The 56,908-nt window shown below is 65.1% G+C and carries 50 protein-coding genes, 3 tRNA genes and 1 pseudogene (1 of these 54 cut by a window edge); 18 read left to right on the top strand and 36 right to left on the bottom strand.

The features are described from left to right. Together B3349_RS06180 and B3349_RS06175 are read right to left on the bottom strand one after the other, a co-directional pair. Positions 1-1,042 carry the 5' portion of a site-specific integrase gene (locus B3349_RS06180; RefSeq protein WP_291587362.1) on the bottom strand. The gene continues 431 nt to the left of window position 1, outside the view, so only the first 1,042 of its 1,473 coding nucleotides appear in the window; it begins with the start codon at positions 1,040-1,042; its stop codon lies beyond the left edge, outside the window. A gap of 376 nt (positions 1,043-1,418) precedes the next feature. After that, positions 1,419-2,315, bottom strand: coding sequence for a LysR family transcriptional regulator (locus B3349_RS06175; protein WP_291587361.1), 897 nt, complete (start codon positions 2,313-2,315; stop codon positions 1,419-1,421). Between the two features lie 124 nt (positions 2,316-2,439). Between B3349_RS06175 and B3349_RS06170 the strand changes: the two genes are divergently transcribed. The 8 genes from B3349_RS06170 to ligK all read left to right on the top strand — a co-directional run bounded on the left by B3349_RS06170 (position 2,440) and on the right by ligK (position 10,617). Next, complete coding sequence (locus tag B3349_RS06170; protein WP_291587360.1) at positions 2,440-2,988, top strand: TRAP transporter small permease; 549 nt, start codon at positions 2,440-2,442, stop codon at positions 2,986-2,988. Next, positions 2,985-4,307 (top strand): TRAP transporter large permease, encoded by a 1,323-nt coding sequence (locus B3349_RS06165; protein WP_291587359.1) that lies wholly within the window; start codon positions 2,985-2,987, stop codon positions 4,305-4,307. Before B3349_RS06170 ends, B3349_RS06165 begins: the two co-directional genes overlap by 4 nt. Before the next feature lie 92 nt (positions 4,308-4,399). Continuing rightward, complete coding sequence (locus tag B3349_RS06160; RefSeq protein WP_291587358.1) at positions 4,400-5,428, top strand: TRAP transporter substrate-binding protein; 1,029 nt, start codon at positions 4,400-4,402, stop codon at positions 5,426-5,428. A gap of 260 nt (positions 5,429-5,688) precedes the next feature. Then, complete coding sequence (locus B3349_RS06155; protein WP_291587912.1) at positions 5,689-7,017, top strand: gallate dioxygenase; 1,329 nt, start codon at positions 5,689-5,691, stop codon at positions 7,015-7,017. Between the two features lie 33 nt (positions 7,018-7,050). Beyond that, positions 7,051-8,151, top strand: coding sequence for a porin (locus tag B3349_RS06150; protein WP_291587357.1), 1,101 nt, complete (start codon positions 7,051-7,053; stop codon positions 8,149-8,151). Positions 8,152-8,208: 57 nt separating this feature from the next. Then, positions 8,209-8,871 (top strand): substrate-binding domain-containing protein, encoded by a 663-nt coding sequence (locus tag B3349_RS06145; RefSeq protein WP_291587356.1) that lies wholly within the window; start codon positions 8,209-8,211, stop codon positions 8,869-8,871. Positions 8,872-8,892: 21 nt separating this feature from the next. Continuing rightward, positions 8,893-9,918: an amidohydrolase family protein gene (locus B3349_RS06140; RefSeq protein WP_291587354.1), complete on the top strand. Its 1,026-nt coding sequence runs from the start codon at positions 8,893-8,895 to the stop codon at positions 9,916-9,918. Between the two features lie 15 nt (positions 9,919-9,933). Next, on the top strand, positions 9,934-10,617 hold the full coding sequence (gene ligK / locus B3349_RS06135) for a 4-carboxy-4-hydroxy-2-oxoadipate aldolase/oxaloacetate decarboxylase (RefSeq protein WP_291587352.1): 684 nt from the start codon (positions 9,934-9,936) through the stop codon (positions 10,615-10,617). 66 nt (positions 10,618-10,683) lie between these two features. Here ligK and B3349_RS06130 read toward each other — a convergent pair whose 3' ends face one another. The 4 genes from B3349_RS06130 to B3349_RS06115 form a co-directional block, all read right to left on the bottom strand. Beyond that, entirely contained in the window at positions 10,684-10,893 is a 210-nt protein-coding gene (locus tag B3349_RS06130) for a DUF3079 domain-containing protein (protein WP_291587350.1), read from the bottom strand. Between the two features lie 233 nt (positions 10,894-11,126). Next, a complete protein-coding gene (locus B3349_RS06125) occupies positions 11,127-12,527 on the bottom strand; it encodes an aspartate ammonia-lyase (RefSeq protein WP_291587348.1) in 1,401 nt (466 codons plus the stop codon). Positions 12,528-13,053: 526 nt separating this feature from the next. After that, positions 13,054-13,130 (bottom strand) — tRNA-Met (locus tag B3349_RS06120). 23 nt (positions 13,131-13,153) lie between these two features. Next, a tRNA-Leu gene (locus tag B3349_RS06115) sits at positions 13,154-13,238 on the bottom strand. A 39-nt stretch (positions 13,239-13,277) separates the two neighbouring features. Here B3349_RS06115 and cysM point away from each other — a divergent pair. The 3 genes from cysM (at position 13,278) to B3349_RS06100 (ending at position 15,403) form a co-directional block, all read left to right on the top strand. Further along, positions 13,278-14,183 carry a cysteine synthase CysM gene (gene cysM, locus B3349_RS06110; RefSeq protein WP_291587346.1) on the top strand — a complete coding sequence of 302 codons (906 nt, stop codon included), beginning with the start codon at positions 13,278-13,280 and terminating at the stop codon, positions 14,181-14,183. Between the two features lie 116 nt (positions 14,184-14,299). Then, a complete protein-coding gene (locus tag B3349_RS06105; RefSeq protein WP_291587344.1) occupies positions 14,300-14,923 on the top strand; it encodes an NUDIX hydrolase in 624 nt (207 codons plus the stop codon). Between the two features lie 252 nt (positions 14,924-15,175). Further along, positions 15,176-15,403: a sulfurtransferase TusA family protein gene (locus B3349_RS06100; protein WP_066540678.1), complete on the top strand. Its 228-nt coding sequence runs from the start codon at positions 15,176-15,178 to the stop codon at positions 15,401-15,403. A gap of 79 nt (positions 15,404-15,482) precedes the next feature. Here B3349_RS06100 and galU read toward each other — a convergent pair whose 3' ends face one another. The 6 genes from galU to B3349_RS06070 form a co-directional block, all read right to left on the bottom strand. Beyond that, positions 15,483-16,370, bottom strand: a complete 888-nt coding sequence (gene galU, locus B3349_RS06095; protein WP_218332908.1) for a UTP--glucose-1-phosphate uridylyltransferase GalU — start codon at positions 16,368-16,370, stop codon at positions 15,483-15,485. An 86-nt stretch (positions 16,371-16,456) separates the two neighbouring features. Continuing rightward, entirely contained in the window at positions 16,457-19,345 is a 2,889-nt protein-coding gene (locus B3349_RS06090) for a valine--tRNA ligase (RefSeq protein WP_291587339.1), read from the bottom strand. 238 nt (positions 19,346-19,583) lie between these two features. Further along, positions 19,584-20,252: a VOC family protein gene (locus B3349_RS06085; protein ID WP_291587337.1), complete on the bottom strand. Its 669-nt coding sequence runs from the start codon at positions 20,250-20,252 to the stop codon at positions 19,584-19,586. A 155-nt stretch (positions 20,253-20,407) separates the two neighbouring features. Beyond that, on the bottom strand, positions 20,408-20,980 hold the full coding sequence (locus B3349_RS06080; protein WP_066540688.1) for a YceI family protein: 573 nt from the start codon (positions 20,978-20,980) through the stop codon (positions 20,408-20,410). Positions 20,981-21,141: 161 nt separating this feature from the next. Continuing rightward, complete coding sequence (locus B3349_RS06075) at positions 21,142-21,714, bottom strand: YceI family protein (protein WP_291587334.1); 573 nt, start codon at positions 21,712-21,714, stop codon at positions 21,142-21,144. Between the two features lie 38 nt (positions 21,715-21,752). Next, positions 21,753-22,316 (bottom strand): cytochrome b, encoded by a 564-nt coding sequence (locus B3349_RS06070; RefSeq protein ID WP_291587332.1) that lies wholly within the window; start codon positions 22,314-22,316, stop codon positions 21,753-21,755. Positions 22,317-22,491: 175 nt separating this feature from the next. Here B3349_RS06070 and B3349_RS06065 point away from each other — a divergent pair, with 175 nt between their 5' ends. Continuing rightward, on the top strand, positions 22,492-23,088 hold the full coding sequence (locus B3349_RS06065) for an IMPACT family protein (protein ID WP_066540695.1): 597 nt from the start codon (positions 22,492-22,494) through the stop codon (positions 23,086-23,088). Between the two features lie 85 nt (positions 23,089-23,173). Here the strand turns inward: B3349_RS06065 and B3349_RS06060 are convergent, their stop codons facing one another. The 4 genes from B3349_RS06060 to hemC are packed head-to-tail and all read right to left on the bottom strand — an operon-like array spanning position 23,174 to position 27,335. Further along, positions 23,174-24,454, bottom strand: coding sequence for a heme biosynthesis HemY N-terminal domain-containing protein (locus tag B3349_RS06060; RefSeq protein WP_291587330.1), 1,281 nt, complete (start codon positions 24,452-24,454; stop codon positions 23,174-23,176). Positions 24,455-24,469: 15 nt separating this feature from the next. Beyond that, positions 24,470-25,582: a uroporphyrinogen-III C-methyltransferase gene (locus B3349_RS06055; RefSeq protein ID WP_291587328.1), complete on the bottom strand. Its 1,113-nt coding sequence runs from the start codon at positions 25,580-25,582 to the stop codon at positions 24,470-24,472. Beyond that, positions 25,579-26,394 (bottom strand): uroporphyrinogen-III synthase, encoded by an 816-nt coding sequence (locus B3349_RS06050; protein WP_291587326.1) that lies wholly within the window; start codon positions 26,392-26,394, stop codon positions 25,579-25,581. Before B3349_RS06050 ends, B3349_RS06055 begins: the two co-directional genes overlap by 4 nt. Beyond that, the gene (gene hemC / locus B3349_RS06045; protein ID WP_291587324.1) at positions 26,394-27,335 is read right to left on the bottom strand and encodes a hydroxymethylbilane synthase; all 942 of its coding nucleotides are present in this window, start codon (positions 27,333-27,335) and stop codon (positions 26,394-26,396) included. Before hemC ends, B3349_RS06050 begins: the two co-directional genes overlap by 1 nt. 74 nt (positions 27,336-27,409) lie before the next feature. Here hemC and ppc point away from each other — a divergent pair, with 74 nt between their 5' ends. Both ppc and B3349_RS06035 read left to right on the top strand, forming a co-directional pair. Continuing rightward, entirely contained in the window at positions 27,410-30,250 is a 2,841-nt protein-coding gene (gene ppc, locus B3349_RS06040; protein WP_291587322.1) for a phosphoenolpyruvate carboxylase, read from the top strand. 303 nt (positions 30,251-30,553) lie between these two features. Then, on the top strand, positions 30,554-31,045 hold the full coding sequence (locus B3349_RS06035) for a C40 family peptidase (RefSeq protein WP_349682184.1): 492 nt from the start codon (positions 30,554-30,556) through the stop codon (positions 31,043-31,045). 64 nt (positions 31,046-31,109) lie between these two features. Here B3349_RS06035 and B3349_RS06030 read toward each other — a convergent pair whose 3' ends face one another. The 12 genes and pseudogenes from B3349_RS06030 to modA form a co-directional block, all read right to left on the bottom strand. Continuing rightward, entirely contained in the window at positions 31,110-32,387 is a 1,278-nt protein-coding gene (locus B3349_RS06030) for an amidohydrolase family protein (RefSeq protein WP_291587319.1), read from the bottom strand. 81 nt (positions 32,388-32,468) lie between these two features. Then, positions 32,469-33,392, bottom strand: a complete 924-nt coding sequence (locus B3349_RS06025; protein WP_066540719.1) for an ABC transporter permease — start codon at positions 33,390-33,392, stop codon at positions 32,469-32,471. Between the two features lie 109 nt (positions 33,393-33,501). Next, entirely contained in the window at positions 33,502-34,563 is a 1,062-nt protein-coding gene (locus B3349_RS06020) for an ABC transporter permease (RefSeq protein WP_291587316.1), read from the bottom strand. A 22-nt stretch (positions 34,564-34,585) separates the two neighbouring features. Next, on the bottom strand, positions 34,586-36,163 hold the full coding sequence (locus tag B3349_RS06015; protein WP_291587314.1) for an ABC transporter ATP-binding protein: 1,578 nt from the start codon (positions 36,161-36,163) through the stop codon (positions 34,586-34,588). Positions 36,164-36,368: 205 nt separating this feature from the next. Next, entirely contained in the window at positions 36,369-37,373 is a 1,005-nt protein-coding gene (locus tag B3349_RS06010) for a BMP family protein (protein WP_066540723.1), read from the bottom strand. A gap of 351 nt (positions 37,374-37,724) precedes the next feature. Next, the gene (gene miaB, locus B3349_RS06005; protein WP_291587312.1) at positions 37,725-39,056 is read right to left on the bottom strand and encodes a tRNA (N6-isopentenyl adenosine(37)-C2)-methylthiotransferase MiaB; all 1,332 of its coding nucleotides are present in this window, start codon (positions 39,054-39,056) and stop codon (positions 37,725-37,727) included. Between the two features lie 110 nt (positions 39,057-39,166). Continuing rightward, entirely contained in the window at positions 39,167-39,529 is a 363-nt protein-coding gene (locus B3349_RS06000; RefSeq protein WP_291587310.1) for a hypothetical protein, read from the bottom strand. A gap of 65 nt (positions 39,530-39,594) precedes the next feature. Then, the gene (fdhD, locus tag B3349_RS05995; RefSeq protein ID WP_291587308.1) at positions 39,595-40,515 is read right to left on the bottom strand and encodes a formate dehydrogenase accessory sulfurtransferase FdhD; all 921 of its coding nucleotides are present in this window, start codon (positions 40,513-40,515) and stop codon (positions 39,595-39,597) included. A 164-nt stretch (positions 40,516-40,679) separates the two neighbouring features. Then, a pseudogene (locus B3349_RS05990) lies at positions 40,680-40,898 on the bottom strand (hypothetical protein); the annotation flags it as partial. Between the two features lie 383 nt (positions 40,899-41,281). After that, positions 41,282-42,379: a molybdenum ABC transporter ATP-binding protein gene (gene modC, locus B3349_RS05985; RefSeq protein WP_291587306.1), complete on the bottom strand. Its 1,098-nt coding sequence runs from the start codon at positions 42,377-42,379 to the stop codon at positions 41,282-41,284. Then, on the bottom strand, positions 42,376-43,074 hold the full coding sequence (modB, locus tag B3349_RS05980) for a molybdate ABC transporter permease subunit (protein WP_066540738.1): 699 nt from the start codon (positions 43,072-43,074) through the stop codon (positions 42,376-42,378). Before modB ends, modC begins: the two co-directional genes overlap by 4 nt. A gap of 120 nt (positions 43,075-43,194) precedes the next feature. Continuing rightward, positions 43,195-43,953 (bottom strand): molybdate ABC transporter substrate-binding protein, encoded by a 759-nt coding sequence (gene modA, locus B3349_RS05975; RefSeq protein WP_280013383.1) that lies wholly within the window; start codon positions 43,951-43,953, stop codon positions 43,195-43,197. Between the two features lie 83 nt (positions 43,954-44,036). Between modA and modE the strand changes: the two genes are divergently transcribed. Both modE and B3349_RS05965 read left to right on the top strand, forming a co-directional pair. Continuing rightward, entirely contained in the window at positions 44,037-44,846 is an 810-nt protein-coding gene (gene modE, locus B3349_RS05970; RefSeq protein ID WP_291587301.1) for a molybdenum-dependent transcriptional regulator ModE, read from the top strand. A 178-nt stretch (positions 44,847-45,024) separates the two neighbouring features. Continuing rightward, on the top strand, positions 45,025-45,573 hold the full coding sequence (locus B3349_RS05965; protein WP_291587298.1) for a hypothetical protein: 549 nt from the start codon (positions 45,025-45,027) through the stop codon (positions 45,571-45,573). A 64-nt stretch (positions 45,574-45,637) separates the two neighbouring features. Here the strand turns inward: B3349_RS05965 and B3349_RS05960 are convergent, their stop codons facing one another. Next, positions 45,638-46,720, bottom strand: coding sequence for a DNA/RNA non-specific endonuclease (locus B3349_RS05960; protein WP_291587296.1), 1,083 nt, complete (start codon positions 46,718-46,720; stop codon positions 45,638-45,640). A gap of 283 nt (positions 46,721-47,003) precedes the next feature. Between B3349_RS05960 and B3349_RS05955 the strand changes: the two genes are divergently transcribed. Further along, positions 47,004-47,080 (top strand) — tRNA-Arg (locus B3349_RS05955). Positions 47,081-47,202: 122 nt separating this feature from the next. Here B3349_RS05955 and B3349_RS05950 read toward each other — a convergent pair. From B3349_RS05950 to B3349_RS05920, 7 genes are all read right to left on the bottom strand, one after another. Next, the gene (locus tag B3349_RS05950) at positions 47,203-49,536 is read right to left on the bottom strand and encodes a CHASE2 domain-containing protein (RefSeq protein ID WP_291587294.1); all 2,334 of its coding nucleotides are present in this window, start codon (positions 49,534-49,536) and stop codon (positions 47,203-47,205) included. 118 nt (positions 49,537-49,654) lie between these two features. Next, positions 49,655-51,367: a FecR family protein gene (locus B3349_RS05945; protein WP_291587292.1), complete on the bottom strand. Its 1,713-nt coding sequence runs from the start codon at positions 51,365-51,367 to the stop codon at positions 49,655-49,657. Between the two features lie 55 nt (positions 51,368-51,422). Continuing rightward, positions 51,423-52,139, bottom strand: a complete 717-nt coding sequence (locus B3349_RS05940) for a response regulator transcription factor (RefSeq protein ID WP_291587289.1) — start codon at positions 52,137-52,139, stop codon at positions 51,423-51,425. Positions 52,140-52,207: 68 nt separating this feature from the next. Then, on the bottom strand, positions 52,208-53,524 hold the full coding sequence (locus B3349_RS05935) for a tryptophan--tRNA ligase (RefSeq protein WP_291587287.1): 1,317 nt from the start codon (positions 53,522-53,524) through the stop codon (positions 52,208-52,210). A 59-nt stretch (positions 53,525-53,583) separates the two neighbouring features. Continuing rightward, entirely contained in the window at positions 53,584-54,252 is a 669-nt protein-coding gene (locus B3349_RS05930) for a site-2 protease family protein (protein ID WP_066540769.1), read from the bottom strand. Positions 54,253-54,294: 42 nt separating this feature from the next. Further along, positions 54,295-54,930, bottom strand: a complete 636-nt coding sequence (locus tag B3349_RS05925) for an L-threonylcarbamoyladenylate synthase (RefSeq protein ID WP_291587282.1) — start codon at positions 54,928-54,930, stop codon at positions 54,295-54,297. Between the two features lie 31 nt (positions 54,931-54,961). After that, on the bottom strand, positions 54,962-55,840 hold the full coding sequence (locus tag B3349_RS05920; RefSeq protein ID WP_291587280.1) for a PHP domain-containing protein: 879 nt from the start codon (positions 55,838-55,840) through the stop codon (positions 54,962-54,964). Positions 55,841-56,070: 230 nt separating this feature from the next. Here B3349_RS05920 and B3349_RS05915 point away from each other — a divergent pair. Beyond that, the coding region (locus tag B3349_RS05915) for a HAMP domain-containing protein (RefSeq protein WP_291587278.1) at positions 56,071-56,908 on the top strand (838 nt) is incomplete at its 3' end.

The following is a 56,908-nucleotide window of genomic DNA, read 5'->3' as shown; positions in this document are numbered from 1 at the left end:
CTGAGCCGCGACGTACTTTATCCCCTGAGCCCTCTGCGAAGAAGACGTAGTCATTACCTGCGGGACGGAATGCGCTGCGTCGGCGCAGAATGTCTCGGACCACGCTCGAAACTGGAATTTCATATTCGCCGTCTTGCTCGTTCTGGGGGATGCTTGCTTTCCGGGACTTGGTCCCCTCTTCAAGCACACTGAAGAAGAGAGAGCATTCTCCCTCGCTGTTGACCCTGACTTTGTCCCACGTGAGGTTTACAAGCAGCGAGTCGCGCAGCCCCGTCAGCAGATAGATGCGGAACATGTCCCGCCATCCCGGAGCGCAGAGGACGTCGGAAGCCCTCCAGGCCTTGCCTAGCAGCTCCAGCGGAATGAAGGTCTTCCGCTTGTTCGCCGGCTCCATCGAGTTTTTGGCGGCGAGGACAGGGTTCCAGCCCGCGGGCTCTTCGAGAATCCCGCGGTGCTCATGAGCAATTGTGTACAACCTGCTCACGCAGCTGAAGATGCCTTCTACTGTCGCGGTCGCTAGTGGTTGGTTTTTCACCGTTCCTTCGCCGGTGCGCAGCTGGTCGCGCACCTTTTTCCAGAATGGTTCTTTCAGCGAGTCGAGGGCGTGCTCGTCGTACTTCTGTATGTAGTTTCTGTAGGCGGTGCGTAGCTTTAGCTTGTACTGTTCAGACTCGAGTGCCGCAGGCGAGTCAAGCGCAGCAAGCATGTGCTCAGCTGCAATCTTGACTGTCATCGAGTGCCTGCCCTGTTCTGTGTTCTTGCGAGATGAGGACAGCAGGTCGCGGACGCGCTCGACTGCGTCCCGGTAGTGCATGTCAGCTGTCGTGCCAATCGTCTCTTTGCGGTCCTTCATGGAGCCGTCAGGCTGCAGCTCTTTGTACCGTGCAACCCAGTAGCGAGTCACGACGCCGCTCTTGTTCGGCTTCGTGATGCGCAGCAGGAAGCCGGGCTGGCTCACGTGCTTCAGCTCGACGAAGGGCTTGTCCGTGGGGGCAGGGGCGCCGACGGCGTCAAAGTGGGCGCTGAAAATGTGCTGGGTCATCCGGAAAAGCCGTGGAAAAGTGATTTGCCAATTTTCCACTACTTTTCCATAAATTTTCCGGCGTATAAAAATTCATCCGTGGAAAATATGCCGACTGGATGGTTCCGGGTTGGTCGTGAAATTTATAACGTGCCAGGTGAGAGTCATTAAAAATGTTTTAAATCAATGACTTGTGTGTGTTTTGTGTTGAGGTGGTGGTGTTGTGGATTTTTGAAGTAAGCTATGTTCGATAGAACGGAGTACTCATAATCCTTTGGTCGCGGGTTCAAGTCCCTCACGCCCTACCAATGAATACAACGGGTTACGAGAAATCGTAGCCCGTTTTTCTTTGGGACGTTGCCCTGCAATTCGCGGTCAGTTGACCGTGGGGAAAGCTTTAGCCTTGCAACTGGTGGGCTGCACGGTGCAAATGGGCCATGAAATGGCGCACGCTGGGTTTGAGGTGTGAGTCGATTCGGGTGAGCGCGCTCAAGGTGAGTTGGAGTGGGCCTTCCTTGACATGGACGGTTTCCAGAAACTGTGTGGCCATAGGGTGGTTGGCAATCTGCTGGGGCAGCAGCCCCACCAAAGGGCCGCTGGCCACAATGGAAAGCAGCCCCAGCGTGGAATTCACCAGGGCGCCGGTCGGTGGTGCAGCCAGACCGTTGAGCTCAAACAGCGTCTTTGCATAACCGGAATCGGGAGTGCCTCCGGTGTACACCCAGGGGGCATGTGCCAACTCGCGCAAGCTCTGCGCCCTGGCCAGCGGATTGCCTTTGCGGACCACCGCCACCATGGAGATCGGCATCAGCTCTTCCACCACAAACTCGCCTGCCGATAGCTCGGGGGGCAAAGGCCCCAACGCAATATCCACCTCACCTTTGCGCAAGCGTGTCAGCTGCGCGATGTAGAGCTCTTCGGCAATTTGCAGCTGGATATGGGGGAAGTCCCGGCTGAAGGTGCGCAGGGTTTCCGGAATCAGCAGCATCACTGCCAAAGGGACGGCGCCAATGGTCAGCGCTCCCGTCATGTGCCCATCCAGTTGGCGTATCTGCTCGACAGCCTGTGCAATTTCGCGGTCTGCTGCACGCGCACGTTCGTACATGACCATGCCCTGCGCGGTGGCCACCACACCGGTTGTGGAGCGCACCAGCAGTGTGGTGGAAAGCTCCAGCTCCAGCTCCCGGATCATCTTGGTCAGCGCAGGCTGCGAAATGCCTAGGCGTTTACCCGCAGCACGCAAGCTGCCTTCTTCAATGGCAGCCACCAATGCCTGGAGCGTCAGGAGTTTCATGCAGATCGTGATAACAAGAAGTTATCGCGCCATCGTACACGGCATCTTCCGGCAAGTGATCGTAGTTCCTAAACTTTTCAGCGGTATTGCAATACATCAATGCCCGCTGCAAGAGCGCCGATAGGTGGCGGCGGCACAGAAAAAGAGTTGGGAGACAAAACAGATGGAAAAACATATTCCGCCCGCATCGGCAGTGATGCGGCGGTTGGAGCAGCTGTGCGATTTCAGCGCGGCGATAGGGGTTCTGGTGCTGGTGGCGGTGGCCTTGATGACCACCGTCAGCGTACTGGGGCGGGCCTTTTTCTCACACCCCATCCTGGGGGATGTGGAACTGGTGCAGCTGGGTGTGGCGGTGGTGGTCGCCTGCTTCCTGCCATACACCCAGTTTCGGCGCGCCAACATCATCGTGGACTTCTTCACCACCCATGCCAGCACCAAGGCGCAGCGGCGGATGGATGCGCTGGGGACCTGGCTTTACACCGTCACCATGGTCATGGTTGCATGGCGCGTGGCGGTGGGAGGCATGGATATCTATACCGCGCAGGAGCGTTCCATGCTGATGGACCTGCCATTGTGGATCCCTTATGTGCTGATGCTGCCCGGACTGGTGTTGTGTGTGCTTATTGGTGTGATGCAGCTGTTTGAAGGCGCGACGCCAGAGGAGGCTGTATGAGCACGATGTCCATAGGTCTGGCCATGTTCGCCGCCATGCTGGTGTTCATGGCGATACGGGTGCCGATCGCGATCGCGATGTTCATCTCCGGTGCAGCCGGGTACATCGTGCTGTCGGGCTGGGGGCCGCTGCTGGCGCATCTGAAGGGCGCCGTGTATGGCCGCGTTTCGGTGTATGACCTGTCGGTGATTCCGCTTTTCATGCTGATGGGCGCAATGGCCGTGCAAGGGGGCTTGTCCAAGGCGCTGTTTGACTTTGCCAATGCCTTGCTGGGGCGCTTTCGTGGCGGCATGGCCATGGCAGGGGTGCTGGCGTGCGCGGCCTTTGGCTCCATTTCGGGCTCGACCGTGGCCACGACTGCCACCATTGCCCAGGTGGCTTATCCCCAAATGCGCCGTATCGGCTATTCGGGGCGTCTGGCTACCGCGGCGCTGGCGACCGGCGGAACCATGGGGGTGTTGCTGCCGCCATCCGTCACGCTGATGGTGTATGCCATCCTGACAGAGCAGAACATCACCAAAATGTTCCTGGCGGCCTACGTCCCGGCGTTGATCGCGGCGATCGGATACATCATCGCCATTGCCGTCATCGTGCGGATTCACCCTGACCAGGCACCTGCGGCGCAGCGTGTGTCGCGTGCGGAAATCTTCGCATCGGCACTCAAGGTCTGGCCCATTCTGGCCATCTTCGGGGTGGTGTTTGGCGGTATCTATGGTGGTGTGTTCACTGCCACGGAAGGGGCGGCCATTGGCAATGTCCTGACCGGTGTGATCACCCTGCTGCGCGGCGAAATGGACAAGTCCAAGTTTGCAGCCGCCATGCGCACCACGGCACAGACCAGCGGCATGATCTTCCTGATCTTCATTGGCGCGGACATGATCAACGCGGCGCTGGCCTTGTCTCAACTGCCCACGCAACTGGCCGATCTGGTGGGGCATTTGCAGATTTCGCCCATGCTGATCATGGTGGGCGTGATGCTGTTCTATGTCGCGCTGGGCTGTGTGATGGACGAAATGAGCATGATTTTGCTCACCGTGCCGACCTTGTTCCCTGTGATCATGGGCATGGATTTCTTTGGCCTGTCGCCCGCAGACAAGGCGCTGTGGTTCGGCATTCTGATTCTCACCGTGTGCGAGATCGGCATGATCTTCCCGCCCGTGGGCCTGAATGTCTACATCATGAATGGCCTGGCCCGTGATGTTCCCATGGTGGAAACCTACAAGGGCGTGGTGCCCTTCCTGATTACAGACGGCCTGCGCCTGAGTCTGCTGATCGCCTTTCCCGCCACTGCGCTGTGGCTGGTACACCAACTGACCTGATTTTTGACTGTCCGAGAGGCGGCGGGCGCAGCCGTGCCCGCTGCATAAAAACCAAGCGGAAACATTGCCGCAGACAACAGAGGAGACACGACATGAAAGCCCGAAAACTGCTGATGCTGTGCGGATGGGTTGCCGCCGCATTACCTGCTGCAGCCCAGGAAGTCACTCTCAAGGTGCACTACCACCTGCCACCTACATCCTATGCGGGGACGCTGTTTATCCAGCCCTGGTGCGACAAGATCGCCAAGGATTCCGGCAATCGCATGAAGTGCCAGATCTATCCGTCCATGCAGCTGGGAGGGACGCCTCCCCAGTTGTTTGACCAGGTGCGTGATGGTGTGGCCGATGTGGTGTGGACGCTGCCTGGCTACACCGCAGGGCGCTTCCCATCCATGGAAGCCTTCGAGTTGCCGTTCACGATGCGCAACCCAGAAGCTACCAGCAAGGCGCTGTGGGACTACGCGCAGATTCACAGCCAGAACGAATTCAAAGATGTGAAACCACTGGCGTTTCACGTGCATGGACCAGGGGTGTTTCACATGTCCAGCAAGCCTGTGCGCACCATGGCCGATCTGCGGGGCTTGAAGCTGCGAGCCCCCACGCGCCTGACCAACAAGTTCATCGCCATGCTGGGGGCAACGCCCGTCAGCATGCCCGTACCCCAAGTGGGTGATGCGCTGTCCAAGGGCGTGATCGATGGCGCGGTGGTGCCTTATGAAGTGGTGCCCTCCGTCAAGATCCAGGAGCTGGCCAAGTACCACTCCGAGACGGATCCGCAGGAAGCTGCCTTCTACACCTCGACATTCATCTTTGCGATGAACAAGGCGAAATACGAGTCGCTGCCAGCAGATCTGAAGAAGGTGATCGACAGCAATTCAGGGCAGGCCTTGTCGGGCCAGATTGGCAAGGCATTCATCCAGGCAGATGCCGATGGCAAGAAGCTCACGGTCAGGAATGCGACCAATGTGATTGCTGCATCGGAACTGGCGACCTGGAAAAAGCTGGGGGACAAGCTGTCTGCCGACTGGATCAAGGAAATGGACGGCAAGGGGCTGAACGGCAACAAGCTGCGCGAAGACGCCAAAGCGTTGATTGAGCAACACGCCAAAGCCGCAAAGTAAGTAGACGCGTGCCACCTGGTGTGGCACCTGCTCAGCACTGACCTTGTGCGCTAGCGATGCGCTGGCGTTCGCAAGGTAGACCTATGTACCAAGCCTGGAAGTCGCACTTCTGCCGGCTTGGCACTGTTCCACATACATCAGAAAAAAGTATCCCGGTATGTACCGGGAGGGCCGCGTGTTGCTCGCGTACTACTGACGCAGCACCCGTCCATCTAGAGCTTGCCTGCGTGGCAAGCGAGACAGCAGGAGGTAGAAGTCAAATGGCCAAGATCATTGGTGGTATTGCCGCATCACACACGCCGACCATTGGGTTTGCGTTCGACCGGGACAAGCAGACGGATCCGGTATGGGAGCCCATATTTCGGGCGTTCCAGCCGGTGCAGGACTGGATTGCATCCAAAAAGCCGGATGTGCTGCTGTTCATCTACAACGACCACGTCACCTCGTTCTTCTTTGACCACTATTCGGCTTTCGCACTGGGGGTCGGTGAACAGTGGCGTGTGGCGGACGAAGGCGGTGGTGCCCGGGATTTGCCGGCGGTGACCGGGCATCCTGGGCTGGCTGCACACATTGGCCAGTCGCTGATGGAAGAGGAGTTCGACATGTCCTTCTTCCAAGACAAGGCGCTGGACCATGGCTGCTTTTCGCCCTTGTCGGTCATGTGTCCGCATGAGCCCCAATGGCCCGTGAAGATGGTTCCGCTGCAAATGGGGGTGTTGCAGTTCCCCATTCCCAGCGCGCGCCGATGCTTCAAGTTGGGTCAGGCGCTGCGCCGCGCCATCGAAAGCTATCCCGAAGATCTGACGGTGGCCGTGGTGGCCACTGGCGGCCTGTCGCATCAGGTGCATGGCGAGCGTGCCGGCTTCAACAACACCGAGTGGGATCAGCGCTTTCTGGATCTGCTGGAGAAAGACCCCGAGCAGCTGGCCGACATGACGCATGCCGAGTATGCCGCCCTGGGAGGGTTGGAAGGCGCGGAGGTCATCATGTGGCTGGTGATGCGTGGCGCGCTGGCAGCGCAGGTGCAGTGCCTGCATCGCAGCTACTACCTGCCCTCCATGACAGGTATCGCGACGGCTATTTATGAGCCTGCAGAAAGCGGCCTGTCCGCGGCTGCGCTCGAACGCCACCGGCAGCGCATGCAGACGCAGTTGCATGGTGCAGAAGCGCTGCAAGGCACCTATCCGTTCAGTCTGCTGCGCAGCGTCAAGGCCTACCGCTTGAACCGCTTTCTGCACGCGTTGATTCATCCCGAAGTCAGGGCTGCATTCCTGGCCGATGAGGAAACGGCATACCGCCAGGCCGGCCTGACGGAGACGGAGCAGCAACTGGTGCGCCAACGCGACTGGCGTGGCCTCATTCATTACGGCGTGATCTTCTTCATGCTGGAAAAGCTGGGTGCGGTGATTGGCGTCTCCAACTTGCACATCTATGCCGCGATGCGCGGGGAATCCCTCGAAGACTTTCAGAAAACACGCAACACCAAAGCGCTGTATTCGGTCGCGGGCAACAGCGCGGCACCACTCGCCTGGGACAACGCCAGCAGCACATCCGACGGCAACACAGTTTCTCAACCCGGTAGCGCTTGAAGCGCCTTGAACCATAAAAAAGGAGACAAACCCATGAACAAGATCGCTCTGATTTCGCTGGGCGTGTGGGCGGCAGCTTGCACCACCGCGCAGGCTCAAAGCAATGTGACGGTGTATGGCCTGCTGGATGCTTCCGTGGAGCATCTGACGAATGTGGGGGCCGCTGGCGATGGACTGACACGCATGCCCGGCCTGACGGGCAGCGTTCCTTCCCGCCTGGGCTTTCGTGGGACGGAAGACCTGGGCAATGGTCTGAAGGCTGTATTCACTCTGGAGTCAGGCTTCGGCGTGGATGGCGGGACCTTCAACCAAGGCGGTCGTGCATTTGGCCGCCAGGCCTTTGTCGGTTTGTCTGGCAACTGGGGCACGTTGACGCTGGGTCGCCAGTACTCCATGCTGTTCTGGTCGCAGCTGGATGCAGACATCCTGGGGCCCAATGCCTTTGGCTCGGCTTCGCTGGACAACTACCTGCCCAATGCCCGTGTAGACAATGCCATCGCCTACCGGGGGACCTTCAGCGGGGTGACGCTGGGGGCCACGTACAGCTTGGGGCGTGACACGGTGAATGCCGGCCCCAGCCCGGCGGGAACAAACTGTGCGGGCGAAAGTGCCACAGACAAGCAGGCCTGCCGCCAATGGTCGGTGATGGCCAAATACGATGCGCCCAACTGGGGTGTGGCGGTGGCTGTGGATGAAATGCGCGGTGGTCCTGGTGCGTTTGCGGGCTTGACGAGCAGCAGCATGAAGGACCGCCGTTCGACCCTGGCCGGCTGGGCGAAGGTGGGTGGTGTGAAGGTGGGCGCTGGTCTGATTGCGCGCGACAACGATGCCTCTGTTGCAGCACCGCGCAGCAACCTCTGGTATGTGGGGGCCGCATACCACGCGACGCCGGCGCTGGTGCTGGATGGTGAAGTCTTTAAGCTTGACTACAAGAACAGTCGCAATAGCGCGATGCTGTATGCCTTGCGTGCAACCTACAACCTGTCCAAGCGGACGGCGGTGTATGCCACGGCAGGTCATATCTCCAACAAGGGCACATTGGCACTGTCGGTGAGCAACGCCGCCGCAGGAGGCACTCCCGCTGCCGGAGAAGGTCAGACGGGTGTGGCGGTGGGCATTCGCCATTCCTTCTGAGTGCGCATGATGAACACCTGCAGCCTCCATGTCCCCATCCTGCGGGGCATATCTTCCATGGCCACAAGCCACATGCTGGCAGAGGTGCAAGCGTTGGCGTCGGCTGCAGGGTGTTCTCTGGCGTTCGAAGCCACGGGCGGCGTGGATGCCGCCCGCCGTGTGGCGGCAGGAGAGCCCTGGGATCTGGTGAGCCTGGCCGCCGATGCCATGGCCGAGCTGGCCGCTGCCGGGCACGTACTGAAGGACAGCGTGGTGCCGCTGGTGCGCTCCTCCATGGCGATCGCAGTACCAGAGGGAGCCGCGCTGCCGTCGGTGGACACCGAAGCGGTGTTGCATCGCATGGTGCGCTCCGCGCGCCGCATTGGCTATTCGACCGGTCCCAGTGGAAAGGCATTGCTGGCGCTGTTTGCGCGCTGGCAACTGCTGGATGCACTGCAGGACTGTCTGGTGCAAGCGCCTGCCGGTGTACCGGTGGCCACGCTGCTGGCGCGCCAGGAGGTGGACCTGGGTTTTCAGCAGCGCAGCGAATTGCAGGGGGTGCCGGGTGTACAGGTACTGGGCGACATGCCGCCGGGCCTCGAGATCACCACCACCTTTTGCGGTGCCGTGGCGACTGTCAGCCGGTATCCGCAGGCAGCACGCCGCGCACTGGCATGGCTGGCCTCTGATGCGACCGATGCCTGCAAGCTGCGCCATGGCTTGCTGCCGGCGCATGTCTGAATCACAAAGAGAGACGATGTCATGATTATTGATGTGCATGGGCACTACACCACCGCACCCGCCGCACTGGGTGTGTGGCGCGATCTGCAGATCGCGTCACTGCAAGACCCTGGCCGTGCCCCCAAGGCAGCAGACCTGAAAATCAGCGACGACGAACTGCGGGAGTCGATTGAAACGAATCAGCTGCAGAAGATGCGCGAGCGCGGCAGTGACCTCACCATCTTCAGCCCGCGGGCCAGCTTCATGGCCCACCATATCGGTGACTTTGCGGTGTCCAGTGCCTGGGCTGCCATCTGCAATGAGTTGTGCTATCGCGTCGCCAGTCTCTATCCCGAGCACTTTGTCGGTGCAGCCATGCTGCCGCAATCCCCTGGCGTGGACCTTGCCAGCTGCATTCCCGAACTGGAGAAATGTGTGCGCGAGTATGGGTTTGTCGGTCTGAACCTGAACCCGGATCCCTCTGGAGGCCACTGGACCAGTCCACCGCTGACCGACCGTCACTGGTACCCTCTGTACGAAAAAATGGTGGAACTGGATGTGCCTGCCATGGTGCATGTCAGCACCAGCTGCAATGCCTGCTTTCACACCACGGGGGCCCACTACCTGAATGCAGACACCACGGCTTTCATGCAATGCCTCAACGGTGATCTGTTCAAGGACTTCCCGACGTTGAAATTCCTGATCCCCCATGGGGGCGGTGCCGTGCCCTATCACTGGGGACGTTTTCGTGGCTTGGCGCAGGAGATGAAGAAGCCGCTGCTGGAAGAGCATCTGCTCCACAACATTTTCTTTGACACCTGCGTCTACCACCAGCCTGGCATCAATCTGCTGACCGAGGTGATTCCGGTGGACAACATCCTGTTCGCCAGCGAAATGATCGGTGCGGTGCGTGGCATTGACCCGCAGACCGGGCATTTCTTTGACGATACCAAACGCTATATCGAAGCAGCCAGCCTGACTGCACAACAGCGCTGGCAGATCTATGAGGGCAATGCACGCCGTGTATTTCCCCGTCTGGATGCGTCGTTGAAGGTGCGAGGCCTTTGAACCAAGGAGTGTGTGATGTATGAATTGGGAGTGGTGCACCGCACCATTACTCGGGTGGAATCGGCCGTAGCCGATGGTCTGGCGCAGTTCGGTTCGGCCACCGTGCACGAGGCCATGGGGCGTGTGGGTCTGCTGCAGCCCTATATGCGCCCTATTTACGTCGGGGCGCAGATCTCCGGTACGGCAGTGACGGTGCTGCTGCATCCGGGCGACAACTGGATGATGCATGTGGTGGCAGAACAGATTCAACCCGGCGATATCGTGGTCGCTGCCATGACGGCACCTTGCACCGATGGTTATTTTGGGGACCTGCTGGCGACCAGCTTCCAGGCGCGTGGTGCACGTGGGCTCATCATCGATGCCGGTGTGCGTGACGTGAAGACGCTCACCGCGATGCATTTTCCCGTGTGGAGCAAGGCCATCTCGTCCAAGGGCACGATCAAGGCGACCCTGGGATCGGTCAATATCCCTGTGGTGTGCGCCGGCATGCTGGTGACTCCTGGTGATGTGATCGTGGCCGACGACGATGGCATCGTGTGCGTGCCCGCAGCACGTGCGGCCGCCACATGGGCTGCTGCGGCCCAGCGTGAGGCGAATGAAACGGCCAAGCGTGAACTGCTGGCAACTGGCGTGCTGGGCCTGGATATGTACAAGATGCGCGAGGGTCTGGCACATGCCGGACTGCGCTATATCGATTAGCGCAGTCCGGACGTTTTTTCCAAGGTGGTAGTTTTGGGGCTTTGCGTGGTGGTGCAAAGCCTTTTTTCATGGAGTCACTGCCGGATCAGTGGACGCCGATGCGGCTGGAACTGGGGCTGGAGGGCTGGCATCCCAGTCTTCGCCCCACAGCTCGCTGGGGTGGGGCGTGCGGTCGGAGCCATTGCCGCAGCGCAGATCGGTGGCGGGGCAGTAGAGGTCACAGCCCCAGCACAGGCGTTCAGGGTGGGGCGGGTTGCTGGGGAATTTCTTGGCCATGGTGTCGCTCGCGGCATGGGGAGAATGCCCAGCCAGTATGCGCTGCAGTGGCTGTTGGGTGCTACGGCAAGCGGCAGAAGATTGACTGCTGCTTGCCTTGTATCAAACAGTTCCTGCCTGCAGGCAACGCGCGCACGGCGCCGCACGAGCCTGCCACCGTACCGTGCGAGCGCAATTGGTGACCGTTGGCATGGCCTGGTGCCGCCCCGAGTGGCCGGCGGCACCGCGGGTGCTCAGGCGGCGGTCAGCGCGCCGGGCATGGTCAGCTTGTCGGCGACCAGCAATTGCTGCATCTGGGCCTGGCTCATTACGCCCAGTTCCTCGGCCACGACCCCGATGGGTTTGCCGCTGGCAATAGCGGTTTTGGCAATCTGGGCGGCCCTTTCGTAACCGATCAGCGGGTTCAAGGCGGTCACCAGCGTCACCGAAGAGGCAATGCGTTCGTCCAGCACGCGGCGGTTGGCGACGATGCCTTCCACGCAGTTGACCTGTAGTGTGTGGCAGGCATGGGCCAGGTGTTGAAGGCTTTTGTGCAGGGCCCAGGCCATCAGCGGCTCGAAGGCGTTGAGTTGCAGTTGGCCGGCTTCGGCGGCCATCGTGATGGCGACGTCGTTGCCAATCACTTCGAAGCACACCTGGTTCATCACTTCCGGAATCACGGGGTTGACCTTGCCCGGCATGATCGACGACCCGGCCTGGCGCGCGGGCAGCTGAATGTCGCCCACGCCGGCCTGGGGGCCGGAGGACAGCAGGCGCAGGTCGTTGCTGATCTTGGACAGCTTGACGGCAATGCGCTTCAGGATGCCGGAGATGTCGGCAAAGGCACCGGTGTCGCAGGTGGCGGCGATCATGTCGGCGGCCTTGACCACGGGCACACCCGAGAATTCGGCCAGCTTCGGGATGACCACGTCGACATAGCCCACGGGGGCGTTCAGGCCGGTACCGATGGCGGTGCCGCCCATGTTGATCTCGCACACCAGGGTGGCGGATTCGCGCAGGCGCTTTTCATCGTCGGCAATCATAGAGACGAAGGCGTTGAATTCCTGGCCCAGTGTCATGGGCACGGCGTCCTGCAGCTGGGTGCGGCCGATCTTCAGCACATCCTTGAATTCCACGGCCTTGTCCTGAAAGGCGCCGCGCAGTGCGGCCAGAGCCGCCAGCAGCTCCTGGATGCCGAACCAGGTGGCCAGCTTGACGGCGGTGGGGTAGGAGTCATTGGTGGACTGCGAGGCATTGACGTGGTCGTTGGGATGGATCACGTCATAACGGCCCTTGGTCAGACCCAAGTGTTCCAGCGCCCGGTTGGCGATGACCTCGTTGGCGTTCATATTGGTGGAGGTGCCGGCGCCGCCCTGGATCACATCCACCACGAACTGGTCGTGCAGCTGGCCGGCCGCCAGGTCGTCACAGGCCTTGGAGATGGCATCGGCCTGCGGGGCCGTGATGGTGCCCAGAGCCAGGTTGGCGTGGGCGGCAGCTTTCTTTACCAGGGCGTAGGCGCGAATCAGCTGGGGCATATGGGCCACGCTGTGGCCGGTGATGGGAAAGTTCTCCACCGCACGGGCGGTGTGGACGCCCCAGTAGGCGTTGTCGGGGATGTCCTTGGGACCCAAAAAGTCGCGTTCTTGGCGCATGGTGAGCAGATTGGCTGAAAAGAATAAAAAATCGGCTCCGGCACAGTGGGCCGGGGCCACGCGGACGCAAGGTCCGGACATGGCAAAGCCCGGCTGATTGGCACCAAAACGGTGCAGTATCAAGCCGGGCTGTTGGGTGAAATTATGCTCAAAACGGATGAGAAGCCAAATTTCGCTGCATATCATGTCCATCGTCGCACTATTTTGGTGCGAGATGGGGAGTCCGTTTGACACGCTGTGAAAGCGTGCTCCACCGCACAGGGCATGGCTTTGCCGGGCTTCAGGGGGCGGACCCAATGGGATAGGCCGTGCTGGGCGGTGATGTGCTTGGCGCGGGGCTGCAAACCCGTGCGCTGGTGAAAAACGGCACGGAACAGGAAAACGACTTGGGGGAAAGGGGCGTGCGCAACCCCGTTAGCGGGGATGCCTGACCTTGCCAGGGCGCGTGCCAACGGGCGCGATGGCACGCGACGGAAACAAAAAAGCCCACTTGCAGTGGGCTTTTTTGTGGTGCGGATGCACCAATTGGTTGCGAGGGCTGGATTTGAACCAACGACCTTTGGGTTATGAGCCCAACGAGCTACCAGACTGCTCCACCTCGCGATAACTGGTTTTCTCTGATTCTGTGGTGCCCGGGGCCGGAATCGAACCGGCACGCCTTGCGGCGGCGGATTTTGAGTCCGCTGCGTCTACCAATTCCACCACCCGGGCAGCAATCAGGGAAGCGTGGATTATGGCACATTTATGCACATGCAAACGTATCCTTCGATTGAAAGCGTCATCGGCAACACGCCTCTGGTGGCACTGCAGCGCATCAACGCTGCCGCAAACGCGGAAAAAGGCAATGTGGTTCTGGGCAAGCTGGAGGGCAACAACCCTGCGGGGTCGGTGAAAGACCGTCCCGCACTGTCCATGATCCAGCGCGCCCAGGAGCGCGGCGAGATCAAGCCCGGCGACACGCTGATTGAGGCCACATCGGGCAACACTGGCATCGCGCTGGCGATGGCGGCCGCCATCAAGGGCTACCGCATGGTACTGATCATGCCGGAGGACCTGTCCATCGAGCGTGCCCAGACCATGAAGGCCTATGGTGCCGAGCTGATCCTCACGCCCAAGAGCGGCGGCATGGAATACGCCCGCGACCTGGCCGACCAGATGGTGGCCCAGGGCAAGGGCGTAGTGCTGGACCAGTTTGCCAATGCCGACAATCCCCGCGCCCACTACGAAACCACGGGCCCGGAACTGTGGGCGCAGACCGGCGGCAAGATCACCCATTTCGTCAGCGCCATGGGCACCACCGGCACCATCACCGGCGTGGCCAAGTACCTGAAGGAGCAGAGCCCGGATGTGAAGATCATCGGTGCCCAGCCGTCCGAAGGTTCGCGCATTCCCGGCATTCGCAAGTGGCCCGAGGAATACCTGCCCAAGATCTACGACGCCAGTCTGGTCGACGAGCTGGTCTATGTGAGCCAGGATGATGCCGAGGACATGGCCCGCCGCATGGCGCGCGAGGAAGGCATCTTCGCCGGCATTTCTGCCGCCGGTGCGCTGTGGGTGGCGCAGGAAATCGCCAAGCGCGAAACCAATGCCACCATCGTCTTCATCGTCTGCGACCGGGGCGACCGCTACCTGTCCACTGGCGTGTTCCCTGCGTAACAGCAGGCCTCCTGCCTGGCGGCTACACTGGCCGGATTGATGCTCAAGATCGCAGTCTGCGCATGCTGCAAGCGTGCAGACTGCTATCAAAAACTCAAACTCGCACCGGAACTTCCATGGCATTCGAAACCCGTTTTTGCTCGAACTGCGCCACGTCGCTGGAATGGATCACCCAGGCAGAGGACAGCGGTGATGTCAGCCGTCTGCGCTGCCCGGCCTGTGGCTTCACGCACTGGGGCAACCCCACGCCCGTGCTGGCGGCGGTGGTGGAAAACGACCGTGGCCAGGCCTTGCTGGCGCGCAATGCGCTGTGGCAAGAGGGCGTGTTCGGCCTGATCACCGGTTTCATGGAGGCCGGCGAATCGCCGGAAACCGGCATCTGCCGCGAGGTGCTGGAAGAAACCGGTCTGCAGGTCAAAGCCCTGCGCCTGCTGGGGAGCTGGGAATTTCTGCGCATGAACCAGGTGCTGATCGCCTACCACGTGCGCGTGGCGGGCAATCCCGACGATGTGCGCCTGTCCCCTGAGCTGCTGGAATACCGCTGGGTGACCCCCGAAGCCGCGCGCTGCTGGCCGGCGGGCACGGGCTATGCCCTGGCCCACTGGATCCGCGACAAGGGCGTGGAGCCACAATTCGGGGCCTTCCGTCCCGGCCAAAGCCCGGAACCGGATCCCGCCAAGTGGCCGCTGCGGCCATGGGGCGAAGATGCGCGGTTTCAGCTGCCGCCCACACTGGCGTAACGTACCCTGAGCCGCGATGCGGCTTCCCCTTCCCGTCTTACCCCGTGCTCCAGAGGGGCCGTGCGCTACGGGACGGCCCGTGTGTGTCGTCGTCGCCCCCAGGTGTCGTGGTGGGCTCATGCTTCGGAAGACGGTGCTGCGGCGTGTCACCCGTGGGGGCCGGCGGTACCGCTGTCCGTCACAAGGCTGCTGCAGGCTTTCTACAATGGCCCTCCAGAGCAGCCCCCAAGGCTGCACTTTTGCGAGAACCCCATGCAGATTGACCAAGAAATCGACACCCGCGGCATGAACTGCCCTTTGCCCATCCTCAAGGCCAAAAAAGCCCTGTCGGGCATGGAGAGCGGCCAGTTGCTGAAAGTGGTGGCCACCGACACCGGATCGCTGCGCGACTTCCAGGCATTTGCCAAGCAGACGGGCAACGAACTGGTGCACCAGGAAACCGTGGGCGACGAGTTCATTCACGTGCTGCGCCGCCGCTGATGCGTTAAAGGCGGCTTCTGATCACAAAAGGCCTGCAATTGCAGGCCTTTTGCATGTTGTGCCCAGGCAGGGCGTGCGATCAGATGTCCAGGGTCTGGAGGTAGGCGCGGAACGAAGCGCCCACTTCCGGGTGCTGCAGTGCCAGTTCCACTGTGGCTTGCAGAAAGCCTTCCTTGCTGCCGCAGTCATAGCGCTTGCCGCTGTACTGGTAGGCATAGACGGTTTCATGCTGCATCAGGCGCTCGATGGCATCGGTGAGCTGGATTTCTCCGCCCACGCCCTTGGGCTGGCTGCGAATCTCGTCAAAGATGCGCGGTGTCAGCACATAGCGGCCGGCCACACCCATGCGGGAAGGCGCCACTTCCGGTGCGGGCTTCTCCACGATCTCATCCACGCGCAGCAGCGGGCCGCCAGCGGGCTCGCCTTTGACAATGCCGTAGCGTTTGGTGTGTTCCAGCGGTACTTCCTGCACGGCCAGCAGCGAGCGGCCTTGCTTCAGGAAAGCGGCGGTCATCTGTGCCATCACGCCGGGGCCACCGGGCAATCCGGTCATCAGGTCATCGGCCAGGATGACGGCGAAGGGTTCGTTACCCACCAGGGGCTCGGCGCACAGCACCGCGTGGCCCAGGCCCAGCGACCGCGGCTGGCGCACGAACAGACAGTTCATGTCGGCCGGGCTGACGGCGCGCACCAGGTCCAGCATGGCCTGTTTGCCTGCGCGTTCCAGCTCGTTTTCCAGCTCGTAGGCGGTGTCGAAGTGGTCTTCGATGGCGCGCTTGCTGCGGCCGGTGACAAAGATCATGTCGCGGATACCGGCTTCATAGGCTTCCTCGACGGCGTACTGGATCAGCGGCTTGTCCACCACGGGCAGCATTTCCTTGGGAGATGCCTTGGTGGCAGGCAAGAAACGGGTGCCCAGGCCGGCGACAGGGAACACGGCTTTGCGCACGCGGTTCGGGTTGGTCATGACAAAACCTCAACAAATCCTCTACAAAAGGGAAAAAGGCGCTGTGACCGAAGCCGCAGCGCCTTCTGAGCTCAGCTTACCAGCGATCAGCCCAGGCGGGCCAGTTGTTCCTGGATGCGGGTCAGCGTGGCGCCAAAGTCGGCAACGCGCTTTTTCTCCTGCTCCAGCACCGCAGCGGGTGCCTTGGCGCAGAAGGCTTCATTGCCCAGCTTGCCGTTGGCCTTGGCGATCTCGCCTTCCAGGCGCTTGGCTTCCTTGGACAGGCGGGCCTTTTCGGCTTCCACGTCCACTTCCACGAACAGCGCCAGGCGGGCATCCCCCACCACGGACACGGGGGCGTTCTGCGCCTCGGTGGCCCAGGCGGCTTCGTCGTCGAACACCTTGACTTCGCTGAGCTTGGCCAGGTTCTTCAACACGTCGGCATTGGCGCGCAGGAAGGCGGCGCCGTCGGCCGAGCCGGCCACCGTCAGCAGCGGCAGGCGCTGGGCGGGCGACACGCCCATCTCGCCGCGCAGGGCACGGCAGGCGTCCACCATCTGCTTGATGCGCGCCACGTAGGCGATGGCGGCTTCGTCGATCTTCTCGGGCTGTGCTTCGGGGTAGGCGGCGATGGCGATCGAGGCACCGGCACGGCCGGCCACGGGGGCCACCTTCTGCCACAGGGCTTCGGTGACGAATGGGATGATGGGGTGGGCCAGACGCAGAATGGTTTCCAGCGTGCGGATCAGCGTGCGGCGTGTGGCGCGCTGCTGGGCTTCGTTGCCGGTCTGGATCTGCACCTTGGCGATTTCCAGGTACCAGTCGCAGAACTCGTTCCAGACGAAGTCGTAGAGGGTGTTGGCAACGTTGTCCAGACGGAACTCTGCAAAGCCCTTGGCCACTTCGGCCTCGACCTTTTGCAGCTGCGAGACGATCCAGCGGTCGGGCTGGCTGAACTGCAGATAGCCGCCGGCACAGTCTGCGGCCGTGTGGTCCTGCAGACCGCAGTCATAGCCTTCGCAGTTCATCAGCACAAAGCGGGAGGCGTTCCACAGCTTGTTGCAGAAGTTGCGGTAGCCCTCGCAGCGCTTGCTGTCGAAGTTGATTGAGCGGCCCAGCGAGGCCAGTGCGGCAAAGGTGAAGCGCAGCGCATCGGCACCGTAGGCGGGAATGCCTTCGGGGAATTCCTTCTGCGTGTTCTTGCGCACCTGGGGGGCGGTTTCGGGCTTGCGCAGGCCGGTGGTGCGCTTGTCCAGCAGTGGTTCCAGCGAGATGCCGTCGATCAGGTCGACCGGGTCCAGCACATTGCCTTCGGACTTGGACATTTTCTTGCCCTGTGCATCGCGCACCAGGCCGTGGATGTAGACATGCTTGAACGGCACGCGACCGGTGAAGTGCGTGGTCATCATGATCATCCGGGCCACCCAGAAGAAGATGATGTCGTAGCCCGTCACCAGCACCGACGAGGGCAGGTAGAGGTTGTAGTCATCGTCGGCGGCATCGGTCTGGCCGGGCCAGCCCATGGTGGAGAACGGCACCATGGCGGACGAGTACCAGGTGTCCAGCACGTCCGGGTCGCGCGTGAGGGTCTTGCCGGGGGCCTGGGCCTGGGCTTCGGCTTCGTTCTTGGCGACGTAGAGGTTGCCTTCCTCGTCATACCATGCCGGAATCTGGTGGCCCCACCACAGCTGGCGCGAGATGCACCAGTCCTGGATGTTGTTCATCCACTGGTTGTAGGTGTTGACCCAGTTCTCGGGCACAAACTGCACTTCGCCAGAGGCCACGGCATCGATGGCCTTCTGGGCGATGGACTTGCCTGTCGGATCCTGGTCGCTGACCTTGCTCATGGCGATGAACCACTGGTCGGTCAGCATGGGTTCGATCACCTGGCCGGTACGGTCGCAGATCGGCACCATCAGCTTGTGCTTCTTGATCTCGACCATCAGACCCAGTTCTTCCAGGTCGGCGACGATGGCCTTGCGGGCCACGAAACGGTCCATGCCGCGGTATTTCTCGGGCGCTTCGTCGTTGATCTTGGCGGTCAGCGTCAGCACGCAGATCATCGGCAGCTTGTGGCGCAGGCCCACCTGGTAGTCGTTCTGGTCGTGCGCAGGCGTCACCTTCACCACGCCGGTGCCGAACTCGCGGTCCACGTATTCGTCGGCAATGATGGGGATCTGGCGGCCCACCAGCGGCAGGGTCACGGTCTGGCCGATCAGGTGCTTGTAGCGCTCGTCTTCGGGATGGACCATCACGGCCACGTCGCCCAGCATGGTTTCGGGGCGGGTGGTGGCGACCACCAGATTGCCTTCACCGCTGGTCAGCGGGTAGGCAATGTGCCAGAGCGAACCGTCCTTTTCCTGGTTTTCCACTTCCAGATCGGACACGGCCGATTGCAACACCGGATCCCAGTTCACCAGGCGCTTGCCGCGGTAGATCAGGCCTTGCTGGTACAGCTTCACAAAGGTCTCGGTCACCACCTTGGACAGCTTGTCGTCCATGGTGAAGTACTCACGGCTCCAGTCCACGGTGTCGCCCATGCGGCGCATCTGCGTGGTGATGGTGTTGCCGGACTTTTCCTTCCACTCCCAGACCTTCTTGGTGAACTCGTCACGGCCCAGGTCATAGCGGCTCACGCCCTGGGTCTGCAGCTGGCGTTCCACCACGATCTGGGTGGCAATGCCGGCGTGGTCGGTGCCGGGAATCCAGGCCGTGTTGTAGCCCTTCATGCGGTGGTAGCGGGTCAGCGAGTCCATGATGGTCTGGTTGAACGCGTGGCCCATGTGCAGCGTGCCGGTCACATTGGGGGGCGGCAGCTGGATGGCGAAATTGTTGCCCGCAGCGGTGGCTTCGGCGCCGGGCTGGCCCGTGCCGCGGTAGCCGGCGTTGCCGTAGCCGCGCTTCTCCCACTCGGGGCCCCACTGGGCTTCGATGGCGGATGGCTCAAAAGACTTGGAGAGGCTGTCGAGGCCTGGCTGGGCAATGGTGTCGCTCATGGCTGCGTGAAGGAAATCTGGAAATGCAAACGGCATCCACAGGGGATGCCGTCTGCAGGGATAAAGACGGATTGCAATGATTTTAGCCAGCCCCCCCGGCTGCGCGCAGGTCGGGGTCTATGGTGGAGTGCCAGACCGGTGCCGCAGGCCAGCGGCGTGCGCATGGTGTGCTGTGAAATCAGGAGCACACCATGCTGTTGTCCGCGTGCCCCTGGCCGTGCGCCTACGGCCGGCCCACTCAGCGCTTGCCGCCGTATTCCGGTCGGTCGTTGTGCTGGGGCTTGAGGGGCGTGCTGCTGGCGCCGGCGGCGCGTTCCGCACGCCACTGCTGCTTGCGCGTGGTCCATTCGGCCAGGCGGGCATGGGCGGTGGTGCTTTCGCGCGCCATCTGCACAGCATCGGCCAGCTGGGCCGACAGCTCCAGCCGGATGCCGTTGGGGTCGAAGAAATAAATGCTTTTGAAGATGTGGTGGTCGGTCACGCCCAGCACCTCCACACCATGCGCCTGCAGGCGGGCCTTGGTGTTTTCCAGCTCCTGCACGCTGTCCACGCGGAAGGCGATGTGGTTGATCCACAGCGGGGTGTTGGGGGATGGCAGGGCTTTTTCGTCGTCGCCGATGTCAAAGAAGGCGATGAAGCTGCCATCGCGCAGGCGGAAAAAGAAGTGGGTGTAGGGGCAGTACTCACCCGTGGAGGGCACATGGTCGCTCTGGATGATGTGGTAGAGCGGCAGGCCCAGGATGTCTTCGTAGAAGTGGCGCGTTTCCTCTGCATCGCGCGCCTTGTAGGCGTAGTGGTGCAGCTGCTGGATGGCGGCAGGCGGTGGCAGCGTGGCCAGGTCCGGGCGGGCGCCGGTCGAGAGGCTGACCTGGGAGATGGCCTGGGGACTGGCAGAGGCGGTGGGCATGTGCAGCTCCTTTTACGTATATGCAATGCATTGCACTAAACGGAATTCTAGGAACTGACGGCGCTGTTGGGCAAAGAAAAACCCGCATGCCGGGAGGGCAGGCGGGTGGCAGGCACGGCCGCGTGGGCGGCCATACAAGGCGGTCGGTGCAGGGCTTACTGCTTGACGGCTTCCAGCTGCAGCACCAGGCGCACGTTCTTGGCAAAGCCCCAGTCCACGCCGTAGTTCACACCCCACTGGGTGCGGTCGATGGTGGCTTCAAAGTCGCCGCCGCAGACTTCACGCTTGAGCATGGGGCTTTCGTAGCAGGTGAACTTGTTGGCCTTGATGGTGATGGGGTGGGTCTGGCCGTTCAGCGTCAGCTGGCCGGTCACTTCCTTGAGCTTGTCGCCATCGAACACGAACTTGTCGGACACGAACTTGGACACCGGGTACTGGTCGGTGTTGAAGATGTCCTTGCTCTTCAGGTGCTTGTCGAAGGCTGCTGTGCCGGAGTTCACGCTGGTCATGTCCAGCGTCACTTCCACCTTGCCGGTCTTGGCGGCCTTGTCGAATTCCACGGCGCCTTGCTTCTTGTCGAAACGGGCACGGTTGGTGGAGGCGCCGAAGTGGTCGATTTCGAAGGTGGCGAAGGTGTGGGTGGGGTCGATGGCGTACTGGGCCGGTGCAGCGTGGGCGGCGGTGGCGAACAGGCTGGCGGCAGCCAGAGCAAACAGGGTGGAACGCATGAAGGAATCTCCTGTGTGAAAAATGAATGAGAGAGGGAAAACGGAACCGTGAATCAATGGCTGCCTGTGTGCATGCCGCATTGCCCTGAACGCATCTTGGAAATCAAGATCGCGGTCCTATGCAGCAGAGCGGGTATGCACACCGGTGGCTGTCCAGAACGTCAGAGCTTGCCCACACCGGTCAGTGCCAGCTTGAACTGCACGGTGACTTCGTCGGCCACCATGGAGGTGTCGGCCCAGTCGCCATCGCCGATCTTGAACGACAGGCGCTTGAGCGGCAGGGTGCCGGCAGCGATGGTGGTGGCGCCCGATTGGGTCAGCACCACGGGCACGGACACCTTCTGGGCGTTGCCCTTGATGGTCAGCGTGCCGTCCACCTGGTACTTGCCGCCGCCCAGCGCCTTGACGGCGGTGGAATCGAACGTGGCCTTGGGGAACTTGGCGATGTTGAACCAGTCCGCGCCCAGCAGGTTGCTGTCGGTCTCCTTGGAGCCCATGGTGGCGCTGCCGGTTTCCACGGTGAAGTGGATCTTGCTGGTTTCGGGCTTGGCGGTGTCAAAGCTCACCTGCGCGTCGAACTTCTTGAACTGGCCTTGCAGGGGCACGCCCATCTGCTTGGCGGTGAAGTTGATGCTGCTTTGCGCCGGCACCAGGACCTGGGCGGCCATGGCGGCGGTGCCCAGCAGGGTTGCACTGGCAAAGAAGGCGGCGCGGAAAGTGGTGCTGAAAGTCATGGTGAACTCCTGACGCTCGAAAAAAAACAGGGGACGAATTACGCGGCTTTGCCGGGCAGCATGCGGCGCAGCAGGCCGTCGCGGTCGATGAACTGGTGCTTGAGTGCTGCCGCAATGTGCAGGGCAATCAGGGCGGCCAGCGTGTAGGCGCTGATCATGTGCCAGGGCTTGAGGGCTTCGGCCAGTGCCGGATCGGCCGGCACGAAATTGGGCAGCTGCCACAGACCGAACCACACGATGGGGAAGCCGGCGGCCGAGCTGTAAGCCCAGCCCAGCAGTGGCACCGCAAAGAACAGCAGGTACAGCAGGTGGTGCACGCCATGGTGGGCGAGGTGCTGCCAGCGCGGCATGGCCACGGCCATGGCAGCAGGCAGTGCGGGCGGGCGGTGGGTAAGGCGCCAGACCAGGCGCAGCAGGCTGAGCACCAAAATGGTAACGCCGGCCCATTTGTGCCAGTTGTAGTACTTCAGGCGTGCCGGGGAAAACGGCAGTCCGGTCATGTACCAGCCAAAGGCCAGCAGGCCGATCAGGCCAACGGCCAACAGCCAGTGCAGTGCGATGGCGGGCAGGCTGTAGCGGGTGGAAGCGGTGGGGGTGGGCATGGTTATGCGTTGTTTTTAAAGCACCTGGCAAGCGGCCATGAAGCGCGACAAGAGATGGAGTGTAGGAAGCAAAGGTGACAAAAAAGTTCAGGCAAATTGACGTGACAGTTCAAAAAGCTTGAATGCCGGAGTGGCCCGCAGTGGGGCACCTGGCTCAGGTAAGCTCACCAGCCCTATGGCCCAGACCCTTGCTTCCCCCGCGCACAGCGAATTGATCATCAAGAAAAGCCGTTTCATCGGCTGCGTGCAGCCCATGCGCGACCGCGCCAGTGCCCAGGCCGCCGTGGATGCCTTGTGGAAGCAGCACCCGGCGGCGGCCCACATCTGCTGGGCCTTGCTGGCCGGCGGCCAATCTGCGGCGGTGGATGACGGCGAGCCCAGCGGTACGGCCGGCCGCCCGATGCTGGATGTGCTGCGCCACCAGGAGCTGGAAGGCGTGCTGGCCACCGTGGTGCGCTACTTCGGTGGGGTCAAGCTGGGGGCCGGCGGCCTGGTGCGGGCCTATACCGACAGCGTGGCGCAGGCGCTGATCGGCGCGGAAAAAATCACGCTGCAGCGCATGGCGCTGCTGCAGTGCGAGGTGCCCTATGCCATGGAAGGCTGGCTGCGCCGTGAAATCGCCCAGGCCGGGGCCGAACTGCTGCAGGTGCAGCACGGCAGCATGGTGGCCGCGCAGTGGACCTTGCCGGAAAGTGCCGCCTTCGCCCTGGTGGAACGCCTCAACGATCTGGGGCAGGGGCGGCTGGGCTGGCTGGAGCACTGGCCGGACTGACGCCGCAGGCAAAGGACGCTCCTTCGCGCCAGGCTGGCGCAGGCGGCGTTCCCTGTCCGTTGTCCGAAGTGGTGGACCAGAGGGCTTACTTGCCGTGCAGCGCCGCCTGCTTCCAGGCGTGGGCGGCTTCGTCGGGCGCTTCGTGGCGCTCGGCCAGAATGGCCAGGGCCGTCCAGGCGCTGTGCAGCAGTGCCTGGTCCTTGAGCTGCTGGGTAGACTGGCCCAGCAACTGCTGGGCCTTGCCCCACAGCTGGCGCTGCAGGCAGGCCATGCCGGCCAGGTACTGCAGGCGCGGGTTGTGCGGGGCATGCCGCAACGCCGCTTCGATGCGGCCCAGCCAGGCGGCGTCCAGATTGTCCAGGCTTTCCTGCAGCGCCAGGACTAGGCGGGTGCTGTGCTCGCTGTGCAGGCCCTGGGGTTGCTGCAGCTGGGCCTCCCAGACCGGCAGCAGCCATTCGCGTGCGGTGGCGCTGTCACCTCCCAGGGCCACCAGGCGGCGGGCGGCGGGAATGGCCAACTCGGGCGCGCTGCGTTCGCGCGCTTCGGCTTGCGACCAGGCGTGCAGCAGTTGCCCCGCGTCGTGGGCGCTGTGGATCTGCTCCAGCAGCAGGCTGCGCAGCAGGCTGGCCGATGCTTCGGGCGAGAACGCCTTGTGCTTGGCCAGCAGGCGCGCGGTTTCCAGTGCCGGCTGGGTCTGCCGGGCCAGGCGCGTGGCCTTGAGCTTGATGCGCAGCGCAATCGTGCGGCGTGCCGCGCCATGGGGCAGTTCGCCCAGGCGTTCCAGCGCGCCACTGGCGTCGCGGTCGTCCAGCGCCCAGCGGGCCGAGCGCATTTGCGCGCCTTCGCGCAGTTCCTGCTGCTGGGTGGTGCCGTTCAGCGGCGCCAGATCCAGCGCGGCGTCCAGGTGTTCGTCCCGGGTGGCCCGGTCCTGCAGGGCATGGGAGCTGTCGGCCGCCGCCATGTGGGCGATGGTGCGCAGCTGCAGCCGGTAGGCCACCGTGGCCTTGTCCTTGTCCAGGCCGTCTTCCAGCGTGAGCGACTGCAGTGCCGCCTTGCGGGCCCGCAGGAAACGGCCGGCATGCAGATGGGTCAAGGACTCCAGCAGGGCCTGGTGCATATTGCGTTCGCGCTGTTGCAGGCGCCAGCGCTTGGCCTGCAGCGGCAAGGTGACCAGGGCGGAAAAGCCGCGCAGGGCGCCATACAGAATGAAGAATGCCGCCAGCAACAGCAGCACCACCATGTTCAGGGACAGGTCCAGCCGGTAGGGCGGCCAGAACAGCATGACCGAGCCCTGGTTGTTGCCCGCAAACAGGGCGCCAGCCACAGCCAGGCAGAACAGACCGACAAACCACAATGCAGCGCGCATGCTGGGCCTCCCCGGTCAGCGGCTGGAAGCGGCTGTGGCCAGCGCGCTCAGCGTGTCGTTGATGGAAGGCTGCTCGGTCTGGCGCAAATGCGTCTGGATCTGCAGCATCAGGGCCTGGGCGCTTTGCGTGCGGCGGGACTGGCTGTCGAAATACTTGGCCAGGGCGGTGTTGGCACTTCCCAGGTCGGAGCGTGCCGAGTCATATTGGCGCGCCAGCAGGCCCAGGCGGGCATTGAGCAGCTTGAGCTTGAGGTTCTCGCGCAGGAAGAAAGCCTGTTCGGGCGCCAGCAGCACGGCGTCCGGGTGGTCGATGCGACGGATGCGCACCAGATCGCGGGCTTCATCGGCCGAAGCGCTCCAGACGCGCTCGCCCCAATGCTTCCACCAGGCCCATTGGGTGGGGGTGACCGCCGCATCCAGCGCGGGCGGCAGCGGCACACCGGTGCTGGCGCTGCCCTTGGCCAGGTTGGGGGCCTGGGTCACGCTGTTGAGCATGGGGATCTCGTCCACCATGCGCACCAGCTCATCCAGCCGGGCCAGCAGGCCGGCGGTGTCGGTGACCGAGGCACGGGACAGGCGTTCCAGATCCTGTTCGATGGCGCGCTGTACCGGGGCCAGGCGCGGCTGGGCCGTGCGTTCCACACGCTGGGCCGAGCCTTTGAGGGTGGCCACCAGCGGCTCCAGGCTGCCGGAGAGCTGGGCCTGCTGCACGGCCATGCGCAGGGCGGATTCGAGGTCGATCAGCAGCGTCTCGTCGCGAGAGCGGGAGACGCTGTGCATCAGCTCTTCGAGCTGGGTGCGTTGCAGGGTGGCGTCCTGCATGCGGGCTTCCACCACGGCCAGGCGGCCGGTGGCGTCGCGCACCAGATCCTGGGATTCACGGGCAAGCGCACGGGCTTCGGTGGCCTGGGTGCCGGACTCGGCCGTCTGGCGTGCCAGTTGCTCCTGCATGCCATCCACCTTCTGCCACAGCAGCACGCTGCTGCCCAGGCCGGCCGCGGCCAGCACCATGGCCACCCAGGCCAGGGGCGAGGGACCGGTGCTGGTGCGCACGGGGGCGCCTGGTGCCGTCGGGGGCTGCTCGGGAGATGGGGGGAAAGAAGGGTGCTGTGCGCCGTCGGTGCTCATGACCAGGATTCTATCGACGCAGACACACTTTCCACATCAGGCTTACATTCCAAAACATCGCCAAAGCCCGCGCTGCGCGCCGTAGCGGCGATGCGGGGGTGGGTGGTCAGCGCACGCTGGCGGCTCCAGTCCTGTGCGGGGCACAGCTGCAGCAGGTGGGCAATGGCTTCCGAGCTGCTGAACAGCCACAGGTCGCTGGCGGCGCAGTGGGCCGCAAGGCGCTCTTGTAGCGCCGGGGTGGCTGCAGGACATTGGCGGCTGTAGACCCCCACCAGCTCGACCTGTGCGCCCAGACTGCGCAGCTGGCCGGACAGCCATTCGCGGCCGGAGCCCTGGCCGTCGGTGGTGCTGTGGAGGCTGGCGCCGCGCACGATCAGCACGCGGTCGCCGGGGCGGATCTGCGGCGCCACGACGGCCCACAGGGATTCGGAATCGAACTGCGGCGCATCGGCGGGCGGACTGTCGATGGCGGAAGCCGCAAGGCCCGACTGCTCCAGCACCTTGGCGGTGCCTGGGCCGGGTGCCCACAGGCGCAGGCCATGGGTATGGACGGCCTGTGCCAGGAGGTCCGACATACCGGGGGAGGCCAGCAGGCCGCGCACCGCATTCGGGCTGACAAACATCACGGCCCGGTAGCCCGCCAGTTCCTGGCCCACGCGCTGCAGCGCGGCCAGCGTGGCGGGATCGGCAGCGGGGGCAATGTCCAGCAGCGGCAGCACGGCGACATCCAGGCCCCGGGCCTGCAGCAGTTGCTGCCAATGCAGCGCCTCCGGCAGGGGACGGGTCAGGATGACGGCGGGCCGCGCGGCCATCACTCCGCCTTGGCGGCGCAGCGGGCGCCCTGGGCCAGCAGCTGTTCGGCCACGGCATTGCCCAGGGCTTCGGCCTGGTCCAGCGTGGTGACGTGGGCCTGCTGGCGCACCTGGATCAGGGCCTGCACGCCTTCGATATCGCCCCAGGCGGCATCCAGCGTCAGCATGCCATCGTCGGCCAGCAGCGCATGGGCGGCCAGCGGCACGGAGCAGCTGCCGCCCAGGCGGCGGCTGACGGCACGCTCGGCCGCCACGCGCAGCCAGGTGGGCATGTGCACCAGCGGCTGCAGTGCCGCAATCAGGTCCGTGCGGTCGCTGCGCACCTCGATGCCCAGTGCGCCCTGGCCGGCAGCGGGCAGCATGCTGCCCGGTTCGAATTCACAGCGGATGCGCTCGGCCATGTTCAGGCGCTTGAGGCCGGCGGCCGCCAGCACGATGGCGTCGTACTGGCCTTCGTCCAGCTTGCGCAGACGAGTGTCGAGGTTGCCGCGCAGCGGCTCGATCTTCAGGTCCGGGCGCAGGGCCTGCAGCAGCACCTGGCGTCGCAGGCTGGAGGTGCCGACGACGGCGCCCTGGGGCAGTGCATCCAGGCTGGCGTAGCGGGGCGAGACAAAGGCGTCGCGCGGGTCTTCCCGTTCCATCACGCAGGCCAGTGCAAAGCCTTCGGGCAGTTCCATGGGCACATCCTTGAGGGAGTGCACGGCAATGTGGGCACGGCCTTCTTCCAGGGCCACTTCCAGTTCCTTGACGAACAGGCCCTTGCCGCCGACCTTGGACAGCGAACGGTCCAGAATCTGGTCGCCCTTGGTGGTCATGCCCAGCAGTTCCACCTGGTGGCCACGTGCGCGCAGCAGGGCCTGCACATGTTCGGCCTGCCACAGGGCCAGGCGGCTTTCACGGGTGGCGATCACAAGAGAGGAAGAAGTGTGGGTAGCAGTCATGGGTTGTCAGCCTTCGGGGCAACTGGGAATGCTAGCATGCGCGCCGACACCATCCGCCACCTGGAGCCTTTTGCATGAATGCAGCAGCCCGCCGACGTTCCGAGTCCCGCACCACCGCGCCCGTCCGCCGTACCGACAAGGACCAGCCGCTGATAGACGATATCCGGCTGCTGGGCCGCCTGCTGGGCGATGTGATCCGCGAGCAGGAAGGCGCCCCCGCCTACGAGCTGGTGGAACAGGTGCGCCAGCTGTCCGTGGCGTTCCGCCGCGACGCGGACCAGGCGGCCAACAAGGCGCTGAAGAAGCTGCTCAAGGGGCTCACGGGCGACCAGACGGTCAGCGTGATTCGCGCCTTCACCTATTTCTCGCACCTGGCCAATCTGGCCGAAGACCGCCACCACATCCGCCGCCGCGAGGTGCACGAGCGCGCGGGCCACAGCCAAGAAGGCAGTGTGGAGGTGGCCCTGTCGCGCATCCGCTGGGAAGGGATCGACACCGATGCCGTGGTGCAGGCGCTGGCTGCCGCCTATGTGGCCCCGGTGCTGACGGCCCACCCCACCGAAGTGCAGCGCCAGAGCATTCTGGCGGCCGAGCAGGACATTGCCCGGCTGCTGGCCGAGCGCGACCTAATTCGTGCCCGGGCTCAGCTGTATGCCAGCAGCAAGGATGCACTCAGCCCCAGGGAGCTGGCGCAGAACGAGGAGCAGCTCAAGGCCCGCGTGGTGCAGCTGTGGCAGACGCGCCTGCTGCGCCATGCCAAGCTGACGGTGGCCGACGAGATCGAGAATTCGCTGCGCTACTACGAAGCCACGTTTCTGCGCGAGATTCCGCGCATCTACCGTGAAATGGAGCAGCAGCTCGATGGCAAGCGCATCCACAGCTTTCTGCGCATGGGCCAGTGGATCGGTGGTGACCGCGATGGCAATCCGAATGTGACGGCCGAGACCCTGGCGCTGGCGCTGCGCCGCCAGTCCGAGGTGGCGCTGCGCCACTACCTGACCGAGGTGCACTTTCTGGGCACCGAGCTGTCGATGGCCGCGCGCCTGGCCGACGTCTCGCCCGCCATGCAGCAACTGGCCGATGCGTCGCCGGACCGCAATGCCCACCGCGAGGACGAACCCTACCGTCGCGCGCTGACCGGCATGTACGCACGTCTGGCGGCCACGCTGCGCAAGCTGTCGGGCGGGGAAGCCGCCCGCCACGCCGTGGCGCCACAGAACCCCTATGACACGCCGCAGGAGCTGCTGGGGGACCTGCGCACCATCGAGGATTCGCTGCAGCGCAACCATGGCGGGGCACTGGCGGCACAGCGCCTGTCGCCGTTGATCCGTGCGGTGGAAGTGTTCGGTTTCCACCTTGCCACTGTGGACCTGCGCCAGAGCTCGGACCAGCACGAACTGGTGGTGGCCGAGCTGCTGGCGGTCGCCAAGATCGAGGCCGACTACAGCGCGCTGGACGAAGCCGGCCGGCAACAGCTGCTGCTGCGCATGCTCAGCGATGCCCGCCCGCTGCGTGTGGTGGGTGCGGCGTACTCCGCACACAGCCAGGCCGAACTGGCGATCTTTGCCACCGCCCGCCAGGCCCGTGCGGACTACGGCGCCGAAGCCCTGCGCCACTGCATCATCAGCCACACCGAATCGGTCAGCGATCTGCTGGAAGTGCTGCTGCTGATGAAGGAAGTGGGGCTGATGCGCGGAACGCTGGACAGCAGCGAAGCCGTGGCCGATATGGTGGTGGTGCCGCTGTTCGAGACCATTGGCGATCTGCGCCAGGCGGCGTCCATCATGCAGGCCTATTACGATCTTCCCGGCATTGCCGCGCTGTGGAAGCGCTCCGGCGCTGAGCAGGACATCATGCTGGGCTACAGCGACAGCAACAAGGACGGCGGCATCTTCACCAGCAACTGGGAGCTGTACCAGGCCGAATCGGCACTGGTGCAGGTGTTCGATCCGCTGGCTGCGCAGTACGGCATCCGCCTGCGCATGTTCCATGGCCGGGGCGGCACCGTGGGCCGGGGCGGTGGCCCCAGCTACCAGGCCATCCTGGCGCAGCCGCCGGGCACGGTGCGCGGCCAGATCCGCCTGACCGAGCAGGGCGAGGTGATTGCCTCCAAATATTCCAACCCGGAGATCGGCCGCCGCAATCTGGAAACCCTGGTGGCCGCCACACTGGAAGCCACGCTGCTGCAGCCCACCAAGCTGGCGGGCAAGCCTTTTCTGGTGGCGGCCGAAGCGCTGTCGCAGTCCAGCATGGCGGCCTACCGCAAGCTGGTGTACGAGACCCCGGGCTTCACCGATTACTTCTTCAGCGCGACACCGATCCGCGAGATTGCCGAGCTGAACATCGGTTCGCGCCCGGCCTCGCGCAAGCCTTCGCAGAAGATCGAAGACCTGCGCGCTATTCCCTGGGGCTTCAGCTGGGGCCAGTGCCGTCTCACCTTGCCGGGCTGGTACGGCTTCGGCACGGCGGTGCACGAGTTTGTCCATGCCAAGGGGCAGGACCCCGCCAAGCAGCAGGCCCTGCTGCGCCGCATGTGCAAGCAGTGGCCGTTCTTCCGCACGCTGCTGTCGAACATGGACATGGTGCTGGCCAAGAGCGATCTGGCGCTGGCATCGCGCTACAGCGATCTGGTGCCCGACGCCAAGCTGCGCAAACGCATTTTTGCGTCCATCCAGGCCGAATGGCACCGCACGGCCGAAGCGCTGGAAATGCTGACCGGCGAGAAGGACCGCCTGGCACACAACAGCGCGCTGGCACGCTCCATACGCCACCGCTTCCCCTACATCGACCCCTTGCACCACCTGCAGGTGGAACTGGTACGCCGCTGGCGCGATGGGGCGGGCGATGAGCGGGTGAAGATGGGTATCCATATCTCCATCAACGGCATTGCGGCAGCGCTGCGCAACACGGGCTGACAGGGCCTTTGCGGCGCCCGCTGCGGCGCTGTGTGCCGGGAGCTGGCGCCATGCTGCGCGCGGGCGATGGCCTGGGGTGGCAGGCGCCGGTGTGCGTCAGGGCCGGCACGCTGAAACCGCCATGGGCTAAAGCCCAGCGGGCTTGCGGGCCATGCTCCCGTGCTGATAGCGGGCAGCGCCATAATGCGGCCCATGCACCAAGCTCCCATCCCGTTGTCCACGGCGTGCGGTTCTGACCGTGCCGCATCGCCGCCTGCTCCTCAATGGCCTGCCCGCCGCCTGCTATTGCTGGGCGCAGCGGCGATGGCCGCCGTCCTGGCCGGCTGCGCAAGCAGCGGCAAGCGCAGCAGCTCGGCGGCCGCCGTGCCCAAGGCGCGCGGCGGCGGGGTGCCCGCGGTGAACCCGCTGGCGCTGAGCAGCGATCTGCGGGAAGCCTTGCTGGCGCGGACCATGCTGGTGGTCAACACCCCCTATACCTATGGCGGCAACAACCCGGAAGGCGGGTTCGATTGCAGCGGGCTGATCCAGTGGGCCGTCGCGGGCATCCATGCCAGCCGCCTGCCGCGCACCACGGCCCAGTGGGCCCAGGCCAGCAGCCCGGTCAACCGCGATCTGCAGCGCGGCGACTTCGTGTTCTTCAACACCCTGGGCGGCGCGTATTCGCACATGGGCATTTATGTGGGCAACGGCCAGTTTGTGCATGCCCCGTCCAGCGGCGGCACCGTGCAGCGGGTGCGCATGGACAACGTCTACTTTGCCAAGCGCTTCACCGAAGCACGCAGCATCTTCGCCTGAAGACGACACCCCACCCAAAACGGCCTGCGAAGGCAGGCCGTGGGCCGCTGATCGCTGACCGCGCTCAGCCCTGGTGCAGCAGAGTGGTCTGTGCCGGGCGGCCGGGCAGGTTCAGCGTGGCCACCGGTGCCGGCGTGCTGGCAATGCGCTGGCCGCGGCGCCACACGCCCAGGCGGGCACTCTTCAGGCGCAGGGCTTCGACCGGGTCCTTGGCGTGCAGCAGCACGAAGTCGGCGTTGCAGCCGGCCTGCAGGCCGTAGCCTTCCAGACCCAGCAGCTGGGCAGGGTTGCGGGTGATGGCATCGAAGCACTGCTGCATGCCTTGGCGGCTGGTCATCTGCGCCACATGCAGGCCCATATGGGCCACGTCCAGCGCATCGCCGCTGCCCAGGCTGTACCAGGGGTCCATCACGCAGTCATGGCCGAAAGCGACGGTGAGGCCGGCGGCCATCAACTCGGGCACGCGGGTCATGCCGCGGCGCTTGGGGTAGGTGTCGTGGCGGCCCTGGATGGTGATGTTGATCAGCGGGTTGCTGACCACGCCCAGCTGGGCTTCGGCCATCAACGGAATCAGTTTGCTGACGTAGTAGTTGTCCATGCTGTGCATGGAGGTCAGGTGCGAGCCGGTGACGCGGCCGTGCAGACCCAGGCGCTGCGTGTGGTAGGCCAGGGTCTCGACATGGCGCGACAGCGGGTCATCCGACTCATCGCAGTGCATGTCCACGCGCTTGCCCAGCTCGGCCGCCAGTTCGCACAGCTGTTTCACGCTTTCGGCGCCATCGGCCATGGTGCGTTCGAAGTGGGGGATGCCGCCCACCACATCGACCCCCATGGCCAGTGCGCGCTTCAGGTTGTCCATGCCGCCCGGGGTGCGCAGCACACCGTCCTGGGGGAAGGCGACCAGCTGCAGGTCGATGTAGGGCGCCACGCGCTTTTTGACGTCCAGCATGGCTTCCACCGGCAGCAGGCTGGGGTCGCTGGTGTCCACATGGCTGCGGATGGCCAGCAGGCCGCGCGCCACCGCCCAGTCGCAATAGGCCAGGGCGCGCTCCACCAGGGCGTCGTGCGTCAGCTGGGGCTTGAGCTCGCCCCACAGCGCAATGCCTTCCAGCAGCGTGCCGCTTTCGTTGACGCGCGGCATGCCGTAGCTCAGCGTGGCGTCCATGTGAAAGTGCGGGTCCACAAAGGGGGTGGACAGCAGCAGGCCTTGTGCATCCACCGTTTCGTGCGCCGGGGCCTGCAGGCCCTCGGTCACTTCCGTGATCTTGCCGCCTTGCACGGCCACGGACATATGGGTGCGGCCGTCGGCCAGCGTGGCATGGGTGATCAGTAAGTCCAGCATGGGTGTTTCTCTTGGTCGGTGGAATTGGTCGCTCCCGCACTCGGAAGGTGCAGCAGCGGCCATAGACAGGATGGCGGAGCCTTAGCGTTCGCCCTTGCGGTAGGGCTTCATCAGCGCCTGGGGATAGGCCGCCTTGCGCGCCACCAGCACCAGCGCCAGGATGGACAGCAGGTACGGCAGCATCAGGTAGAACTGGTAGGGCAGCAGGCCTTCGCCCGACTGCTGCAGGCGCAGCTGCAGCGCATCAAAGAAGGCGAACAGCAGCGCGCCCAGCAAGGCCTTGCCCGGTTTCCACGAGGCAAACACCACCAGCGCAATGCAGATCCAGCCACGGCCGTTGATCATGTTGAAGAAGAAGGCGTTGAAGGCCGACAGCGTCAGGAACGCCCCGGCCACGGCCATCAGCGCCGAGCCGGCCACGATGGCCGCAGTGCGCACGGCGATCACCGGGATGCCCTGGCCTTCGGCCGCCAGCGGGTTCTCGCCCACCATGCGCACGGCCAGGCCCGAGGGGGTGCGAAACAGCCACCAGGCCAACACCGGCACCAGCAGCAGGGCCAGCAAGGTCAGCACCGTCTGTTCGCCCAGGATGGGAATGGGCAGCCAGTCCATGGCCTGGAAGGGCTCGATCGTGGGTGGGGTGTTCACCTTGGGAAAGCTCACGCGGTAGCCGTAGTACGACAGCGCCGTGGCCAGCATGGTGATGCCCAGGCCCGACACGTGCTGCGACAGTGCTAGGCCGACGGTCAGCCAGGCATGCAGCAGGCCGCACAGGGCGCCGGTCAGTGCCGCTACCAGCACCCCGGTCCACAGGCCATGGCCGGCATAGACGGTGAGCCAGCCGGTGAAGGCGCCGGCCACCATGATGCCTTCGATGCCCAGGTTCAGCACGCCGGCGCGTTCGCACAGCAACACGCCCAAGGTGCCCAGCAGCAGCGGCGTGGCGGTGCGCAGCACGGCCACCCAGAAGGCGGAGTTCGACAGGATGTCCAGAAATTCGGTCATGCTGCGCATTCCCCGGTGAAATGGTCGGAAACGGCGCTGCCTGCGTACTGGCAGAGCGCCCGGGGGGCCGCAGGGGCCGTCAAGGTGAAGTCATGCATGGGTCGGCTCCTCACTTCCAGCGTAGGCGGTACTGCGTCAGCAGGCTGGCCACCAGCACCGAGAGCAGCGATGCGGCCACAATCACATCGGCAATCGCATTGGGCACGCCCACCACGCGGCTCATGCTGTCGGCCCCCACCTGCATGCCTGCCACAAAAATGGCGGCCGCCACCACGCCCAGCGGGTGCAGGCCCGCCAGCATGGCGATCACGATGCCGGCGTAGCCATAGCCGGGTGACATGTCCAGCGTCAGGTAGCTGGTGCGGCCGGCCACTTCGATCGCGCCGGCCAGCCCGGCCAGACCGCCGGACAGCAGGGCCACCAGCACCACGGTGCGGGTGACCGGGACCCCGGCAAAACTGGCAGCCTTGGCGTTGGCGCCTGCGGCACGGATGTCAAAACCTGCTGTGGTGCGCTGCAGCAGCAGCCAGGTGAGCACGGCCAGCACCAGGGCCATCAGCAGGCCGGTGTGCAAGCGGGTCTGCTCGATCAGGCGCGAGAGCTCCAGGTCCGATTGCAGGGTCACGCTTTGCGGCCAGCCCAGGGCCATCGGGTCTTTCATCGGGCCGTCCAGCAAATAGGCCACCAGCAGCAGCATCACAAAGTTCAGCAGCAGCGTGGTCACCACTTCGTCCACGCCCAGGCGGGTCTTCATCAGCGCCGGGCCCAGCAGCATGGCGGCGCCGGCCAGGGCGGCGGCCACCAGCATCAGCGGGAACAGCACATAGATGGGCAGTTCAAAGCCGGTGCCGCCATGCATGCCGCCCACGGCAATGGCCGCCACGGCGCCGGCATACAGCTGGCCTTCGGCGCCGATGTTGAACAGGCGTGCGCGAAAGGCCACGGCTGCTGCCAGACCGGTCAGGATCAGGGGCACGGCACGGGTCATGGTTTCGCTCAACGCAAACAGCGAACCGAAGGCACCTTTGAACAGCTCGACATAGGTGGCCCCCACGGGGGCCTTGGCCCACAGCACCAGCAAACCGCTGATGAGCAGGGTGAACACCACGGCACCCAGTGGCGCGGCCACCATGGCGGTTCTGGAGGGGGAAGGTCGTTTTTCTAATCGCATGGGAATGTGCTTTCGCCCGGGTTCAGTGGGCACCGGCCATGGCCAGGCCAATGGATGCGCGGCTCCAGTCGGCGTGGGGCCGGGCTTCGGTGAGAGTGCCTTCGTGCATCACGGCAATGCGGTCGCCCAGGGCCAGGACTTCGTCCAGGTCGTCCGAGATCAGCAGCACGGCCGAGCCGGCATCGCGGGCGGCCATCAGCTGCTGCTGCACAAAGTGCACGGCACCGATGTCCAGCCCCCAGGTGGGCTGGTGGGCCACGATCAGGCGGGGGGCAGCGCCGGGCTGGCCGTCCACGTCGGGAGGCAGCAGGGCGCGGCCCAGAATCAGCTTTTGCATATTGCCGCCGGACAGCGCGCGGGCGGGTGCATGCAGGCCGCCGCCGCGCACGTCAAACGTGGTGCTGACATGCTGGGCATAGTCCTGTGCGGCTGTGCGCCGGACCCAGCCCAGGCGCGAGAACCAGCGGGTGTGCAGGCGCTCGGATACGGCGTTTTCCCACACCGGCAGATCGCCCACCACGCCGGTGCAGTGGCGGTCTTCGGGGATGCGGGCCACGCCTTGGGCCACCAGGGTGACGGGCGACCTGGGCAGGGGCCGGCCCAGGTAGGTCAGTTGCCCGCCTGTGACGGCGCGCACGCCGCACAGCACATCGGTCAGTGCGACCTGGCCGTTGCCGGACACACCGGCGATGGCGACGATTTCACCAGCTTTCAGCTCCAGCGACACGTTCTTCAACTGGTCGCGGCTGTCCTTGCCTTTGGCCGGGGCGGAATACAGCTGGCGTAGGCAGCAGACGCTGTCGCCCACATGCAGGGCCGGACGGCGTTCGGGCAGCGTGACGGCATGGCCCACCATCCATTGCGCCAGCTGGGCCTGGGTGCAGCCGGCGGTGGCCGATTCGGCCACCAGCTTGCCATGGCGCAGCACGGCCACGCGGTGGGAGACGCGCAGCACCTCGCCGAGCTTGTGGCTGATGAAGATGATGGACAGGCCTTGCGCCACCATCTGGCCCAGGGTGTCGAACAGGGCCTCGCTCTCGGCGGGGGTGAGCACGGCCGTGGGTTCGTCCAGGATCAGGATGCGGGCGCCGCGGTACAGGGCCTTGAGAATCTCGACGCGCTGGCGCTCGCCCACGGACAAAGTGCCCACGCGGGCATCCGGGTCCACTTGCAGGCCGAATTGTTGCGCCACGTCCAGCAGCCTGCGGCGGGCCCCGGCGGTGTCCAGGCTCAGCCGGGCCAGCGACGTCCCGCCGGCCATGATGTTGTCGAGCACGGAAAGGTTGTCGGCCAGCGCAAAGTGCTGGTGCACCATGCCGATGCCTGCGGCCAGCGCGGCGCGCGGCTGGCCCGGCGGCAAGGGCTGACCGAACACCTCGATGTGGCCGGCATCGGCCACATAGTGGCCGAACAGAATCGACATCAGCGTGGATTTGCCAGCGCCGTTCTCGCCCAGCAGCGCGACGATTTCGCCCCGCTGCAACGTGAGCGAGATGGCGTCGTTGGCCACCAGCGTGCCAAAGCGTTTGGTGATGCCCTGCAACTGCAGGACGGTGGGGGGCGCGGAGCCCGGTGGTGTGGATGCGGTCTCAGTGAGCATGTGTGCGGGTGCCATTGCCTGTGCAGGGGGCGCGGTGGGGGAGGACGCGCGGGGAGGCACCAAGGTACAGGCCCGGGGCAGGCTTGTACAGGGCCGAAGTCCCGGACTCGCGCCCGGGGCCATCAAAACAGCAGCGCCGACGTGCAGCGAGCCGGTGGTACCGGCTCGCTGCAGGGGCGGTGCGCAGGCTTGCGCGGTCCGGCGCTTACTTGGCCGTGGTCTTGGGCTGGCTGTCGTTCACCTTGACGGTGAACTTGCCGGCCAGGATGTCGGCCTCGCGGGCCTTGACCTTGGCTGCCAGGTCCGCCGGCACCTTCTTCTCGAACGTGCCCAGCGGGGCCAGCGACGAACCCTTGTGCTTCATCATCGAATACGGGCCGTAGTCTTCGGCCTTGTACGTGCCGGCCTTCACGGCCTGGATGGCGCGGTCCACGCTGGGCTCCATGTGCCACAGGGCCGAGGCGACCACGGTGTCAGGGTACTGGGCCTGGGTGTTGATCACATTGCCGATGGCCAGCTTGCCTTTTTCCTTGGCCGCATCGCTCACGCCAAAGCGCTCGGCGTACAGCACGTCGGCGCCCTTGTCGATCATGGCGAAGGTGGCTTCCTTGGCCTTGGGTGGGTCAAACCAGCTGTTGATGAAGGAGACCGTGAATTCCACCTTGGGGTTCACTTCCTTGGCGCCTTCCATGAAGGCGTGCATCAGGCGGTTCACTTCGGGGATGGGGAAACCGCCGACCAGACCGATCTTGTTGGACTTGGTCATGCCGCCGGCGATCATGCCGCTCAGGTAGGCAGGTTCCTGGATGTAGTTGTCGAACACGCTGAAGTTGGGGGCCACGGGCTTGCCCGAGGAGCCCATCACGAAGGCGGTCTTGGGGAAGTCCTTGGCCACCTTGCGGGCGGCGGCTTCCACGCCGAACACTTCACCGAACATCAGCTGTGCGCCGCCGGTGGCGTACTCGCGCATCACGCGCTCGTAGTCGGCGTTGGCCACGTTCTCGCTGGACTTGTATTCGATCTCGCCACGGGATTCGGCGGCCTTGAGCGCCTGGTGGATGCGGCTGACCCATTGCTGCTCATAGGGGACGGTGTAGACCGCAGCCACCTTGATCTTGGCCTGCGCCATGGCAGAAGCAGGCAGCATGCCGGCCAGTACCAGGGGCAGCGCGGCCAGGCCGCCCTTGATGAGGTTGCGCCGTGTGTTCATAGGAAAGACTCCTTGTGTGTATAGCAGGTCTGCCCCACACCGGAGCAGTCCTGATGTCTAGCAAGTTCCGCACCCAACGGGCGGCTATCTTGCGTCGGAACAGGGCAGTCAGGGAGTCCGTGGAATCCCTGGCCGTGCAACGGGCAAGAAAAAGCCGCGGGGGTGTGCATCCACGCGGCGGGGTCATATGGTAGCGCGATTGGCGGGGTGTGCAGGGCTGGCCTGCGATGGTCACGTGCTGCACTCGGGATGGCGGTGCGCGCCAGGGGCGATGGCCCAGCCGGCGTCGGCAGCCGGGAGGGCTGCCTCAGGCCGGGCCCACGTCACTGCGGCCCGGCATCGGCCGCGCTGTCAGCTGCGCACCAGCACTTCGCCACGCAGGGTGTAAGTCTTGGCTTCGGTGACGCGCACATCCACCATCTGGCCAATCAGGCGTTCGTTGCCGGGGAAGTTGACCACGCGGTTGCATTCGGTGCGGCCCATCAGTTCGCTGCCGTCGCGCTTGCTCAGCCCTTCGACCAGCAGGCGCTGTACCGTGCCCACGCGCTCGTCGCTGATCTCCTTGATGTTCTGGTTGATCACGGCCTGCAGCTCCTGTAGGCGGCGCAGCTTCACATCGTGGGGCGTGTCGTCGTGCAGATTGGCGGCCGGTGTGCCGGGGCGGGGGCTGAAGATGAAGCTGAAGCTGTTGTCGAAGCGGACGTCGTGGATCAGCTTCATCATCTTCTGGAAGTCTTCTTCCGTCTCGCCAGGGAAGCCGACGATGAAGTCGCTGCTCATCGCCAGATCCGGACGGATGGCGCGCAGCTTGCGGATGGTGCTCTTGTACTCCATGGCCGTATAGCCGCGCTTCATGGCCATCAGGATCTTGTCGCTGCCGTGCTGGACGGGCAGGTGCAGGTGGCTGACCAGTTGGGGCAGCTTGGCGTAGGCCTCGATCAGGCGGGGCGTGAACTCGTTCGGGTGGCTGGTGGTGAAGCGGATGCGTTCGATGCCGGGGATCTCGGCCACGTATTCCAGCAGCAGCGCAAAGTCGGCGATTTCGGTGGTGTCGCCCATCTTGCCCAGGTAGGCGTTCACGTTCTGGCCCAGCAGCGTGACTTCCTTCACGCCCTGGTCTGCCAGACCGGCGACCTCCACCAGCACGTCCTCGAACGGGCGGCTGACTTCTTCACCGCGCGTATAGGGCACAACGCAGTAGCTGCAGTATTTGGAGCAGCCTTCCATGATGGACACAAAGGCCGAGGCCCCGTCCACGCGGGCAGGCGGGAGGTGGTCGAACTTCTCGATCTCGGGAAAGGAAATGTCCACCTGGGGCCTGGCCTTGGCCGCGCGCGCGTTCAGCAGATCGGGCAGGCGGTGCAGGGTCTGGGGGCCGAACACCACGTCCACATAGGGCGCGCGCTTGATGATTTCTTCGCCTTCCTGGCTGGCCACACAACCGCCCACGCCGATCAGCACGCCTTTTTCCTTCAGGTGCTTGAAGCGGCCCAGGTCGGAGAAGACCTTCTCCTGTGCCTTTTCCCGCACCGAGCAGGTATTGAACAGGATCAGGTCGGCCTGCTCCGGGTCGTCCGTGGATTCATAGCCCTGGGCCGCACCCAGCACATCGGCCATCTTGTCCGAGTCGTACTCGTTCATCTGGCAGCCAAAGGTTTTGATAAAGACTTTTTTCGTGGTCATGGCAGTGGGGCGGCCGCAGAGGTCATGGCCTGTGCGCCTTAAAAAAGACCATCCGCCGGCACCATTGCAGGGCGCAGGCGGCAGTCAGAAAAGAATGAAGCGGGTTGGGCTCAGCGCTGGCTGGGCAGCTTGGCCTGGGCTTCTTCCGGGGTCAGGATCCAGGCCTGGGACAGCCACTGGGTGCTGGGCTCGATCACATAGTTCACGGCGAACTTCTGGCCTTGCAGCGTATGGGCAAGGACCAGCTGGTTCCTGGCATTGAACAGGCGAAAGTCCGGGGTGGTGCGGATCTTCTTGCCGTTGAGTGCCACTTCGGGCATGGCCGAGATCAGCAGCTCGCCGCGCTGGGCGGTATCGGGAAAGCTGCGCACGGTGTCGGTGTGGACGCGTGCATGGGCTGCAGGCACGGCCATGCCGCCCAGCAGGGCACAGGCCAGGGCCGCAGCAGAAAAGACAGAGGAACAGCGGGTCATGGTGTACATCCAGGGGCTGAAGCCGCCATTGTACGAAGCCGCTGCTTTCACAGTGCGCTGCCGGGTCAAGCAGCCGGGGGACGCGCTGCCAGCGGTGGCAGGCCGGCGCCAGCGGCATACAGCACGGCCTGGGGCGGGCGGCACAGCCCCCAGAAGCGCAGCCCGGTCAGCTCGGCCATGTGCACGCCCATGGCGGTGGGGGCCGAGATGGTCGCCAGCGCGGCCACGCCCAGCTTGGCGCATTTGCGCACCAGTTCGTGGCTGCCCCGGCTGGACAGCACCACGAAGCCCGGCTCGCCCAGCCGGCCGTTGCGGGCCAGCCGGCCCAGCAGCTTGTCGAGTGCGTTGTGGCGCCCCACATCCTCCAGCACATCGTGCAGTTGCCCGTCCAGCGTGGCCCAGCCAGCGGCGTGGATGGCTCCGGCCTGGGCGTTGAGCACCTGCCTGGCCGACAGCGCATCGATGGCGCGGCACACCGTTTGCAGATCCACCCGGGCCAGCCAGCCGTGCGCCGGCAGGGGGGCAAAGTCCAGGTCCAGCGCGGCAAAGCTTTCCACGCCACAGACCCCGCAGCCGGTGCGCCCGCTCATGCTGCGGCGGTGGTCCTTGAGGCGGGCGAAGCAGCGCGACGAAATTTCCAGCTGCACTTCCACACCATCCATGCCGGGAGGCAGACCTGCGGCGGAGGCCGCCACGGGCGTGACGTCGATGCCATAGCAATCGGCGGCGCTGTCCAGAATGCCTTCGCTCAGCGCAAAGCCCAGGGCAAAGTCTTCCAGGTCCAGGGGCGTGCCCATCATCACCGCGTGCGAGATGCCGTTGAACACCAGGGCAATCGGCACCTCGCTGGCCAGCACGCGCGCTTGCATGCGCACGCCGTCCTGCAGGTGGTGGCGCTGCACGGTGACATGGCGGATGGCAGAGATGGAGAGGGGGGCACCGTTTGGTGGAACCAGGGGGCAGGTGCCGGCGGCAGGGTCGGTCATGGCTGCCATTATCGATTCAGCCCTGCAAACTGTCCCGGGGAAGGACAGCCTGCAGGGCTGTGGGGTGCGCAGCAGGCGCGCAGGCGGCGAATCAGACCAGCGGCGGCAGCATCAGCGGGTTGATGCCGCTGTGCACCAGATCCCGGTCTTCCCTCTCGGCATCCCTTGGCGTTCTTGGCACCGTCGCCCAGGCTGTACATCAGCATGCCGCAGCCGACCGAGCAATAGGTGCAGTTGTTGCGGGTTTCCTTGGCGCGCAGCAGCTTGTACTGGCGGGGCAGGGTGGCCATGGCCACCGAGGGGGCAAAGCCCAGGGCTGCAGCCGTCGCACCGGCCGCACCGGCGCCACAGAGCTTGAAGAATCTTCTTCTGCCGTGATTCATCGTGATTCGTTTTTCTTCAACCGCGCTCCCATGACCATGGAGGGCGTTAGGTTTGCAGGCGCGGCATGCATGCGCCTGGTGAGCCGGGGGGACAGCCCGGACTCGAAGCCTCGACCTTGACGATTGCCCACGCATTGCAGGACCTCACGGGCCACGTCGAATGTTGAGGGGTGCCAATGGCAAGCAATTGAACCGGCGCGGCAGGCGCCGGTTCGCAAAGCGAGGAGTTGCGTGAAGACCCTCAAGTCTTCATGTCATCCAGTTCCTACAAGGAGGCGGGAAGGCACGCGAATCTATTCACCTCACACCTTGATGTCCAGCAAACATGAGCGCAAGCCTCGGGTATGCATTCCCCGCGCGCACGGTCACCGCAATGCATGGACTCAATCCAGCAGGGCCACACCCTTGACCTGGGCCCAGGCGGATTGGCCGGCGCACAGGCCCATTTGCTGCACCGAATGCTGGCTCAGCCGGGCCAGCAGCATGGTGGCGCCAGCCTGCAGCTGCAGCATGGCGTAGCCCGGGGCTTCGGGCTGGATGGCGGCTATCTGCACCGGCAGCACATTGAGAATGCTGGAATACGCGGGTGGCATCAGCGCCACACTCACGTCCCGCGCCTGGATGCGCAGGCGCACCGCCGTGCCGGGGGCGCGCGCCTGGGTGCCGACCAGGCGCAGCTGGCCACCGTCGAACTGCGCCGTGGTCAGGTGGTCGCTTTCGTCGTGTTGCGTGACCGTGGCGGGCACCACGGCCGCTGCCGTGTCCCCGTGGGCCAGCGGCAGGTCCAGGCGTGCCAGCAGCTGGGCCGTATCGCCTTCGGCCACCACCCGGCCGGCGCGCAGCAGCACCAGGTGGCTGGCCAGGCGTGCCACCTCGTCCAGCGAATGGCTGATGTAGAGCACCGGAATGTCGAGGTGGGCCTGCAGGCGGTCCAGATAGGGCAGCACTTCGGCCTTGCGTTCGGCATCCAGCGCCGAGAGCGGCTCGTCCATCAGCAGCACGCGCGGGCTGGTGGCCAGGGCCCGGGCGATGGCCACGCGCTGGCGTTCGCCGCCGGACAAGGTGGATGGCTTGCGCGGCAGCAGCGGTGCAATGCCCAGCAGCTCGATCACCTGCTCCAGCGCCACACGCTGGCGGGCAGCCGGGGTGCGGCGCAGGCCGTAGCGGATGTTGTCCTCGGCCGTGAGGTGGGGGAACAGGCTGGCTTCCTGGAACACATAGCCCAGTGCGCGCTGGTGCGTGGGCAGCCAATGCCGGGCCGCGTCGTCCTGCCAGACATCGCCGTTCACGGTGACGCGGCCATGCGCGCGCTCCAGCCCGGCGATGCTGCGCAGCAAGGTGGTCTTGCCGCAGCCGGAAGGGCCGAACAGGGCCGTCACGCCCTGACCGGGCAGGTTGAGCTGTACATCCAGCGCAAAGTCGGCGCGCTGCAGTTGCAGGTGGGCCGCAATGCTGCGGTCGTTGGCGTGGGGCGCGGTCATAGTGGAGAGGCGTGGCGGTGTTCGCGCGGCTGCAGCCAGCTCAACAGCACCAGCACCACAAAGGCAAAGGCGACCATGCCGCCGGCCAGCCAGTGGGCCTGGGCGTATTCCATGGCTTCCACATGGTCGTAGATCTGCACCGACACCACGCGGGTCACGCCGGGGATGTTGCCGCCCAGCATCAGCACGATGCCGAATTCACCCACGGTGTGGGCAAAGCTCAGCACGGCGGCGGTGATGAAGCCGGGGCGTGCCAGCGGCAGGGCCACGGTGAAGAAGCGGTCCAGTCGGCTGGCGCCCAGCGTGGCCGCCACTTCCAGCGGGCGGTTGCCGATGGATTCGAAGGCGCGCTGCAGTGGCTGCACGGCAAACGGCAGCGAGTACACGACCGAGCCCACCACCAGCCCGGGGAAGGTGAAAGGCAGGCGCCCCAGGCCCAGTGCCTCGGTCAGCTGGCCGATGGGGCCGTGGGGCCCCATGGTGACCAGCAGATAGAAACCGATCACCGTGGGCGGCAGCACCAGCGGCAGTGCCACCACGGCACCGATGGGCCCACGCCAGCGCGAGCGCGTGTGTGCCAGCCACCAGGCCAGCGGCGTGGTCAGCACCAGCAGCAGCACGGTGGTGACGCTGGCGAGCTCCAGCGTCAGGCGGATGGCGGCCCAGTCTTCCGGGCTGAGGTGGGGTGTGTTCACGGCATGGCGGCAGAAAGCCGCACTATATAAAAACCAAAGGGGCGCTGTCCCGGCGCAGGTCGCCAGGACAGCGCCTCTTATGCGGAAACCCGCGCGGTGCGCGCAGGTGCACTGTGGTGCTTAGAAGGCGTAGCCGTAGGACTTGATGATGGCGCGGGCCTTGTCGCCCTTGAGATAGTCCATCAGCGCCTTGGCGGCGGCATTGTCCTTGGCGCTGTTCAGCACGATGGCGTCCTGGCGGATGGGCTCGTGCATGGAGGCGGGAACGATCCAGGCCGAGCCTTCACGGATCTTGCCGTCTTCCATCACCTGCGACAGCGCCACAAAGCCCAGCTGCGCATTGCCGCTGGCGGCGAACTGGTAGGTCTGGCCGATGTTCTCGCCCAGCACGGTCTTGGGCTGCACCTGGGCGGTGAGGCCCAGCTTGCCCAGGGTTTCCATGGCGGCCAGGCCGTAAGGGGCCAGCTTGGGATTGGCGATGGCAATGTGCTGCCAGTCATTGCGCTGGAGCACGGCACCCTTGTCGTCCACATAGCCTGCCTGCTTGCTCCAAAGCACCAGCTGGCCGATGGCATAGGTGAAGCGGCTGGCGTCCACGCCCTTGCCTTCCTTGGCGATTTTCTCGGGCGTGGTGTCATCCGCAGCCAGCAGAATGCCGAACGGTGCGCCGTTGTTGATCTGGGCGTAGAACTTGCCGGTGGCGCCAAACGACAGCACGGCCTTGTGGCCCGTGTCCTTCTCGAACTGGGCCGCAATCTTCTGCATCGGGGCGGTGAAGTTGGCGGCCACTGCCACGGACACTTCGTCGGCGTGGGCCGCACCGGCCAGCAGCACCGCACAAGCGAGGGTCAGGCGGCGCAGAGGGAAAGACTGGGACATGGTTCGCTATTCCTTATTTGAATAGCGTGAAGTATAGCCATCCCGTCCGCCTGCAACTTTTTGTGCAGGCATGATGCGGGGCTATGGCTGACCGCACTGCTCCTTCTTCCTCCATGCCCGCGACGGCTTTGCTCGATGCGCTGGGCCACAGCATGTCGGACAAGCGCATCGAGGTGCTGCGGCACCTGGTGCACAACGGCTCCATTTCGCAGGCTGCGCGCGACTGCGGCATCAGCTACAAGGCGGCCTGGCAGGCGCTGGACACCTTGACCAACCTGGCGGGCGTGACCCTGGTGGAGCGCAGCGTGGGCGGCGCCGGCGGGGGCGGTGCCACACTGACCGACGCCGGCCATGCCTTGCTGCAGGCGGCCGATGCCATGGAGCTCGCCCGCTTCGAGGTGCTGGCACGCTTGCAGGGCGCCGGCCTGCACCAGCCGGTGCTGGCACGCCTGGCCGTGCGCACCAGCATGCGCAACCAGTGGCCCTGCACGGTGCAGTCACTGCACACCGAAGGCGGCCGTGTGACCGTGCTGCTGCACACCGACAGCCGCCATGCGGCCCCCTTGCGTGCCCAGGTGACGCGCGAAAGTGCCGAGCTGATGGGGCTGGTTCCCGGTCAGGCGGTGTTGGCCATGGCCAAGGCCACGGCGGTGCAGGTGCTGTCCGGGGAGGCCGTGGCCGACGGGTCGCATGCCACTGTCTGGGACGGCGAGGTCTCGCGTGCCGATGCCGGCGAGGGTGCGGAAGTGGCCGTGCGCCTGCCCGGCGGCGTGCATGTGGTGGGCTTTGCCGTGGGCCCGCCGCTGCAGCCCGGTGCGCAGGTTCAGGTGCTTATTTCTGCGGCGGCCGTGGTGCTGGCGCTGGTGGATGGGGCAGGTCTGGCCGGCGCTTGATGCATGTCAATCCCGCCGACAGCCGGTGATGGGATAGTGGGCCTGACGTGACCCTTGGTAGGGCGTATGCGCGCCAGCCATGGCGGACAGGTATCGGGGATACCTCATTTTTGACACAATACGGACCATACCGCATGACTCTGCCCGGGGAGGCAGCGCACCACATTGAGAGCTATCTGTGAGTATCTTTGATCGCCTGAAATCCAATCTGTCCGGCAGTGATGCCGCTCCAGCCGCTGCGACATCCGCTGCCGATGAGGGGAAGGTGGGCGGTGGCCGCTTCATGGGCAAGGACGAATCCCAGGCCATGCGCCATTCGGAGCGTGCCGCCTCGGAGAAACCGGTGGAAAAGGGACTGAGCGGACCGGGTGAGGTGTGGGTGTTCGTCTGCCCCAACACCCAGCGTCTGATTCTGGTGCCCAGATTGGGAGCCGCCCAGGGCGAGGTGCTGACCCAGCACATGCTGTCCGATCTGCAGCGCATCGGCTTGTGCGAAGAGGTGTCCTACCACGCAGGCTACGACCAGTACTGGAAGATGCCGACGCAGGAAGCCATTTTGCGCATGCCCACGCTGCACAGCGTGGAAGTGCTGCCCATGAAACAGATGAAGCTGACCACCCAGCTGGTCAAGCCGGGCGAGGCGCGCGGCTTCTGGATGCGGGTGCGCCTGCGCGAAGAATCGGAGTTGCCGCAGTCCGATTCGGCACAAGACAGCCGCGTGGGCTGAGTCCGCCCGGGCCCCCCAGCAGATACCGCCTTCGGGCGGTTTTTTCATGGGCAGGCCGCAGCATTCACTGCACCCCGCCCGTCACCGGCAAGCCCGACAGCAGATGCCACTGGGTCTGCACCACAAAGTCGGCGTAATCCATGGGGCGCTGGATCTGGGCGTCGGCGCTGTTGGGCAGCACATAGGCCCAGGCACGCTGGCTGCTGGCGTCGTAGACCAGCTTGAACAAGTGGTCGGGAACCCAGACCTGGCTGCTTCCCAGCAGGTGCGGCACACCCTGGTAGAGCGGGCCGCTGAAGACAAACACATCGCCCGCCGCGCGCTGTGCGTATTTGCGCACATCGGCCTCCAGCTTGGCCCAGACCTTGCGGTTGTTGGTCGGGTCCTGGGGCACCATGTTGGTCAGGGCGAACGACTGGGCCATGCCGCTGGCGCTGTACTGGTTGGCGGCAGCGGCCATGTGTCCGCGGTCATAGCCGCTGCCCTGGTAGTCCGCCAGCGTGGCGCGCTGTGCACTGGGCACGCGCGCGTCGGCATAGAAGCGGTCGGTGCGTTCCTGGCCAGCGGCCTGCTGCAGTCGGCCCCGGTTCAGCCGCTCCACCACCACCATCGGGGTTTTGGTGCGGCCGGAGTACAGCACGGCAAAGCCTTCCGAGCACAGCGCGCGCGCGGCCCATTCGTTGCCGATGCTGCCTGGTTGCAGGACACGGCCGGCCGGAAACTGCTCGCGGCAGGCCGCAAAGCCGCTGCTGTCAGTGGCGGAGGATGCGGAGGAGGTGGTGGCTGCTGTCGGCGTGCTGGCAGTGGTCGCCGGCGATGCCGTGGGGCGTGTGGCCTGGGGGGGAGAGGGGGACTGGGCCCAATTCCCGATGCGCTGCTTGACCAGGCGTGTGGCTTCATCGGCCAGTCCTTCACCCCAACCTCGCAGCTGTTGGCGTGCGCCGTCCAGGTGGCTGCGCCAGGATTGGCTGAGCAGGCTTTCCGGACTGTGGGTCAGCAGGTCCCAGGGACTCAGGGCCTGTACCAGCACAGCGTTGCCGAACAGGGCGCCCCAGATGAAGAAGGCCAGGCGGCTGGTGAGCCGGTGCCTGAGTCGCTGGAACCAGTGGAGGGGAGCGGGAGAAGACTTGCGCTTGCGGGTGGCCATGGACACACAAAGCCGCTGCCACCACCGTGGGCGCAGGCGACGCACGGCAGACAGGGCGGGCACGGGGAAAGGAGCGGCCGGGCGGGAACCGGAGGTGGTTGCTATTTTTCAAATAGCAACTTATCCATGGAGTGTAAGCCTTGCAAGGTTATCTTGTTGCAAATAACTGTAAAAATAACCAGGTATTAATCGGGTGCCTCTGCCGCGGTTTTTTGCGCTTTGCTGCGAAAAATTCAGCGTTTTCCCTGAAGCCCTGTTTTTTCTGCATATAATCATGGCTTCGGCGGCTGTAGCTCAGCTGGATAGAGTACTTGGCTACGAACCAAGGGGTCGTGGGTTCGATTCCTGCCAGCCGCACCAAAACGACAAGCCTCAGAGTGGAAACGCTCTGAGGCTTTTTCGTTTCTGGGCGCATGCCGCCGCTGCGATGGTGCCGCCTGCCATGCCTGCCAGCACCTTCCGGGTACAACGCCGGTGCGGGATCAGCGCTTGGCAAACACCAGGCGGAAGGTGCAGCCCTGGCCGGGCGTGCTGTCCAGCTCCATCACGGCGCCGTGGCGCTGCATCACGGTGTGCACAAAGGCCAGACCCAGGCCCACTCCCTGGATGCGGCTGGCTTCATGCTGGGCCAGGCGGGTGAAGGGCTGGAACAGTGTGGCCTGCTGCTCGGGGCTGATGCCGTCGCCCTCATCGCGCAGCACCACCACCCAGTGCGCGGGGCGCTCTGCAATGCTGCAGTGCACGGTGCTGCCGGCGGGGCTGTATTTGATGGCATTGCCCAGCAGATTGCCCAGCACGCGACGCAGCTGACCGGGGTCGCCGGTGACCAGGGCTTCCGCGTCCTGGGGCATCCAGTCGATGTCGATCAGCTTGGCATGGGCGGCGGCCCAGCTGTCGTCCACGGCCTGCTCCAGCAGCTGGCCCAGCTCCACGGCTTCCTGGCGCGGAGGCTGCTGTTGCGCGCGGGCCAGGTGCACAAAATCATCCGCCAGCGCCAGGGCGCTGCGGGCATAGCGTTCGATGCGCACTTCGGTGTCGCTGGACACCAGCGGCCCGGCAGTGTCTGTTGTGCGGTGGCCAAAGGTGCGGTCCATCTCCAGCAGGGTGACGATGGCGCCGATCGGGGCGCGGATGTCGTGCGAGATGAAATGCATGGCCTGGTCGCGCTGGGCCATGGCCTGGCGCATGTGGGTGATATCCACCAGGGTCAGCAGCCAGCCGGTGGTGGGTGGCGCGGCAAACGGCCGACCCACCAGCAGCAGGTGGTTGCCCAGGCGGTCGATTCCCTCGTGCTGGAAGGACGCCTGTCCGCCCGCCAGGGTCTGCGGGTCGAACAGCGGGCCCTGGCTGTCGTTTTCCCGGGCCCCGGCCAGCAGCAGTTGCACGTCCTGGCGTTCCTGCAGCGTCTGGCCCAGCGACTGAGCATAGCGTTGGGCAGCGCTGTTGGCCAGCAGGATGCGGCCTTGCGGATCGCAGACCAGCGTGGGTGAGGGCAGCTGCAGCAGGCTTTCGCTGACGAAGTGGTGCAGGGCACGCAGCTGGCGCGAAGCCTGTTCCACCGCCTGGATGCGTTGGGCCAGCATGTCATGGCCCATCAGGCCGGACTGCAGCGGCGCCAGTACCCCGCTGCGGCCCAGGTCGCGCATTTCATGTTCCAGAAAGCGGGCTGCGGCATTCAGGCGTCGCCAGCTCCACAGCGGGTAGGCCAGGGCCACCAGCAGCAGTGCCGCCGCCGGGGTCAGCACCAGTTGCCACCACAGCGGTGCCAGGGTGGCGGTCAGCAAGGTGGCGGACCACAGCAGCACGCAGGCGGCCAGCGCGGCCGAGGGGCCCAGCAGGGCCAGGGCCAGCAGGGTCAGCAGCAGGGGCAGGGCGTTGAACAGCCGGTTGGCCGTGGCCGATGCCGGGACCGCATGCGTGTGCTGGAGCGCACCATTGAGGATCTGGGCCACCATCACCACATTGGGGGTGTGCTGCGCCGTCTGGGTGGGGGTGGCCACGGCCGCGGACAGGCCGGTGGCCAGGCTGCCGACCACCACATACTTGCCACGGAAGGCGCTGGCGGGAATGGCGCCGCGCACCACGTCGATGTAGGAATAGGTGGTGAATGCCGGGTTGCCGCCGGCAAAGCCGATGTATTGCAGGGCGGGCGGGGTATCGGCTGGCTGCGGAGCGCACAGCGCATCCTGCGGCAGGGCCACGCAGCGCATGGCCAGGCCCAGGTGCAGATGGCTCTGACCGGCCAGGCCGGCGCGCGGTGCAAAGCTGCGCACGCCGCCATCGGCATCCACGCGCAGTTGCACATGGCCCAGGGTGGCGGCAGCCCGGATCAGGGCGGGCAACTGGCCCACGGGCCGGCCAGCCAGGTCTTGCGCCACCGGCAGCACCACGCGGCCACTGTCGGCGATGGCGCTCGCCAGCAGGGCATCGTCGGTGGGGTAGTCCAGATCTTCTTCGCTGAACAGCACGTCCAGCCCGATGGCCTTGGGGTTCTGCGCCGAGAGGTGGCGCACCAGCTGGGCATGGATGGCCCGGCGCCAGGGCCAGCGGCCGATGGCTTCGATGCTGCGATCGTCGATGGCAATCACCACCACCTCGGGCGATGCCGGACGCTGCTGCAACCGGGAGGCCAGATCCTGCACCAGCAGATTGCTGCGCTCCAGCTGCTGCGGACCGGCCAGCCACCAGCAGGTGGCCAGCAGCAGGGCGCTGAAAATCCACCATTCCCGCCGCAGTCCCAGGTGGCCCCGGGATCCGCCGGAGGCGCGCAGCCGGGTCAGCCAGCGCCTCATGTGCGGGGCATGGCGGCTTGCCATGGTGCGCTATGGGAACGCGGCCCCTGCCATTTGACCGGCAAGGCCGACGAGGGTCTGGCGCGGCAACCGCGCCGCTGGCCCGCTGGATGGAGGCGATCCGCCAGGGGCGCAGTGAGGCTCATGGCGAGAGCACATCCTGGCCGCTACCGCTGCGCAGCGGCATGCCCGAGCCGTCGCGCACCCAGGGCAGCATGGTGAACTGGCGTGCGGTCGACAGCGGACTGTCCAGGCCGGATGGATCGCGCACCTGCAGGCGCAGGAAGTACTGGCCGGGGCCGAGGTTGGCGGCCTGCCATTCGGGCTGGGTCACACGGGTGTCCAGCACCGGATGCTCGGCCTCGGGTGTACGGGCCACGACCACGCGCCAGCTCTGGCCGGGCTCGCCCTGCCAGTGCATCGTGGGCACGCCGCCGGCGGTGTTCCACTGCAGCGCGGCCGCGTCGGGCACGGCGGGGCGCGGGATGGCACGGAAATCCTGGGGCGCGGCAAACGGGCCCTGGTCCGTCTGGCCGTTGTCCTGCGTGCGGACGCTGGCGGTGCGCCAGCGGTAGTCGCCTGCGGCGAGGTCGGTGGTCTGCAGCGCGCAGCCTTCACGCACCACCCGGTCTTGCAGTGGGGCACTGAAATCCTGACCGGCCGCAGCAATCTGGATGCGGTAGGCGGACACGCCATGCACCGGCGTGCAGCGCAGGTCCACACCGTCGGTGGGCAGCAGGGCGGCAGGCGCCGTCTGGTAGAGCGGCGGCACCGGATGGGCCTTGACCTTCAGCGGGCCCTGGGCGGGCAGGCCGGGAATGCCATGGCCGTCCATGGCCTGCACGCGCAGGAAATAGCTGCCATCCGGCACCGCGGCAAAGCGGGCCTTGTCGCCGGTGAAACGGCCGTTGCGCAGCACCTGCTGGCCGGCCGCATCCTGCGTGAGCTGCACCACATAGCCAGCTCCCTGGGTGGGGGCCGGCAGCGGGAGGTCCAGCCACTGGGCATCCTCGGACAGGCGGGGCAACTGGTCCTGGGGCAATGCCGGCAGCAGTGCTGCCTGGTGCAGCAGGCCATCGGCCGTCACGGCAGCGCCGCGGCCCTTGGGTACCTGGGCACTGGCGCCCGGGGGCTGGTGGGATGCCACCTGCACCGCGCCCTGCTGCACGGCGGTGGCGGTGCTGCCGTCGGCCGCGCGGTAGACGCCGAACTGCGTACCGCGCACGCTGCTGGTGGCCGTGCCGGTGCGCACGTCCAGCGCTGCAGGCTGGGCCTTGTTGGGGGGAACGGAGGCTTCCACGGCGCCGTTTTGCAGCTCCACCACCGATTGCAGGCTGCCTGTGCGTCCTTTGCGGCGCAGCTGTTGCAGCAGCAGCGTGCTGTCGGCCTGCACCTTCAGCAGCGAGCCGTCGGCCAGGCGCACGCTGACAAAGGCATCGGGCGCCACATGCAGGCGGCTGCCTTCGGGCAGCTGCTGGCCCGGAGTGAGTGCGGATTCACCGGCCGATCCGGTATGCGACGGCGGCGGCAGCACCGTCACCCGGCCCTGGAGGTAGTCCACCGAGGCCGTGGCCATGCGCAGCAGGTGGTTGGGAATCTCCAGCACCGATCCCGGCTGCAGGCGGTAGGGACTGCCGACCTGGTTGTGCCGTTGCAACAGCGGCCATTGGCCGGCGTCACCCAGGTAGTGGCGGGCCAGCTGTTCCAGCGTATCACCGGTGTGGATGCGGTGGCGCGTCACCCCGGTGGCCGAGGAGGGGGTTGTCTGTGCCTGGGCGCTGCAGGCGAGGGTGAGAAGAATGCAGGCTGCGGCGCTGGGCCACAAAGGTGCAGGTCGGAAAAAGTGCATAGGCATACAGCATGCAAGCCTGCAGGAAAAAGCCGACAGCCGCAAGTTGCTGGAGGTGGGGCTAGGAGGTCAGGTCCAGATCGGTGGGCGTGGTGCAACCCAGTGCGTCCAGCCGGTAGCCCAGGCCGTAGACGGCCGAGATGGCGTACTCCTGACCGGGGCGCAGGCGCAACACCTGGCGCAGGCGCGAGACATGGGTGTCCAGCGTGCGCGACAGCACTTCGGAGTTCTGCCCCCAGACGGCTTCGCGCAGATGGTCGCGCGACATCAGCCGGCCCTGGTTCTGGAACAGCAGCACGGCCAGCGCGAATTCCCGGTGCGTGAGCACCACGGACTGGTCGTGGTACTCGGCCGTGAAGGTGGACTGGGTGAAACGGTAGGGACCGAACTCCAGCACATCTTCCTGGGCCTGCGGGTAGGCACGGCGCAGCAGCGCGGCAATGCGTGCCTGCAGCTCGGCCACGCGGATGGGCTTGACGATGAAATCATCGGCTCCGCAGTTCAGGCCTTCGACCAGGTCGCGCTCTTCGCTGCGGTGGGTGATGAACACGATGGGCAGGGTGGCCGGCAGGTGCTCGCGCGCCCAGCGCACGACTTCGGGACCGGAGAGGTCAGGCACTTCCCAGTCCACCAGCAGCAGATCGAAGCTCTCGCGGCGCAGATCCTGCACAAAGCTCGCCCCGCTGTGGTGCAGACGGCACAGGTGGCCCGCCTGGCGCACCACCTGGTCGATCAGCTCCAATTGCAGTGGGTCGTCGTCAAGAACTGCGATGCGCATAGTGGTGGGGCCTCCCTGGTGTTTGCGTGGATTGTCTCAAACCTGGCGTAGCGGGCAGTGCACCCGGGTCATTCCGCCTGGGCTGCAGCGTGCAACTGCTGCAGGGCGGCGGTGATGTCGGCCTCCTGCACGCCTTCCAGCGGCTGCAGGTGGCTGCGCACGGCTTCCAGCGCGGCAGCGCCTTCCTGCTGCAGGCGGGCGATGTGCTGGCCGGCCTCGCGGGGCTGGGCAAAGCCTGTGCTCTGCAGCAGCACCTGGCCGCTGGCGGTGGTGAGCTTGAAATAGAACTGGCCGTCTTTCTCGCGGTATTGCTTGAACACCGGCAGTGCGGCCTTGTCGGCCTTGGCCGCCTTCTGGCTGGCCTGGGTCATGCCGGTCAGCGTGCGCAGGCCCACGGCGGCGCGCAGGCGCTGCAGCAGCGGGCGGCTGAGGGCGCGGGCACGTTCCGCCCCGGCCTGCAGCACGGCTTCCACCTTTTCGGGATGGGCCATCAGGTCTTCGTACCGGGCGCGCATGGGGGTGATTTCGCGGTCGATGCACTCGTACAGCTTCTGCTTGGCATCGCCCCAGCTGATGCCGTCGGCATAGGCCTGGCGCATGGCGGCGGTTTCCTCGGCCGTGGCAAAGGCCTGGTACATCTGGAACAGGGCCGAGCCTTCAACTTCCTTGGGCTCGCCCGGTGCGCGCGAATCGGTCACGATGGAGCCGATCAGCTTCTTCAGCTGGGCAGGGGGGGTGAACAGGGGGATGGTGTTGTCGTAGCTCTTGCTCATCTTGCGGCCGTCCAGGCCGGCCAGCAGGGCCACGCTGTCTTCCACGGCCGCTTCGGGCAGGGTGAAGTGCTCGCCATACAGGTGGTTGAAGCTGGACGCCATGTCGCGCGCCATTTCGATGTGCTGCACCTGGTCGCGGCCCACGGGCACCTTGTGGGCGTTGAAGGCCAGGATGTCCGCCGCCATCAGCACCGGGTACATGAACAGGCCGGCCGTCACGCCGTCATCGGGCTCGGTGCTGGCGGCGGTGTTCTTGTCCACGGCCGCCTTGTAGGCGTGGGCGCGGTTGAGCAGTCCCTTGCCGGTGACGCAGGTGAGGAACCAGGTCAGCTCGGGGATCTCGGGCACATCGGACTGGCGGTAGAAGGTCACATGGGCCGGGTCTAGGCCGGCCGCCAGCCAACTGGCGGCGATTTCCAGCGTGGAGCGCTGCACGCGGTCCGGATCCTGGCATTTGATCAGTGCGTGGTAGTCGGCCAGGAAGTAGAAATTCTCCACATTCGGGGCGCGGCTGGCGGCGATGGCGGGGCGCATCATGCCGGCGTAGTTGCCCAGGTGGGGGGTGCCGGACGGGGTGATGCCGGTGAGGAAACGGGTAATGGCTTGTGTCATGGTGCAGACAGTCTCAGGCCGTGGGCGCCGGTGCGCGCTCCACGCAAAGGAAAAATGGATCAGGCGAGCCAGCGGGTCAAAGGGGTGAGTATCCAGTCCAGGGCTTCGTAGCCCCAGGCCATCAGCGGTCGCAGCCACCAGGTGCCGACAAAACCGAAGAGGACCAGACCCAGAACAATGAAGAAGCCGAACGGCTCGATGCGCGAAAACTGGTAGGCCAGCCTGGAAGGCAGCAGGCCCGCCAGAATGCGGCCGCCGTCCAGCGGTGGCAGCGGAAACAGGTTGAAGGCCCACATCACCAGATTGGTCAGGATGCCGGCGCGGGCCATTTCCAGGAAGAAGCGTTCCTGGATGCCCGACACCACCAGCACGATCAGTAGCACCGCCCACAGGATGGCCTGCAGGAAGTTGGCAGCCGGGCCGGCCAGCGCCACCCAGATCATGTCGCGCTTGGGGTGGCGCAGGCGGCTGAAGTCCACCGGAACCGGTTTGGCATAGCCGAACAGAAACGCGCCCGAGGTGGAAAAGTACAGCAGCAGCGGCATCAGGATGGTGCCGATGGGGTCGATGTGCTTGAGGGGATTGAGCGTCACCCGGCCCAGGATGGTGGCCGTGGGGTCGCCGAAATGGCGGGCCACGTAGCCATGGGCGGCCTCGTGCACCGTGATGGCGAACAGCACGGGCAGGGCATAGATCAGAACGGTTTGCAGGAGTTCGGTGGCGTCCACAGTGTCAGCGCAGTCGGGGAATGAAAGGGAGTCGAAGTGAGGTTATAGCCCCAAAGCCTGGAGGCTGCCCTGTCCCTGGCGCACCAGCTCTGCATCGCCGCCGCTGTACATGGGTGTGAGGTCCAGCACCGTGGTCGGCTCCATGGGGCAGGCGCCGGCATCCACGATGCCGTCCAGCAGCTTGTCAAAGCGCGCACGGATCTCGTCCGGGTCATTCAATGGCTCGGTCTCGCCGGGGGCAATCAGCGTGGTGCCCAGCAGGGGCTCGCCGTGCAGCTCCAGCAGCATCTGCAGGCCTTTGCGGTCGGGCACGCGCAGGCCTATCGTCTTGCGTGACGGATGGCTTACGCGGCGCGGCACTTCCTTGGTGGCGTCCAGGATGAAGGTGTAGGGGCCTGGCGTGGCCAACTTCATCAGCCGGTACTGGCGGTTGTCCACGCGGGCATAGTTGGCCAGCTCGGACAGGTCACGGCACAGCAGTGTCAGGTGGTGCTTGTCATTGATCTGGCGGATGCGGCGCAAACGGTCCACGGCGTTCTTGTCGTCCAGGTGGCAGACCAGGGCATAGCTGGAATCGGTGGGGACGGCCAGAATGCCGCCGCCACGCAACAGGTTGGCCGCCTGCTGCAGCAAGCGGGGCTGGGGGTCCACCGGGTGGATTTCGAAGTACTGGGCCATGGGGCTGGTTTCCTGGTAGCGGTGCGGGGCGTCAGTGCGCGCGGTGGGGTGCGGGCTGGATGCGGTCTGCCAGCAATTCCCAGACGGGAGCCAGCCTGCGCGGCAGTGCGGGCAGGGCCCCCAGTGCGATGCGGGATTCTGCCGGGCTGTGGAAGTCGCTGCCGCGCGAGGCGTGCAAGCCCCATTCGCGGGCGTATTCGGCGTAGCGCAGGGCTTCTGCGGCGGAGTGGCCGCCGCAGGTGACTTCGATGCCCTGGCCGCCGCTGGTCTTGAATTCGTCCAGCAGCGCATGCTCCAGCGTGCCGCCCAGCGCGTAGCGGGCCGGGTGGGCCATCACCGCCACGCCGCGGGCGGCGGTGATCCACTGCACGGCTTCTGCCACGCCAGCCCAGCGCTGGGGCACAAAGCCGGGCTTGCCTTCGGTCAGAAAGCGCTGGAACACCTCGGTCACATCGGCGCAGACGCCTGCATCCACCAGAAAGCGGGCGAAATGGGTGCGCGAAATCAGATCGGGGTTGCCCACATAGCGCAACGCGCCTGCGTAGGCATCGGGAATCCCGGCCAGTGCCAGTTGGTGTCCCATTTCCTGGGCGCGGGGGCCCCGGCTGTGGCGCAGGGCGTGCAAACCTTGCTGCAATGGCCCATCTGCGCAGTCGAAGCCCAGTCCCACGATATGGATGGTGTGGCCGGCATAGCTGGCAGAAATCTCCACCCCCGTGAGGTAGTCCAGACCCTGGGCATGTGCGGCCTGGCAGGCCGCCGTCTGCCCGGCCAGCTCATCGTGGTCGGTCAGCGACCACAGATCCACCCCGCCCAGGCGCGCGCGGGCTGCCAGTTCGGCAGGAGCCAGCGTGCCATCCGAGAAGGTGGAGTGGCAATGGAGATCGGCATTCAGATAGGAGGTGGGCACGCGGACATTGTAAAAGTCTGGCCGCTCCGGCGCAGCAGCCTGAAAAAAGCAGGGGCGAACCTCGCCGGCTGGCCGGGAGCACCTGCCCTGTGCAATGCCATTTGCAGTGCATCAAACCCTGTGTTTATTGGCCGCTTAGGGGGTGTGAGCGGATGGATACTTTGCTGGCGGTTGCTGGGGCGTGGCCCATGCCTGCGCCGTCGCTGGAGGGGCTGAAGCCTGTTTGCACCATGAAAATCCAAAATCTTTCCGTGGCCCAGAAGATCTGGGTGTTGCTGACGGTGGTGATTGCCGCATTGCTGTGCCTGGGCGGCGTGCTGATCTATGCGTTGGGCAAAAATGACGAGAGCATTCGCCAGCAGGTGATCGACTATGACCAGCGCATCCGCCTGGCAGAAAAGTGGAGCGGGATCACGGAGCTGGCCGTCAGCAGCGTGACGGCGGCCGCACAGTCCTCCGAGCCGGACATGATCAAGATGCTGGTGGAGCGCACGCAGACGGAAGCCAACCGCGCCAGCGAAGTGCAGCGGGAGCTGGAGGCACGGCTGGCGTCGGAGGAAGGCCGTGCACAGCTGGGCCGCATCCAGGATGCCCGGACCAAGGTGCTGGCCCTGAACAAGCAACTGGCGGACCTGAGGGCGGCCGGCGACACCGAGCAGGCCAACCGGGTCATGAAGCAGGAATTCCTGCCGGCAGTCGAGGTGTACAAACAGGCGCAGCAGGACATGGTCAAACTGCAGGAAACACTGCGCGACCGCATCGTGACCGACGGGGCTGCACTGCGCCAGAAAGCCCTGTGGATGGCTACAGGGGTGACGGCGCTGTTGCTGCTGCTGGCGCTGGGCCTGTCGCGCGGCATGATTCGCCAGGTGACGCTGCCGCTGGACCGGGCGGTGGCGCTGACCCGCCGCATTGCCGACGGGGACCTGACGGTGGAAGCGCACGACGAGCGCAAGGATGAACTGGGCCTGCTGCTGCGCAGCCTGTCCGAGATGAGCCACAAGCTGCGCTCGGTGGTGGGTGAGGTGCGCAGCGGGGTGGAGTCCGTGTCGGCTGCATCCAGCCAGA

Source organism: Comamonas sp. UBA7528 (assembly GCF_002479375.1).
In the GTDB taxonomy this organism is placed as follows: Bacteria; Pseudomonadota; Gammaproteobacteria; order Burkholderiales; family Burkholderiaceae_C; genus Comamonas.
The sequence above is the reverse complement of the archived record's forward strand: the minus strand, read 5'-3'. Positions and strand labels throughout refer to the sequence as shown.

Excerpts from the sequence above, each read along its gene's own strand:
- B3349_RS06175 (WP_291587361.1), bottom strand. The coding sequence starts at position 2,315 with ATGAAACTCCTGACGCTCCAGGCATTGGTGGCTGCCATTGAAGAAGGC.
- B3349_RS06165 (WP_291587359.1), top strand. The coding sequence starts at position 2,985 with ATGAGCACGATGTCCATAGGTCTGGCCATGTTCGCCGCCATGCTGGTG.
- B3349_RS06160 (WP_291587358.1), top strand. The coding sequence starts at position 4,400 with ATGAAAGCCCGAAAACTGCTGATGCTGTGCGGATGGGTTGCCGCCGCA.
- B3349_RS06155 (WP_291587912.1), top strand. The coding sequence starts at position 5,689 with ATGGCCAAGATCATTGGTGGTATTGCCGCATCACACACGCCGACCATT.
- B3349_RS06150 (WP_291587357.1), top strand. The coding sequence starts at position 7,051 with ATGAACAAGATCGCTCTGATTTCGCTGGGCGTGTGGGCGGCAGCTTGC.
- B3349_RS06145 (WP_291587356.1), top strand. The coding sequence starts at position 8,209 with ATGGCCACAAGCCACATGCTGGCAGAGGTGCAAGCGTTGGCGTCGGCT.
- B3349_RS06140 (WP_291587354.1), top strand. The coding sequence starts at position 8,893 with ATGATTATTGATGTGCATGGGCACTACACCACCGCACCCGCCGCACTG.
- ligK (WP_291587352.1), top strand. The coding sequence starts at position 9,934 with ATGTATGAATTGGGAGTGGTGCACCGCACCATTACTCGGGTGGAATCG.
- B3349_RS06130 (WP_291587350.1), bottom strand. The coding sequence starts at position 10,893 with ATGGCCAAGAAATTCCCCAGCAACCCGCCCCACCCTGAACGCCTGTGC.
- B3349_RS06125 (WP_291587348.1), bottom strand. The coding sequence starts at position 12,527 with ATGCGCCAAGAACGCGACTTTTTGGGTCCCAAGGACATCCCCGACAAC.
- cysM (WP_291587346.1), top strand. The coding sequence starts at position 13,278 with ATGCAAACGTATCCTTCGATTGAAAGCGTCATCGGCAACACGCCTCTG.
- B3349_RS06105 (WP_291587344.1), top strand. The coding sequence starts at position 14,300 with ATGGCATTCGAAACCCGTTTTTGCTCGAACTGCGCCACGTCGCTGGAA.
- B3349_RS06100 (WP_066540678.1), top strand. The coding sequence starts at position 15,176 with ATGCAGATTGACCAAGAAATCGACACCCGCGGCATGAACTGCCCTTTG.
- galU (WP_218332908.1), bottom strand. The coding sequence starts at position 16,370 with ATGACCAACCCGAACCGCGTGCGCAAAGCCGTGTTCCCTGTCGCCGGC.
- B3349_RS06090 (WP_291587339.1), bottom strand. The coding sequence starts at position 19,345 with ATGAGCGACACCATTGCCCAGCCAGGCCTCGACAGCCTCTCCAAGTCT.
- B3349_RS06085 (WP_291587337.1), bottom strand. The coding sequence starts at position 20,252 with ATGCCCACCGCCTCTGCCAGTCCCCAGGCCATCTCCCAGGTCAGCCTC.
- B3349_RS06080 (WP_066540688.1), bottom strand. The coding sequence starts at position 20,980 with ATGCGTTCCACCCTGTTTGCTCTGGCTGCCGCCAGCCTGTTCGCCACC.
- B3349_RS06075 (WP_291587334.1), bottom strand. The coding sequence starts at position 21,714 with ATGACTTTCAGCACCACTTTCCGCGCCGCCTTCTTTGCCAGTGCAACC.
- B3349_RS06070 (WP_291587332.1), bottom strand. The coding sequence starts at position 22,316 with ATGCCCACCCCCACCGCTTCCACCCGCTACAGCCTGCCCGCCATCGCA.
- B3349_RS06065 (WP_066540695.1), top strand. The coding sequence starts at position 22,492 with ATGGCCCAGACCCTTGCTTCCCCCGCGCACAGCGAATTGATCATCAAG.
- B3349_RS06060 (WP_291587330.1), bottom strand. The coding sequence starts at position 24,454 with ATGCGCGCTGCATTGTGGTTTGTCGGTCTGTTCTGCCTGGCTGTGGCT.
- B3349_RS06055 (WP_291587328.1), bottom strand. The coding sequence starts at position 25,582 with ATGAGCACCGACGGCGCACAGCACCCTTCTTTCCCCCCATCTCCCGAG.
- B3349_RS06050 (WP_291587326.1), bottom strand. The coding sequence starts at position 26,394 with ATGGCCGCGCGGCCCGCCGTCATCCTGACCCGTCCCCTGCCGGAGGCG.
- hemC (WP_291587324.1), bottom strand. The coding sequence starts at position 27,335 with ATGACTGCTACCCACACTTCTTCCTCTCTTGTGATCGCCACCCGTGAA.
- ppc (WP_291587322.1), top strand. The coding sequence starts at position 27,410 with ATGAATGCAGCAGCCCGCCGACGTTCCGAGTCCCGCACCACCGCGCCC.
- B3349_RS06035 (WP_349682184.1), top strand. The coding sequence starts at position 30,554 with ATGGCCGCCGTCCTGGCCGGCTGCGCAAGCAGCGGCAAGCGCAGCAGC.
- B3349_RS06030 (WP_291587319.1), bottom strand. The coding sequence starts at position 32,387 with ATGCTGGACTTACTGATCACCCATGCCACGCTGGCCGACGGCCGCACC.
- B3349_RS06025 (WP_066540719.1), bottom strand. The coding sequence starts at position 33,392 with ATGACCGAATTTCTGGACATCCTGTCGAACTCCGCCTTCTGGGTGGCC.
- B3349_RS06020 (WP_291587316.1), bottom strand. The coding sequence starts at position 34,563 with ATGCGATTAGAAAAACGACCTTCCCCCTCCAGAACCGCCATGGTGGCC.
- B3349_RS06015 (WP_291587314.1), bottom strand. The coding sequence starts at position 36,163 with ATGCTCACTGAGACCGCATCCACACCACCGGGCTCCGCGCCCCCCACC.
- B3349_RS06010 (WP_066540723.1), bottom strand. The coding sequence starts at position 37,373 with ATGAACACACGGCGCAACCTCATCAAGGGCGGCCTGGCCGCGCTGCCC.
- miaB (WP_291587312.1), bottom strand. The coding sequence starts at position 39,056 with ATGACCACGAAAAAAGTCTTTATCAAAACCTTTGGCTGCCAGATGAAC.
- B3349_RS06000 (WP_291587310.1), bottom strand. The coding sequence starts at position 39,529 with ATGACCCGCTGTTCCTCTGTCTTTTCTGCTGCGGCCCTGGCCTGTGCC.
- fdhD (WP_291587308.1), bottom strand. The coding sequence starts at position 40,515 with ATGACCGACCCTGCCGCCGGCACCTGCCCCCTGGTTCCACCAAACGGT.
- modC (WP_291587306.1), bottom strand. The coding sequence starts at position 42,379 with ATGACCGCGCCCCACGCCAACGACCGCAGCATTGCGGCCCACCTGCAA.
- modA (WP_280013383.1), bottom strand. The coding sequence starts at position 43,953 with ATGTCCCAGTCTTTCCCTCTGCGCCGCCTGACCCTCGCTTGTGCGGTG.
- modE (WP_291587301.1), top strand. The coding sequence starts at position 44,037 with ATGGCTGACCGCACTGCTCCTTCTTCCTCCATGCCCGCGACGGCTTTG.
- B3349_RS05960 (WP_291587296.1), bottom strand. The coding sequence starts at position 46,720 with ATGGCCACCCGCAAGCGCAAGTCTTCTCCCGCTCCCCTCCACTGGTTC.
- B3349_RS05950 (WP_291587294.1), bottom strand. The coding sequence starts at position 49,536 with ATGGCAAGCCGCCATGCCCCGCACATGAGGCGCTGGCTGACCCGGCTG.
- B3349_RS05945 (WP_291587292.1), bottom strand. The coding sequence starts at position 51,367 with ATGCCTATGCACTTTTTCCGACCTGCACCTTTGTGGCCCAGCGCCGCA.
- B3349_RS05940 (WP_291587289.1), bottom strand. The coding sequence starts at position 52,139 with ATGCGCATCGCAGTTCTTGACGACGACCCACTGCAATTGGAGCTGATC.
- B3349_RS05935 (WP_291587287.1), bottom strand. The coding sequence starts at position 53,524 with ATGACACAAGCCATTACCCGTTTCCTCACCGGCATCACCCCGTCCGGC.
- B3349_RS05925 (WP_291587282.1), bottom strand. The coding sequence starts at position 54,930 with ATGGCCCAGTACTTCGAAATCCACCCGGTGGACCCCCAGCCCCGCTTG.